The organism is Actinotalea ferrariae CF5-4 (assembly GCF_000603945.1).
GTDB classification, from domain to species: Bacteria; Actinomycetota; Actinomycetes; order Actinomycetales; family Cellulomonadaceae; genus Actinotalea; species Actinotalea ferrariae.
In genome coordinates this window covers 57,672-115,342 of record NZ_AXCW01000001.1, presented here as the reverse complement: position 1 = coordinate 115,342, position 57,671 = coordinate 57,672, and the positions used below count along the sequence as shown (strand labels likewise).

The 57,671-nt window shown below is 69.2% G+C and carries 51 protein-coding genes and 2 pseudogenes (1 of these 53 only partly in view); 21 read left to right on the top strand and 32 right to left on the bottom strand.

Features of this window, described 5'->3' with window-relative positions:
* Together N866_RS22735 and N866_RS22730 are read left to right on the top strand one after the other, a co-directional pair.
* Positions 1-732 (top strand): annotated as a pseudogene (locus N866_RS22735) (aldo/keto reductase) (it extends 229 nt beyond the left edge of the window).
* A 39-nt stretch (positions 733-771) separates the two neighbouring features.
* Positions 772-918, top strand: a complete 147-nt coding sequence (locus N866_RS22730) for a DUF4395 family protein (protein WP_081802175.1) — start codon at positions 772-774, stop codon at positions 916-918.
* Between the two features lie 162 nt (positions 919-1,080).
* Here N866_RS22730 and N866_RS00510 read toward each other — a convergent pair whose 3' ends face one another.
* From N866_RS00510 to N866_RS00460, 11 genes are all read right to left on the bottom strand, one after another.
* A complete protein-coding gene (locus N866_RS00510) occupies positions 1,081-1,863 on the bottom strand; it encodes a hypothetical protein (protein ID WP_034221073.1) in 783 nt (260 codons plus the stop codon).
* 13 nt (positions 1,864-1,876) lie between these two features.
* On the bottom strand, positions 1,877-3,946 hold the full coding sequence (locus N866_RS00505) for an alpha-amylase family protein (protein ID WP_216699339.1): 2,070 nt from the start codon (positions 3,944-3,946) through the stop codon (positions 1,877-1,879).
* 64 nt (positions 3,947-4,010) lie between these two features.
* Positions 4,011-5,003, bottom strand: a complete 993-nt coding sequence (locus N866_RS00500; protein WP_034221067.1) for an ABC transporter permease — start codon at positions 5,001-5,003, stop codon at positions 4,011-4,013.
* Positions 5,000-6,508 (bottom strand): sugar ABC transporter ATP-binding protein, encoded by a 1,509-nt coding sequence (locus N866_RS00495; protein ID WP_034221062.1) that lies wholly within the window; start codon positions 6,506-6,508, stop codon positions 5,000-5,002. Before N866_RS00495 ends, N866_RS00500 begins: the two co-directional genes overlap by 4 nt.
* Positions 6,509-6,664: 156 nt before the next feature.
* Positions 6,665-7,822: a substrate-binding domain-containing protein gene (locus N866_RS00490; protein WP_034221059.1), complete on the bottom strand. Its 1,158-nt coding sequence runs from the start codon at positions 7,820-7,822 to the stop codon at positions 6,665-6,667.
* A gap of 367 nt (positions 7,823-8,189) precedes the next feature.
* Positions 8,190-9,206 (bottom strand): LacI family DNA-binding transcriptional regulator, encoded by a 1,017-nt coding sequence (locus N866_RS00485; protein WP_034221056.1) that lies wholly within the window; start codon positions 9,204-9,206, stop codon positions 8,190-8,192.
* Between the two features lie 606 nt (positions 9,207-9,812).
* The gene (locus tag N866_RS00480; protein WP_034221055.1) at positions 9,813-10,613 is read right to left on the bottom strand and encodes a TatD family hydrolase; all 801 of its coding nucleotides are present in this window, start codon (positions 10,611-10,613) and stop codon (positions 9,813-9,815) included.
* Positions 10,610-11,902 (bottom strand): hypothetical protein, encoded by a 1,293-nt coding sequence (locus tag N866_RS00475; RefSeq protein ID WP_034221054.1) that lies wholly within the window; start codon positions 11,900-11,902, stop codon positions 10,610-10,612. Before N866_RS00475 ends, N866_RS00480 begins: the two co-directional genes overlap by 4 nt.
* On the bottom strand, positions 11,899-12,399 hold the full coding sequence (locus N866_RS22015; protein ID WP_216699338.1) for a hypothetical protein: 501 nt from the start codon (positions 12,397-12,399) through the stop codon (positions 11,899-11,901). Before N866_RS22015 ends, N866_RS00475 begins: the two co-directional genes overlap by 4 nt.
* Before the next feature lie 317 nt (positions 12,400-12,716).
* A complete protein-coding gene (locus tag N866_RS00465) occupies positions 12,717-14,603 on the bottom strand; it encodes a KAP family P-loop NTPase fold protein (protein ID WP_034221052.1) in 1,887 nt (628 codons plus the stop codon).
* On the bottom strand, positions 14,600-15,073 hold the full coding sequence (locus tag N866_RS00460; protein ID WP_216699337.1) for a hypothetical protein: 474 nt from the start codon (positions 15,071-15,073) through the stop codon (positions 14,600-14,602). Before N866_RS00460 ends, N866_RS00465 begins: the two co-directional genes overlap by 4 nt.
* 352 nt (positions 15,074-15,425) lie before the next feature.
* Between N866_RS00460 and N866_RS00455 the strand changes: the two genes are divergently transcribed.
* The 5 genes from N866_RS00455 (at position 15,426) to N866_RS00435 (ending at position 22,006) form a co-directional block, all read left to right on the top strand.
* The gene (locus tag N866_RS00455; RefSeq protein ID WP_034221047.1) at positions 15,426-15,875 is read left to right on the top strand and encodes a GNAT family N-acetyltransferase; all 450 of its coding nucleotides are present in this window, start codon (positions 15,426-15,428) and stop codon (positions 15,873-15,875) included.
* A gap of 199 nt (positions 15,876-16,074) precedes the next feature.
* A complete protein-coding gene (locus N866_RS00450; protein WP_034221045.1) occupies positions 16,075-16,974 on the top strand; it encodes a nuclease-related domain-containing protein in 900 nt (299 codons plus the stop codon).
* Positions 16,975-17,237: 263 nt separating this feature from the next.
* Positions 17,238-20,123: a MobF family relaxase gene (gene mobF / locus N866_RS00445; RefSeq protein WP_245612306.1), complete on the top strand. Its 2,886-nt coding sequence runs from the start codon at positions 17,238-17,240 to the stop codon at positions 20,121-20,123.
* Positions 20,124-20,158: 35 nt separating this feature from the next.
* Positions 20,159-20,419, top strand: coding sequence for an excisionase family DNA-binding protein (locus tag N866_RS00440; RefSeq protein ID WP_034221042.1), 261 nt, complete (start codon positions 20,159-20,161; stop codon positions 20,417-20,419).
* A gap of 435 nt (positions 20,420-20,854) precedes the next feature.
* On the top strand, positions 20,855-22,006 hold the full coding sequence (locus N866_RS00435; RefSeq protein WP_034221183.1) for a tyrosine-type recombinase/integrase: 1,152 nt from the start codon (positions 20,855-20,857) through the stop codon (positions 22,004-22,006).
* Between the two features lie 234 nt (positions 22,007-22,240).
* Here N866_RS00435 and N866_RS20740 read toward each other — a convergent pair whose 3' ends face one another.
* A complete protein-coding gene (locus tag N866_RS20740; RefSeq protein ID WP_052022174.1) occupies positions 22,241-22,810 on the bottom strand; it encodes a TetR/AcrR family transcriptional regulator in 570 nt (189 codons plus the stop codon).
* Between the two features lie 167 nt (positions 22,811-22,977).
* Between N866_RS20740 and N866_RS00425 the strand changes: the two genes are divergently transcribed.
* Positions 22,978-23,508, top strand: a complete 531-nt coding sequence (locus N866_RS00425) for a hypothetical protein (RefSeq protein ID WP_155855118.1) — start codon at positions 22,978-22,980, stop codon at positions 23,506-23,508.
* A gap of 53 nt (positions 23,509-23,561) precedes the next feature.
* Positions 23,562-24,239 carry a Crp/Fnr family transcriptional regulator gene (locus tag N866_RS00420; RefSeq protein ID WP_034221037.1) on the top strand — a complete coding sequence of 226 codons (678 nt, stop codon included), beginning with the start codon at positions 23,562-23,564 and terminating at the stop codon, positions 24,237-24,239.
* Here N866_RS00420 and lepB read toward each other — a convergent pair.
* Both lepB and N866_RS00410 read right to left on the bottom strand, forming a co-directional pair.
* Positions 24,196-24,654, bottom strand: a complete 459-nt coding sequence (gene lepB / locus N866_RS19560; RefSeq protein ID WP_052022173.1) for a signal peptidase I — start codon at positions 24,652-24,654, stop codon at positions 24,196-24,198. The genes N866_RS00420 and lepB overlap by 44 nt on opposite strands.
* Positions 24,655-24,663: 9 nt before the next feature.
* A complete protein-coding gene (locus N866_RS00410) occupies positions 24,664-25,272 on the bottom strand; it encodes a DUF6448 family protein (protein WP_034221035.1) in 609 nt (202 codons plus the stop codon).
* A 202-nt stretch (positions 25,273-25,474) separates the two neighbouring features.
* Here N866_RS00410 and N866_RS22725 point away from each other — a divergent pair.
* The 4 genes and pseudogenes from N866_RS22725 to N866_RS00390 all read left to right on the top strand — a co-directional run bounded on the left by N866_RS22725 (position 25,475) and on the right by N866_RS00390 (position 28,348).
* Positions 25,475-25,840, top strand: a pseudogene (locus N866_RS22725) (DUF488 domain-containing protein).
* Positions 25,841-25,887: 47 nt separating this feature from the next.
* Positions 25,888-26,562, top strand: a complete 675-nt coding sequence (locus tag N866_RS00400; RefSeq protein WP_034221033.1) for a helix-turn-helix transcriptional regulator — start codon at positions 25,888-25,890, stop codon at positions 26,560-26,562.
* Between the two features lie 116 nt (positions 26,563-26,678).
* A complete protein-coding gene (locus N866_RS00395; RefSeq protein WP_155855117.1) occupies positions 26,679-27,089 on the top strand; it encodes a hypothetical protein in 411 nt (136 codons plus the stop codon).
* 107 nt (positions 27,090-27,196) lie between these two features.
* A complete protein-coding gene (locus tag N866_RS00390) occupies positions 27,197-28,348 on the top strand; it encodes a cytochrome P450 (protein ID WP_034221031.1) in 1,152 nt (383 codons plus the stop codon).
* 666 nt (positions 28,349-29,014) lie between these two features.
* Here N866_RS00390 and N866_RS00385 read toward each other — a convergent pair.
* Genes N866_RS00385 through N866_RS00375 form a run of 3 tightly spaced genes read right to left on the bottom strand, consistent with a single transcriptional unit; the run spans position 29,015 to position 30,239 of the window.
* Positions 29,015-29,401: a carboxymuconolactone decarboxylase family protein gene (locus N866_RS00385; RefSeq protein ID WP_081802181.1), complete on the bottom strand. Its 387-nt coding sequence runs from the start codon at positions 29,399-29,401 to the stop codon at positions 29,015-29,017.
* A 54-nt stretch (positions 29,402-29,455) separates the two neighbouring features.
* The gene (locus N866_RS22310) at positions 29,456-29,971 is read right to left on the bottom strand and encodes a DUF2249 domain-containing protein (protein ID WP_245612305.1); all 516 of its coding nucleotides are present in this window, start codon (positions 29,969-29,971) and stop codon (positions 29,456-29,458) included.
* Positions 29,961-30,239, bottom strand: coding sequence for a DUF2249 domain-containing protein (locus N866_RS00375; RefSeq protein WP_081802174.1), 279 nt, complete (start codon positions 30,237-30,239; stop codon positions 29,961-29,963). The genes N866_RS22310 and N866_RS00375 overlap by 11 nt, the downstream gene beginning before the upstream one ends.
* A gap of 155 nt (positions 30,240-30,394) precedes the next feature.
* Between N866_RS00375 and N866_RS00370 the strand changes: the two genes are divergently transcribed.
* From N866_RS00370 to fdxA, 5 genes are read left to right on the top strand one after another with little or no spacing between them, the layout of a single operon-like run.
* Positions 30,395-30,733, top strand: a complete 339-nt coding sequence (locus N866_RS00370) for a metal-sulfur cluster assembly factor (RefSeq protein WP_052022170.1) — start codon at positions 30,395-30,397, stop codon at positions 30,731-30,733.
* Positions 30,727-31,893 carry a hypothetical protein gene (locus tag N866_RS00365; protein ID WP_216699335.1) on the top strand — a complete coding sequence of 389 codons (1,167 nt, stop codon included), beginning with the start codon at positions 30,727-30,729 and terminating at the stop codon, positions 31,891-31,893. Before N866_RS00370 ends, N866_RS00365 begins: the two co-directional genes overlap by 7 nt.
* On the top strand, positions 31,890-33,326 hold the full coding sequence (locus N866_RS00360; RefSeq protein WP_081802173.1) for a multicopper oxidase domain-containing protein: 1,437 nt from the start codon (positions 31,890-31,892) through the stop codon (positions 33,324-33,326). The genes N866_RS00365 and N866_RS00360 overlap by 4 nt, the downstream gene beginning before the upstream one ends.
* Positions 33,327-33,764, top strand: a complete 438-nt coding sequence (locus N866_RS00355) for a hypothetical protein (protein ID WP_034221030.1) — start codon at positions 33,327-33,329, stop codon at positions 33,762-33,764.
* Positions 33,765-33,810: 46 nt separating this feature from the next.
* Positions 33,811-34,170: a ferredoxin gene (gene fdxA, locus N866_RS00350; protein WP_034221029.1), complete on the top strand. Its 360-nt coding sequence runs from the start codon at positions 33,811-33,813 to the stop codon at positions 34,168-34,170.
* A gap of 61 nt (positions 34,171-34,231) precedes the next feature.
* Here the strand turns inward: fdxA and N866_RS00345 are convergent, their stop codons facing one another.
* The 10 genes from N866_RS00345 to N866_RS00300 form a co-directional block, all read right to left on the bottom strand.
* The gene (locus N866_RS00345; RefSeq protein WP_245612304.1) at positions 34,232-35,284 is read right to left on the bottom strand and encodes a tellurite resistance/C4-dicarboxylate transporter family protein; all 1,053 of its coding nucleotides are present in this window, start codon (positions 35,282-35,284) and stop codon (positions 34,232-34,234) included.
* Between the two features lie 606 nt (positions 35,285-35,890).
* Positions 35,891-37,639 carry a pyruvate dehydrogenase gene (locus N866_RS00340; protein ID WP_034221028.1) on the bottom strand — a complete coding sequence of 583 codons (1,749 nt, stop codon included), beginning with the start codon at positions 37,637-37,639 and terminating at the stop codon, positions 35,891-35,893.
* Positions 37,640-38,161: 522 nt separating this feature from the next.
* Positions 38,162-38,746: a GNAT family N-acetyltransferase gene (locus N866_RS00335; protein ID WP_034221025.1), complete on the bottom strand. Its 585-nt coding sequence runs from the start codon at positions 38,744-38,746 to the stop codon at positions 38,162-38,164.
* 145 nt (positions 38,747-38,891) lie between these two features.
* The gene (locus N866_RS00330; protein WP_034221023.1) at positions 38,892-39,641 is read right to left on the bottom strand and encodes a succinate dehydrogenase/fumarate reductase iron-sulfur subunit; all 750 of its coding nucleotides are present in this window, start codon (positions 39,639-39,641) and stop codon (positions 38,892-38,894) included.
* Positions 39,638-41,593 (bottom strand): fumarate reductase/succinate dehydrogenase flavoprotein subunit, encoded by a 1,956-nt coding sequence (locus N866_RS00325; protein ID WP_425393946.1) that lies wholly within the window; start codon positions 41,591-41,593, stop codon positions 39,638-39,640. The genes N866_RS00330 and N866_RS00325 overlap by 4 nt, the downstream gene beginning before the upstream one ends.
* An 18-nt stretch (positions 41,594-41,611) precedes the next feature.
* Positions 41,612-42,307: a succinate dehydrogenase cytochrome b subunit gene (locus N866_RS00320; RefSeq protein ID WP_081802172.1), complete on the bottom strand. Its 696-nt coding sequence runs from the start codon at positions 42,305-42,307 to the stop codon at positions 41,612-41,614.
* A gap of 68 nt (positions 42,308-42,375) precedes the next feature.
* Entirely contained in the window at positions 42,376-45,168 is a 2,793-nt protein-coding gene (gene acnA / locus N866_RS00315) for an aconitate hydratase (protein WP_034221015.1), read from the bottom strand.
* On the bottom strand, positions 45,165-45,518 hold the full coding sequence (locus N866_RS00310) for a carboxymuconolactone decarboxylase family protein (RefSeq protein WP_034221013.1): 354 nt from the start codon (positions 45,516-45,518) through the stop codon (positions 45,165-45,167). Before N866_RS00310 ends, acnA begins: the two co-directional genes overlap by 4 nt.
* A 536-nt stretch (positions 45,519-46,054) precedes the next feature.
* Positions 46,055-46,474, bottom strand: a complete 420-nt coding sequence (locus tag N866_RS00305) for a membrane protein (RefSeq protein WP_034221011.1) — start codon at positions 46,472-46,474, stop codon at positions 46,055-46,057.
* 90 nt (positions 46,475-46,564) lie between these two features.
* Positions 46,565-47,794: an NAD(P)/FAD-dependent oxidoreductase gene (locus tag N866_RS00300; RefSeq protein WP_034221008.1), complete on the bottom strand. Its 1,230-nt coding sequence runs from the start codon at positions 47,792-47,794 to the stop codon at positions 46,565-46,567.
* 238 nt (positions 47,795-48,032) lie between these two features.
* Here N866_RS00300 and N866_RS00295 point away from each other — a divergent pair, with 238 nt between their 5' ends.
* On the top strand, positions 48,033-49,334 hold the full coding sequence (locus N866_RS00295; RefSeq protein WP_034221159.1) for an NAD(P)/FAD-dependent oxidoreductase: 1,302 nt from the start codon (positions 48,033-48,035) through the stop codon (positions 49,332-49,334).
* Positions 49,335-50,056: 722 nt separating this feature from the next.
* Here N866_RS00295 and N866_RS19555 read toward each other — a convergent pair.
* From N866_RS19555 to N866_RS00270, 4 genes are all read right to left on the bottom strand, one after another.
* Positions 50,057-50,653 (bottom strand): TetR/AcrR family transcriptional regulator, encoded by a 597-nt coding sequence (locus N866_RS19555; RefSeq protein ID WP_052022169.1) that lies wholly within the window; start codon positions 50,651-50,653, stop codon positions 50,057-50,059.
* The gene (locus N866_RS00280; protein ID WP_155855115.1) at positions 50,650-53,331 is read right to left on the bottom strand and encodes an MMPL family transporter; all 2,682 of its coding nucleotides are present in this window, start codon (positions 53,329-53,331) and stop codon (positions 50,650-50,652) included. Before N866_RS00280 ends, N866_RS19555 begins: the two co-directional genes overlap by 4 nt.
* A gap of 129 nt (positions 53,332-53,460) precedes the next feature.
* Positions 53,461-54,138 (bottom strand): response regulator, encoded by a 678-nt coding sequence (locus tag N866_RS00275; protein WP_034221003.1) that lies wholly within the window; start codon positions 54,136-54,138, stop codon positions 53,461-53,463.
* A gap of 3 nt (positions 54,139-54,141) precedes the next feature.
* A complete protein-coding gene (locus N866_RS00270; RefSeq protein ID WP_162177276.1) occupies positions 54,142-55,311 on the bottom strand; it encodes a sensor histidine kinase in 1,170 nt (389 codons plus the stop codon).
* Positions 55,312-55,462: 151 nt separating this feature from the next.
* On the opposite strand from N866_RS00270, the gene N866_RS00265 reads away from it, so the two are divergent.
* On the top strand, positions 55,463-56,386 hold the full coding sequence (locus N866_RS00265; protein WP_034221151.1) for an ABC transporter ATP-binding protein: 924 nt from the start codon (positions 55,463-55,465) through the stop codon (positions 56,384-56,386).
* On the top strand, positions 56,386-57,246 hold the full coding sequence (locus N866_RS00260; RefSeq protein WP_052022166.1) for an ABC-2 transporter permease: 861 nt from the start codon (positions 56,386-56,388) through the stop codon (positions 57,244-57,246). Before N866_RS00265 ends, N866_RS00260 begins: the two co-directional genes overlap by 1 nt.
* A 44-nt stretch (positions 57,247-57,290) precedes the next feature.
* Here the strand turns inward: N866_RS00260 and N866_RS00255 are convergent, their stop codons facing one another.
* Positions 57,291-57,521: a hypothetical protein gene (locus N866_RS00255; protein ID WP_034221001.1), complete on the bottom strand. Its 231-nt coding sequence runs from the start codon at positions 57,519-57,521 to the stop codon at positions 57,291-57,293.
* Between the last annotated feature and the right edge of the window lie 150 nt (positions 57,522-57,671).

Here is a 57,671-nt window from a genome sequence, read left to right as displayed (position 1 = left end):
ACTCCCGCCGGGAAGACATCGTCCTGGTCACCAAGGTCCACGGGAGGATGCACGACGGCCCCGGTGGGAGCGGCCTGTCGCGGAAGGCAGTCCTCGAGCAGCTCGACGCGTCCCTGCGCCGGCTCGACACCGACTACGTCGACGTGTACTACATCCACCGGTTCGACGAGGCGGTGCCGGTCGAGGAGACGATGGAGGCCCTGCACGACGTGGTGAAGGCCGGCAAGGTCCGCTACCTCGGCGCCTCGTCGATGTGGGCCTGGCAGTTCGCCAAGCTCCAGCACACCGCGCGGTCGAACGGCTGGACGCCGTTCGTCGCGATGGAGGACCAGTACAACGTGCTGCGCCGCGAGGAGGAGCGGGACATGATCCCCCTCTGCCTGGACCAGGGCGTCGGGCCGACCCCGTACTCACCGCTGGCCAAGGGTCGCGCCGCACGGCCGTGGGGGGCACAGACTGCCCGGTCCTCCACTGACACCGTGGCCAAGGCGTTCGACCGAGACGTCGACAAGGCCGTGGTCGACGCCGTCGAACAGGCACCGCGGGACGTCCATGGCGCAGATCGCGCTGGCGTGGGTACTGGCCAAGCCGGTGATCGCCTGCCCGATTGTCGGCGCCACCAAGCCGCAGCACCTCACCGACGCCGTCGCCGCCCTGGACGTCCACCTCACCGCCGAGGAGGTCGCGGCACTGGAGGAGCCCTACACCACCCAGGACAACTACTGGTGGTAGAAGCCCACTGATCACCGCAGACCGCCTACCGCCGACGGTATTGGAGCCCGTATCGGCGTGGATGGCATCGGACACGGCTTGACCGCCGTCGCCGCCGTGCTGGCCGTCATCAACGCAACCAGTGGGGTGTGCCTGGGTTGCAGGATCTTCCTGCGAGGTCGTCGGCTGCAGCGCGCCCGAGCATGATCGGGCGATGCCCCTGGGGGCGGCCGCTCGGGAGTTCCGCCTTCGTGCACCACCCAGCGCTGACCATGCGCTGACGTCGCATCGACGGGCCGGTGGCAATGATCGAGACCCGTGGCGCGGCTGTGGCCGGTCGACCGACGTCGACCGGCCACAGCCGGTGGTTCAGGCGCGGAAGGTGGCCGAGCCGTTCCCCACGAGCGAGGTCAGCACCGCGCCCTTCTGGTCCGCCGGGGCGGACAGGTAGTCGTCCGCCGCCGCACGGTCCAGCACCATCGAGAGGGAGACGGTCTTCCCCGCGGACTGCTGCCAGCCGGTCAGACGGTCGAGAACCTCTTCGCGGCTGCCGGTGATGTCGACGAGCGACGGGTCCGCCGTGGTGATGGACGTGACCTTGTGGTCCTCGTCGAGGTCGAGCACGAGCGAGGCCCAGAGGCTGTCGCCGTCGTGCACGCCGAGCACGACGGTCGTGCCGCCGGGGACGAGGGCCTTCGCGGCAGCCTCGACGTCGTCCCGGGACGCCCCGGTCGTCCACTGCAGCCCGAGCACCTCCCGGGCAGGGCCGGGGTGGGTGACGATGCCGTCGGCGTACCGGTCCATCAGCGCGTAGGTGCGCTGGACGAAGACGTCGAGGTCCTCGTGGATGTCCCACGAGTCCTGGACGGCCGCGAAGTAGGAGTCGACGGCGTCGCGCTCCATCACGACCACGAAGTCCACGGTGTCCTTGTTCGCCTCGTACAGCTCCTTGGCCAGGGCGTGCGGGTCCTCGACCCGGTCGACCTTCCCGGTGCACTCGGCACCGGCGGTGTGCCGGAACTTGACCACGGTTCCCTGGTCGTGGATGACCACGAGCCGGCGGGCGGCTTTGGCCGAGCGCAGCAGCAGCGACTGGGCGTTGCGCCACTGGTCGACGTCGATGTCAGCCATGAGGACGTCTTGGTGCAGCATGAACGTGCTCCTTTCAGGCGGTGACGGTGCACCGGTAGACGTGGATCGAGTACGGGGCCATCGGCTCGGCGATGGAACCGCCCGAGGTGGTGACGTCGCGGCCGTCCCACACCTCCTGGACCTCCTTGATGCCGACGCCCATCGACACCTCGGCGTCGATCGGCTCGGCGGACGGGTTCGCGACGAACACGAGCACCGTGCTCGGGTCCTGCGGGTCCGAGTGGATCGTCACGTCCAGCCGCGGGTCGTTGGTGGTGACCTCGTGGACGCCGGCGTCGCGCACGACGTCGGCCACGGCCTGCGGGACGGACTGCAGGTCGCTCACGACCGTGATGGAGCCGGAGCCGACATCGACGGTCACGACACCGTCGGCCGACCGCGCCTCACCGATCGCGTCCGCGAGCACCGAGCACGGACGCATCACGCTGTCGAGCTCGGGCACCTTGGGACCGACGACGACGTGACCACCCTCGCGGGCGAAGTCGACCAGGCCACGCTGCACGCCCTCGTCGAGGTAGTCGAGCGTCGTGAGCACGACCACCTTGCGGCCTGCCCAGCGTTCGGGGCGCAGGTCCGTGTCCGAGAGGACCGTGCTTGCTCCGGTGCCGGCCAGCGCCTCGGAGAACGCCCCGAACCACGTGCCCTTGGCCAACTGGACGGGCTGGTCGAAGCCGAGCGTCGACTCGCTGACGGTCACCGGCCCCGCGTACTCGGAGAAGCCCGAGGGCGTCTCGAGGAAGTCACCGGGGAAGGAGACCAGGACGCTCGTCGCCTCGAGCCGGTCGTACTCGCGGTTCGCGAGCAGCAGCACGTCCGCGTCCCGCCGGAACCGGTGGTACTCCCCCCGGTCCAGCATCGTGTTGACGTTCCCGAACATGGCGACCTTCTCCGGGCGCTCGCGCCCGTCCCGTCGCACCGGGGAGTCGAGCCACCGGTCACGCTCGACCAGCATGTACCGGGAGAAGCCGCGGATCCCCTGCATGAGCGCTGCCTTGGTGACGAACTCCTCGTCGTGCCAGTCCCCGGGGTTGAGGTACCAGGGCCACACACCGGCGATGAACTCCGGGATGTACGGGTAGCGGCTCGTGCCGACCACGTAGGAAGCGACCGTCTTGACGTGGGAGAAAAGCTCCTTGCGCGAGTAGATGTCGAAGCCGACGAAGTCGAGCTTCTCCTCCAGCCGCATGAGGTTGAACGGCGTCGTGAAGCCCGAGGCGGCGCCACCCGGCCCCAGGGGGTGCGGGTAGTTGTGGAACAGGGTGATCCCGCCGAGCCCACGCTCGCGCATCATGCCGGCGAGGCGGTCCATGGAGTCCACGAGGTACTGCTCGCGGTACTCCGCCCAGTCCGCGTACCAGGGGATGTCGAGCTTGTCGGTGGCCTCGAACCGCCGCGGCGGCTCGATATCGGCGGGCTCGCCATACTGCCGGGAGTACGCCGACGCGACGGCCGGGAGATCCCCGTACTTGCCGAGGAGGAAGCGCCGGTAACCCTCGAGGGACTCGACCGAGTAGTCGGCGATGTAGGCGTTGACGCCGAAGAAGTACGCCATCTCATTGTCGACCTGCGCCGAGACGATCCCGCCGTGCGGGTAGGCGTGCTTGGCGAGGATCGAGCAGATCGCGTCGTACCAGAGGGCCGTCTCCTCGTAGAAGGCGTCCGAGGCGTAGTTGAGCGCAGGGATCGGCTTGGGAACCTGCGTGAGGATCACCTTGGAGCCCTTCGCGCTCACCGCGTGCAGACGCTCGTCGGCGAGGATCCGCTCGGGGTAGCCGAACCAGGTCAGCTCGGAGTTGATCTGCGGGCCCGGCCGAACGACGATCTTGAATCCCTTCTGCTCGCAGAGCGTCAGGAACGCGTCGATGTCGTTGGAGGGGTTGATCTCGCCGAAGTCGAAGCGCCCCTTCTCGATCTCGTGGGCCTCCCACGGGATGTAGATGGAGATCATGGTGAAGCCCATACGCTTGACCGAGTCGAGGATGCCCTCCCAGCGGTCGCGTTCGAGGCGCCAGTAGTGCACTGCGCCTCCGTAGAGGCTGACCTCCTCGCCGTCGATGGCGAGGGATCCGTTCTGGATCGTCACGGGGCGGTGGGTGCCGGAGTGGTGTGGCACGACAGTCCCTTCCTTCCTGGGGTGAGTGGTGGTGCTACTTGTTCCGGGCGAGGGCCACCGCGAGGATGATGATCACGCCGCGGATGACCTGCTGCTGGCTCGAGTCGAGGCCGGCGAGGATGAGACCGTTGTTGATCAGGCCCATGAGCAGGGCGCCGAAGAGGGTCCCGACCACGGACCCTCGGCCGCCCGCGAGGGCGGTGCCGCCGAGGATGACCGCGGCGATGGCCGAGAGCTCGTCCCCGGCCCCCCACTGGAAGCGTCCGGACTGCAGGCGGCCGGCGTAGAGGAGGCCCGCGAGGGAGGCCGCCATGGCGGAGATCATCATCACGCGGAACTTGATCGCCCGGGTGTTGATGCCGGAGTACTCCGCCGCGGTCCGGTTCGCCCCCGTGGCGAGGACCTGCCGGCCGAACTTCGCCTTCTTCAGGACGACGGCGCCGATGGCGACGACGACCCCGCTCCAGATGACCAGGCCGGGCAGCCGGCCGATGTTCCCGCTGCCGAAGACCGTGTTGAAGGTGCGGTCGAGGATCGGCTGCGGTGCCGACGCCGTGACCCACTGGGCGACACCGGCGGCTATCCCGAGCATCGCGAGCGTCACGAGGAAGGACGGGATGCGCAGGAAGGCGACGAGAGAGCCGTTGACAGCACCGACGACGACGCCGATCGCGAGACCGGCGATGATGCCCGGCACGAGCCCGAAGGCCGCGATCGCCATGGCCGCGGTGATGGATGTCAGCCCCGCGATCGAGCCGACCGAGAGGTCGATCTCCGCGCAGGCGATCACGAACGTCATCCCGACCGCGATGATCGTGATGATGGCGGTCTGCCGCAGGATGTTGAGCAGGTTCGTCGTGCTGAGGAAGCCCTGGTCACCGAGCAGGACGGCGAAGACCACGAAGACGACGACGAAGCCGACGTAGATGATGTCGCGGCGCCAGTCGAGGCGGGACGCCACCCGCTGCCACGCGGGCGCGGAGGTGGTGGCGGCGGCCTTCGGGCGGGGGGTCGTGGTGGTGCTCATGCCGCCAGCCCCTGCACGGCGAGCTCGAGCTCGACCTCCGACGCGACGCGTTCGGCGCCGATGGTCTCGACGACGCGCCCGTTGCGCATGATGAGGAACCGGTCGCACATGGCGATCAGCTCGGGGTACTCCGACGAGATCACGATGATCCCCTTTCCGGTCTGCGCGAGCTCGCGCACGATGCGGACGATCTCGGTCTTCGTGCCGACGTCGACGCCGGCCGTGGGCTCGTCCATCACCAGGACCTCGGGTTCGGTGCCCAGCCACTTGGCGATGACGATCTTCTGCTGGTTGCCGCCGGACAGGAGCCGGGCGGGTGCGTCCGGACGCGCGACGGCGATCGAGAACTGCTCGATGAGCCGGTCGGACCGGTCCCGCACCATGTCCTTGGCGACGAGCCCGCGGCGGCGCAGGCCGTCGAGCAGCGGCAACGTGAGGTTCTCCCGCACGGAGTGGTCGAGCACCAGCCCCTGCAGGCGGCGGTCCTCGGGGATGAGCGCGATGCCGGCGTTGATGGCGTCGGCCGGCGAGTCCAGGCGTACCCGGCTCCCGTCCTTCATGACCGTGCCACGGGTGATGCGGCTGATGCCGAAGAGCGCGCGAGCGAGCTCCGTGCGCCCTGATCCCATGAGCCCGGCGATGCCGACCACCTCGCCGGCACGCACCTGGAACGTGGCTCCCTCGACGCCGGCGGCGTGCAGGTCCGCCACGTCCAGGATCACCGGTCCGGTCGCGCCGCCCCGAGCGGGAGCGGGACTCTCCGCATCGGACAGCTCCCTGCCCGCGATGCCCGCGACGATCTCCTGGGGTGTGATCTCGTCGAGACCGGCCGTGATCAGGTTCTTCCCGTTGCGCAGGATCGTGATCCGGTCGGCGATCCGGTAGACCTCGTCCATCCGGTGCGAGATGTAGATGATCGCGATGCCCTGCTCCTTGAGCCGGCCGACGAGCTCGAAGAGCGCCTCGACTTCGTGCTTCGCGAGCGACGCCGTCGGCTCGTCCATGATCAGGACGCGGGCGTCCTGCCCGAGTGCCTTGGCGATCTCCGTGAGCTGCCACTGGGCCGTGGGGAGGTCGCCGACCTCGGCCGCCGGGTCGATCGCGACGTCGATGCGTGCGAGCAGCTCGGCGGCGCGAGACCGCATCGCCTTGTCGTCGATGAGCCCCGCCCGGGTGGGCTCGACGTCGAGGAAGATGTTCTGCGCGACCGTGAGGGTGCTGATGAGCGAGAACTCCTGGAACACCATCCCGATGCCGGCCGCCCGAGCCCCTTCGATCGTGGTCGCGTCGAGCGGCCTGCCGAAGACCTCCACGACGCCCGCGTCGCGCTGGTAGACGCCCTGCAGGATCTTCATGAGCGTCGACTTGCCGGCGCCGTTGCCGCCGGCAAGGGCGTGGACCTCGCCCGGGCGGATATCGAGGTGCACGTCCTCCAGGACGGTGACCCCGTGGAATGCCTTGGTGATGCCGTCCATGCGGACCGCGAGCGGCGCGTCGGTGGGCATGCGAACACCTCCTCGTGTGCGTGAGATCAGCGAATCGAACGAGTCGATCGAGAGCGGGCGGGACCGGGCCTGTGGGGCGGCGACCCCCGGTCCCGCCGAGCCGCCGGCCGCGGGCGGGTCCCTCGGAGAGGGACGGCTCGGGATACGCGGGCGAGGTCAGTCCGCGTACGAGTCCGTGACCTCGGACGGCGGGTCTGCGTGGTAGACCTGCTGCCACGCGTCGAGCACGTTCTCGTGCGACACCGGAAGAGCCGAGAGCGCGACGTAGGGCGGGGCCTCCTTGCCGAGCAGCGCCCCTGCGGCGAGGTTCGCCTCGGTCACGCCCTGGTCGAACGGCACCTGCGCGCCCAGCCCGACCACCATCTCGTCCCGCGCCAGGGCGATGGCGACGTTGGTCCCCAGGTCCTGGGTGGCGATCTTCAGGTCGGTGCGGCCCGCGGCGCGGGCAGCGGCCATCACGCCCTCGGCAGGCACGTCCCAGACGGCCCAGACGCCGTCGAGGTCGGGGTACTGCGTGAGCCAGGCGTCGGCCACGGACTGGGCGTCACCCGCGAAGTCGGGACCGGCGATCCCCCGCTCGTCGACGATCTCGATGTCCGGGTACTCGTCCTCGATCGTGGTCCGGAAGCCCTCGTAGCGCTGCTGGGTCACGAAGAAGTCGGCCTCGTGGTAGATGAGCCCGATCTTGCCGGAGCCGTTGAGCGCCTTGGCCATCAGATGGGCCGAGACGACGCCGTTGCCGTAGTTGTCCGCGGACACGACGGAGACGTAGTCGGTCCCGGGCTCGAGGCCGTCCGGCACGTTGTCCATGAAGACGAGCTCGACTCCGGCGTCGGCCGCGGCCTGGTACGCCGCGGCGGTCGCGACGGGGTCCGTGGGGATCGACACGATGATGTCCGGGTTCCGGGCCATCACCGTCTCCAGGTCGGAGACCTGCTGCCCCGGGTCGAAGTCAGCGTCGGTGACCGCCACGACCTCGATGCCAAGCTCCTCGAAGCGCTGCTCGAGCCCCGCGATCTGGGCGTTCGCCCAGTCGTTGCCGCCGTAGTGCATGACGATGGCTGCGGTCGCCCCCATCTCCTGGACTTGGGCGACTTCCTCGTCGGTGAGGTCTGCGACGGAGGCCGGCGACGGCTCCTCTCCGCGCGGTCCCTGGGCGAGCACCTGGCCCTGGAGCTCGGCCAGGGCCTCGTCGGCCTGGGTCGAGACCTCGGTGTTCTCCTCGGCGACCTCTGCGGTCTCCGACGAGCACGCCGCCAGAGCCAACATGGCGATGGCGGCGGGAGCCGCCCAATGCAGCCTGCGCAACATCATCAATCTCCTTCGATCGGTGTGGTGGTGCTGGCTTCGTCCGGGACGCCGTCGTCGGTCTGTCCCCGGGTGCCGGGCGCCGCCCTGCCGAAGGGCCCGACTCAGCGAGTGTGAACGTTCGCCCTGATGGCCGTCAAGGGTTTGGGCGAACGTTCGCCTATAACGGTTCGGTCACGACACATCGACAGGCGTGAGCCAAGGACGTCGGTCCTAGAGGGAGGACAGCGGGCCGCCCGGGGCGGCGGCGTGTGGCCCCCCGGGTACGGTCAGCGGGCGCAAACCGGTCGGAGTCGTGGGCCAGATGCACTCGAGGGCGCGCATCGCGACCGCCTCGTCCCGGGGGCTGCGCGGGCCGAGAGGTTTCAGAGGCTCAGCGGTACGGTGGCGCGGACGCAGAGGCCCGCACGACGAGCTCAGGCACAGCGGGCGAGGTGTCCACCTCGCGACCCTCGATGAGGCCGAGCAGGATCTCCATGCACCGCGCCCCGACCGTCGAGAACGACTGGCGGACGGTCGTCAGCGGCGGGAACACCTGCGAAGCGAACTCGTTGTCGTCGAAGCCCACGACCGAGATGTCCTCGGGCACCCGGACCCCGTCCTCGTACAGGGCACGGAGGAACCCGAGCGCCATCAGGTCCGACGCGATGAAGATGGAGCCCGGGAGGCCGGCAGCCACCATCCGGCGCCCGATCCGGTAGGCACTCTCCCCCGTCCAGTCCCCGTACTGCACCGCAGGGGCGGGCAGCCCGTGGGCGCGCAGCTCCGCCTGCCACCCGCGCAGACGCACCTGACCGTCCAGCCACTCCTGGTTCCCGGCGAGGTGTGCGACCTTCCGGTGGCCGAGCTGGACCAGGTGGCGAGTGGCGAGCCGCGCGCCGAGCTCCTGGTCCTCGTAGAAGACGGTAATCCCGTCGTGGCTCGTCTCGCCGGGCGACAGCAGCACTACGGGTAGCCCCGCGGTGATCTCCTGGGTGACGTGGGCCAGCGACACCCGGGGAGCGATGACCACGACGCCCTCGACTCCCCGCTCGACGAACGCCCGGAACGTCTCGGCGACCTCCCGCGGCGACGGGTAGCTGGTCGTCGTGACGAGGGCCGTGTAGCCGGCGTCACGGGCGGCGGACTCGACCGCCGCGAGCGTGCTGACGGGACCGTAACGGGGCGATGCGTCCGCGATGACACCGATCGCCCGCGACCGGCTCGTCACAAGGGCACGCGCCGCGTCGTTGCGCCGGTACCCGAGCTCGGCGATCACGGCGAGCACCCGGTCGCGCGTCGCGGTCGAGACACGGCCGCCGTCGTTGATCACACGCGAGACGGTCTGGTACGACACGCCCGCTTCCCTCGCGACGTCCTTCAGCGAAGGCCGCCGACGCGCGTCAACCACTGCGGCTCCTCGTCGCTCGAACCCCCTCGGGCGCGCGCCCGTCTGACGAATCCCAGCGTAGGGCCTCGGCCTGCATGACCGTCCGGTCGACCGCCGGCGCCCTGCGCGGGCGGGAAGCCCGTGCCGGATGTAGGCGCGGCAACTCCGCTCGCCGCAGTCCCCGTAGCGGCGGGCGGGAGGTACCCCCTTTAGGAGTTCGATCTTGGTCCGGGCGCAACGCGCTGACCTGCGGAAATACACGCGGGTAGTTCACGTGAGGACCCCGTTCCGGAGGACCCGCTGACCACGTGCTGACCACGGAGTTCGACAACGGGCCAACTCTGCCGAGCGCTACGGGCATCAGCACGCGACGGAACTACCGCAAGATTCAAAGAGTCGCCGGCACCCCACCGCTCACCAGGATTGTCCCCCGACCTGGGCTCCCAGGTGGTGGCGATCCTGGGCCAGTGGCTCGTTGTGCGGTGTTGAACGATGCCTAGAGGGAACGGATCGCCCCGGTGCTCTCTTCGACGAGGGCGGGCCCGGTAAGGGTTCCGGGGCCGGGGTCGGAAGCATCCGGGTGTCCGCAGATGAGGTCGGCCGGCTCGGAGTTTCGTCGCTTGAACCTCAAGGGGTACCTCCGGCGCTTGAGGGCAGCTCACGAGCGGCAGCCAGCATCCGCTGAACGGGTATAGGAAACAGATCGTCGAGGTCGAGCTCGCCGCAGGCCCGAGCCAGAGTCCGCCAGGTCTGCGCACGAACGACCTCCGGCGTTGCTCCAAACACGGCGGCCAGCGAGCGTTCAACGTCCGCGATGCGGCCAGGTTGCCTAGGCACGCTGGACGTCCGATTGCCGCTTGGATGGTCCGTCTCCGGGAGAATCGCCTCTAGCGGAACACCGGCCTCCCGGAGGTCGGCGACGTCCATGCTTGCGTTTACGGAGAACAGGCAACCAAGCTCCAGCGCGCGCTTGGTCTCGGGAGTCGAACCAAGCCACCAGTGCAGGATCGCCCCACGTGTCCCCGCCGCTTCGAGCATGTCGAGCACCTGCGAGGTTGCCCGCTTGCTGTGCACCGAGACGAGTCTGGGCGCGTGTGTTGCCTCCGCGAGGATCGCCGCGAAGGTCTCCCGCTGCTGGTGCAGGGCGACCTTCGAGGCGCCGTCGAGCCCGACCTCGCTGACGAAAGGTGTGTCTGCGAGGAAGGAACTGAAACGGGAGGCGTCGAAGTTCGCCTGCGCCTTAGCCACGCCGGGGTGACAGCCGGCACCCCACACCGTGACGAGATCAGTGCGGGCCAGAGCACGCTCGGCTTCTTCAAGCGAGCGTGTTGCGGCGAACACCACGGCGCCGAGCGATTCGAGGTCACGCGAGGCAATGCCCACGTCGACATGAGCGTGCAGGTCCAGGGGCGGCAGCGCGCGGCTCACGACAGGAAGCCCCTCAACTCTGCAACACCGCGGCGGCAGAGATCGAGTGCTTGTCCGGCCGGGTAGCTTTCCGGAAGCGACATCTTCATGACGACGTAAGGCTTGGGATCATCGGCGACGAAGTCGAACATGGCCTGCACGATGGACTTCTGCTGTACGAAGTCGGCATAGCGGTCGCCGGGATCGGTCGCAAGGTAGTCGGTGGCGTCGGCAAGGCCACCTGCATGGAACGAGGCGCGTCGCACAAGACAGCCGAAGCACACCCCGCAGGACGCGCCTGGTGGTGCGCCCTGGAAACGAGCATCGGTGTGGGCGCAGGAGTTCGAGGCGCTAAGATAATCCGACGCCGCGGCGGCGCCGATCCGCTCTGCAACCTGCGAGAACATCTCGCCTTTGGTGAGCGTTTGGAATGGGTTTTCGATCAGACCGTGCGCACCAACACTGGCGAGCAGCTCCTGCAAGTCCGTGAGGAACCTCGGGTGTGTCGTGTGGGTAGAGAGTGCGCCGCGCCTCTCAGGTCCAAGCGGCGGGTTGAGCGACGCGAAACCGTTCTCGGGAATGAACAAGGGTCCGCCAGAGCGTTCAGCCGCCGCCAGGCCAAGGGCCAGGAACAGCAGCGAGCGGGACCGGCTCGAGGGTTCCCGCTTGAACATCGTGCCGTCGAGGCGCTTCGAGTGGCGGTTCAGAGCGATGCGGCGGTGGATGATTACGCGCTTCGGCGCCAGCGCACGGATGCGCCTGACGAGATCCCTCTGGAACGGCGAGATGGACGGCGCGCTGAAGTGGGAGACCAACTGGAGTGTCGCCCCGGGTGCGAGGTCGAGCGCCGCAATGAGCGCGCCGGCAGCCGAGTCAGCGCCCCCGCTGAGCAGGACGGTGCGATCCGGGGTGGGTTCCTTGAGCGGGAGTGCGTCGATCGGGTTCGGTGCAGCCTGCATAAACCGAAAGGTCCAGCGGTCCCCTGTGAGGAACCCGATGGCGGTGGATAGTTGGTCGGCCTGGGCCGTCCATGCGGCGGGCACGCCCACCTCGATGGTCAGATCAATTTCGCGAGCGTTCCAGTCTGAGCCGCCGCCTTGCCGTCGGACGGAGCGATCCGCCGCGAAGACGCCGAGGGCGATTCGAGCAAAGTCGACATTCTCCTGGCGCACAGGTCCGAACGAGCTGAGGTGTTGATCAAGCGGCCCGATGAACGTCGTGCGCGGTGACGAACCGCTCCAGAGTAGTATCTCGTCGAAGCCGCCGGCATCCGCTGCGGCCTCGTCGGTGGTGAGAAGGAAGCTGGTCATTCGCCCGCTCCGAAAATCCGCCCCAGCTCATGAATGCCGCCCTCGATGGCAGCCGCGATCTCCTGCTCTGTTGGTCCGGTGGCGTTAAGTGTTACCTGGTTGGCGTAGACGGTCGCAGCGTCGCGGATTTCCTGCTCAGCTTCAGCACGGCGCTCACGAGAGGGCTCGGCTCGGATGGTGTCACCCACTTCTGTGAGCGTGACGTCGGCGACGATCAGTTCAATCGAATGCCTGACGATCTCGTCCGGCGTCGGTGTCTGGTCTGCCGGAGACTCAAGGATCCACTCGACGACCTTGGCCACGATCTCCCGGGATTCGTCGTCCTCGATCGTGCTGTCGGCGCGGCTGTCGAACGCAGCCTCGACGATCCTGGTGCCAACGGCGACCCGGTCATCCAGGGCGCGAAGTTCGTCGTAGTTCAGGCCCCGCCCGCTCGAGGACGGTCCGGTCGCCAGAAGCGTAGGCGCGTGCGAGCGCACCGGCTCGTCCAGCCGCACGCGAGGTCGTGCCAATGGAACGCCGGGCACCGCCACCTGAGCGTCCGCCGGAGCCGCTGCCGCCGCCGCGCGCGCCACCTCCACCCGCGCCCGGCCCATCACCACGGCCGCCCCGAGTGAGGATGCGCAGCGTCGGCCGGAGGTCGACCGTAGGCATCACTGGGGCAGGAGTGGGCATACCAGGAGCCGATGAAGCCGGAGTTCCATTAAGCGCCGCAGCCGGGGCTATCGGATCGGCAGGGATGTTGGCTAGCCAGTCTGCGACGGAATCCCGCAGATTGTCTGCGTCCTTGCCACCACTGCCCTTGAACGCGCCGCTAGTTCCCATCGAACGTGCTCCAGTGCTCGCGCACGCTCTTGATCACCTCTCGCACCTGAGGCGTCGCCGAATCGACATCCCAGGCAGCAAGCACAGGCTCGTACCTCCCGCCGTTCTCAGGCTTGAGCAGCATGACCGTCGCCACCTTGACCTCCCTTGGCGGCAGAAGCTTCAGCGCAGAGATCACCCCGTCCTCGATGCCCGAATGGGTCTTCGCGAGACGAAGGATGCCCGGGACAGCGTACTTCTGGACGATCGGCTGATCACGGGTCAGACCGCCGAGGTAGGCGATGAGCAAACGGGCATCGGCCGGCGTGATCGCTCGGAGGGCGTCGTCCGTGATGGCCGTCCGGTCTACCTGCACGCTGGAGGTCAGAGCACTCGCGATGTCGCGGAGTCGCTCCGGCAGTGCGCTGCTGACCAGCTCGATGCCCGCGAACGAGGCTGCCAGGTAGAGGTAACCGCTGATGTCCGTAGCGTCCAGCTTCGGCGGCAGCTTCGCCCAGCGGATGAGCGAATCAGAGAACTGTGCCTCCGGGGCTGGCGCCGGCGTCTCGACGACCGCAGCGGGCTTGGCAGCGGCCTTCTTCTTGGAGGGCGTTGCCGGTTCCTCGTCCTGCGGTTCGGTGACCTCGGTCGGCACTGCCTCGTTGGCGGCCCGGTCGAGTGCGTCCAACTGGTCGCGCAGCCTGGTTTGGGCCAGCCAGCCCAGCACAGTCTTGAAGTCATCATCGAGCAGGCGCTCAAGCATCATGAGCTTGGCGACCGCGTCCGCCGCCAAGGTGATGCCCCGGCGTGAGGCTACGGACTGGCGCACGTGCAGGTCGTTGAGGAAGCGCTTGATGCGGCGGGGGTTGCCGTGAAACTTCTCGTAGAGCAGCGGGGTCAGGCGAGAGGCCGTGGCGCGCTCTTCGGCCAGGTCTGCACCTTCGGGCAGTGCTAGATCATCGAGGCTGCCGGCTTGCATCCGGAGGTCTGCGGTCGAGTCAACGAGGGCAGCGAAGGTGTCGGCCTTGAGCTTGCTCTCGGCGAGCAGCAGAAATAGGTATGCCTGGGTGTCGAACTGGCTGAGCGCTGGGATCGGGATCGTCGTCTGCACGATCTTGTGAAGGTACAGCTCGGCAGGGGTCTCGCCCCCACCCCGTCGTGCCTCCGGCGTGCCCAGCCGCTTCTGGATGGCGTCTGCCACTCGGTCTTCGTCAGCGGCGATGACGAACGACATACCCGGCGCGGACAGGAAAAGGCGAATGGCCTCGAGGGTCTCGACGACGGTCTCAGGCAGACAGCGGTCGAGATCGTCGACGAGCACTACGACTCGGGAGATGTGCTTGAGCCCGTCCGACTGGAGCAGCTCAGCGAACTCCTCCCGGAATTGCGCGAGTCCCCTCTCCGCCGGTTCCTCTTCACCCTCGACTGAATCCTCGTTGATGAGGTCCAGGATGTCTTCGACCTTCGGCAGCTGCAGCGTGATCGACGTCAGCGCGGCCATCTTGAAGGCCTTCGCCCACTTGACGCGCTTGGTGAGCCGGCGGAGCAGGTTCTGTGCGTCCTCCCCCGCACCGGTGTCGATCTTGCTCCTGAGCGCGTCAAGAACTTCGGCGATGAGGCTCTCCTTTGGGCCAACGGTCGGGTCGTAGCTCCAGGGCTGAGTGGGAACGACGAGAACGCTCGTGGCGGCCGCTTCGGCCCTCTTCTGCACCTCCTGCTTGACCAGTTCGAGCACACTGGTTTTGCCGCTACCCCACGAGCCAGACAGGCCGAGGGCGATCGGGTCGAGGGCGTCATCGAGCACCGCGTCGGCGACTGCCTCCGCGACTGCCATGAACGACAGGAGATCGCGCCCGGTCGGCTCGTCAGACCAGAGCGCGTTGTGCCCGCCACTCATATCCAGGACTCCTGCGCCAGCGGCACCTCGTTCAACTCGTCGCGTCGCTGTCGCCAATCGGACAGGAACCGGTCCATAAGAGCCACAAGGCGTTTCCTATCCTGGAAGATGCCGGTGAGATTCGAAACCTTGTCCTGGAAGCCGTTGCGCGAGCCCAGCTCGGTGGAATCGCCGAAATCGGCGCTATTTACCACACCCTGGAGACCGTCGGCCTCCACGAGCCTGCGGATGGCGACGTTGACCTCCTCGCCGACGTCAGACTTGCCCATTCTTGTAATGCGGTAGTCGAACCAGCCGTCGCCGGGCACCTCGATCACGGCGTACGGGTCAGCCTTGGCCTTGTGCGACACGCATTTCACGAAGAGGAGCGTCGGAACGTAGTCCTCGCACTGGCTGGCGTCCATTCTGCCGCACAGCTCGTCAGCGCTGCTCGAGAGGGAGCTGTCGAGGTCCGACTCTTTCAGCGCCATCGCCACTCCCCCTCAGCCCTCCCGCGCGCCAGTGTGGCGCGGCTCATGATGTACGTCGGACCACACGTCGAGGCCCCCTCGGCCAGACTGCGAGGCCGCGCTCATGACCATATCCGCCGGGCCCGGCGGTTCGTCGAGTTTTGCCGTCGCGGCGATCTCAGGGACCTGTTGATTCTGCCTGTCCGGTCAAGCAGCTAAGGGTCTCCTTGATCATCGTCGTGGGAACACGGGCACGAGGCGGGCGACCACAGCGCGCGATGTCCCCGCCTCGACCGAAGTAGCTGGCGCATCGAGGGGATGCAAGAAGAGTCAGCCTCCGTCATCGGCTCTGCGCCGGGCTAGCGTGTCGCGGGTGCCTGTCGCCTTTCACCGGTCCGAGATCCGCGGGATCGACCCGCTGACGCTGTACGCGATCCTGCGTCTACGGGTCGACGTCTTCGTTGTCGAGCAGGCGTGCCCCTATCCAGAGCTCGACGGACGCGACGTAGAGCCCGGTGCCGAGTTGCACTGGGCCACCGACGGGCCGGACGTGCTCGCCACGCTGCGGGTGCTGCACGAGGCCGACGGTGCCCTACGGGTGGGGCGCGTGGCGACGAACAGCGCTGCCCGGTCTCGCGGCGTCGCGTCGCAGCTGATGCGCAAGGCCCTCGACCGCTGCGCCGCGCTGGACCCGTCCGCGCCGGTCCTCCTCGACGCGCAGGCTCATCTGGCGGACTGGTACGCGCGCTTCGGCTTCGACGTCGCCGGTGAGGGCTTCGACGAGGACGGCATCCCACACCTGCCGATGCGGCGGACTCCGTAAGGCCTCCTTGTGCGTCGCGATGACGGAATGACCGCACCTGCCGCGCATCGTCATCGCCAGCGCTATCGCCCCGGAGATTCCGTCATCGGTGTGGACCGGCATGGATCGCGCACAGGCCACAACGTGACGCGACGGAACGGGCTGGCCCGACCATGAAGACCAGCCTTGAGACTCAGCCCCGTGCCGCCGATAGAGCAGCATGACGACCACCTCCGGCGGCGACGCCCTCGCCCCAGCCAAGGTGATGCGCCTGCGCTACGCGGGTACCTGTGGGGAGTGCGGCTCGGACCTCGAGGCCGGGACCCGTGCGGGCTACCTCAAGGCCACGAAGACGGTTCGCTGTCTCCCGTGCCTCAAGCCTCACGAGCCGGTGTCCCAGGAGGCGCCCGCAGCCACCCCAATGGCGGACCCGACGCCGGAGCCGACCCTGGAGCCCATCGAGACGGGATCGGCGGGCTCCTCTGCTCGACGCGAGTACGAGCGTCGCTCCGCAAAGCGCGAGGCTCGTATTCGCGAAGCGCACCCACGGCTCGGGGGCCTCATCCTCGCGGTCACCGACGAGCCGCAGAGCACGACCGCATGGGCCAGCGGCGCTCGCGGGGAGGAGCTGCTCGGGACGCGACTGGCCGACCTCACGCAGAAGGGTGTCCGCCTCCTCCACGACCGGCGCATCCCCGGCACGAGGGCGAACATCGACCACATCGCCGTCGGCCCCACGGGCGTTCACGCCATCGACGCCAAGCGCTACAAGGGCCGCCGGCCGACGCTTCGTGTCGAGGGCGGGCTCTTCCGGCCGCGCGTGGAGAAGCTCCTCGTCGGCTCCCGCGACTGCACCCGCCTGGTCGACGGCATGCACAAGCAGGTCGGCCTCGTCCGATCCGCCCTCGACGCCGTGGCGCTGACCGACGTGCCCGTGCTCGGCGCACTGTGCTTCATCGAGTCCGACTGGCCCCTGATCGGCGGGTCGTTCGTCATCGCCGACGTCGCTGTCCTTTGGCCTAAGAAGCTGGCCGAGCGTCTCGTTGCGCCGGGCGCGATGAGCGAGGCGGAGGTCGAGGCAGTTCACCGGGCGCTGGCACAGGCGTTCCCGGCCGCTTGAGCTGGAAGCGGGGCCGTGCCGCCGCCTCGCGCTGGGTGCCCCACTTTTGGTCGTGAGTGGCCGTGAGAGCTACGTCGCCCAGGCGCTTGGCAGTCCGTCGCTACCCCCGCAGCACTCGCACGCAACGGCGTCGGTCCCTGCTACCCGGCGATGTTCCGGCAGCGACGACATCTTCTTCCCCTCATCCGCACACCTGTCTGTAGAGGCACCCGCCGACACCGTGTCGAGCAGCTGCCTCCGGGACGGGGCGGATCGTGTTGTCGATGCACAAGCTCACCGCTGGGGACGGGTATGCCTACCTGACCCGGCACGTCGCCGCGGGCGACGCCGGGCTCGAGCCGGGTCGGTCGCTCGCCGGCTACTACGAGCAGACCGGCAACCCGGCTGGGCGCTGGTACGGCGACGGCCTCACCGGCCTGGGAGACGCGGCGCGGCGGCTGCACCCGGGCGACGTCGTCACCGAGCAGGCGATGACGGCGGTGTTCCGTGACGGTCTGGACCCGTTGACCGAGGACGCGCTGGGCCGTGCCTATAGCCGTTTCGATGACGGGAAGCGCCACGCCGTCGTCGGGTACGACCTGACCTTCACCGCCCCCAAGTCCGCCTCCGTCCTGTGGGCGCTGGCCGATGACGCGACCCGCGCCATCGTCTATGACGCGCACCGGGCGGCGCTGGCGTCATCGCTGGAGTTCCTCGAGCAGCGCGCCATCCGTACGCGCACCGGCGAGGGCGGGCGTTATCAGGTCCGCACCCGCGGGATGGTCGCCGCAGCGTTCGACCACTGGGACACCCGGGCGGGCGACCCGAACCTGCACACCCACGTTGTCATCGCCAACAAGGTTCAGGGCCCCGACGGGGTGTGGCGCAGCGTCGACGGGAAGACCGTCCACGCCGCCACGGTCACGATCTCCGAGCTGTACGACACCCTCCTCGCGGACGAACTCGCCCGCCGCCTGCCGGTCGCGTGGTCGCGGCGTGACCGTGGACCGCGCCGCAACCCGGCCTTCGAGCTCGAGGGAATCCCAGACGACGTCCTCGCGCACTTCTCCGCCCGGTCGGAGCAGATCCACTGCGCCGAGCAGGACTGGGCCGCGCAGTTCCTGGCCACGCACGGGCACGAGCCGAGCCGGGTCGAGATCACCAAGGCCCGTCAGTTCCTTACCCGCACCACGCGGCCGCCCAAGACGGTCCGGCCGCTGGCGGACCTTCTGGCCGAGTGGGCCAACCGCGCCCGGGCCCTGACCGGGATGGAGCCTCGGGACCTGGCCGCTCGGGCGCTGAGGAGCGACTACGGGCGCGCCTTGCATGCCCACGACGTCGGCCCCGAGGTGAAGGCGGCGATTGTCGCGCAGATGCTGGCGGACGTCTCCACGAAGCGATCGGTGTGGAACACCTGGAACCTGGCCGCCGAGGCGCTGCGCGTGTCGAAGCCGCTGCGGATGGCCTCCCCCGCGCAGCGGCGGACGCTCCTGAACTCCCTCACGGTCCAGGCCGCGGACGTCTGCGTGCACCTGGACGACACCCGCGACCCCACCACCCGCCGGGTCGGGGAGAACCTGTACACGTCCGTCGAGCTCCTCGCTGCGGAGAAGGTGCTCCTGGACGCCAGCGAGGCCGTCACGGCCGTCGTCGGCGACCAGCGGCACCGACCGGTCCTGATGACCCGCCTGGCGTCCCACCTGGACGGGCTGGCCCCCGACCAAGCCGCCGCTGCCCGGGCCGTGGTCGCCTCGGGCCACACCGTCGACGCCCTCGTCGGGCCGGCCGGCTCGGGCAAGACCACCACCCTCGGCGCGCTCACCGCGTTCTGGCGGGGCAACGTCGGGCCCTTCGTCGCCCTGGCACCCTCGGCGACGGCAGCGCACACCCTCAGCCGCGCGCTGGGGGTGGACTGCGAGACGACGGCGAAGTGGCTCTACGAGACCAGCGGCGACGGCGCCCGACGTCGCGCGCAGAGAGTGACCGAGCTCCAACAGGTGGTGACGGGAGGCGACTACGCCACCGCCAGCGCCGCACGCCAGGCCCAGTGGGACCTCGTCGTCGAGCAGCGGCGCTGGGCGCTCGCACCGCGCCAGCTGGTGATCGTCGACGAGGCCTCCCTCGCCCACACCCGGGCCCTCGCCGACCTGACGCTCCAGGCCCAGGCCGCCGGCGCCAAGGTGCTGCTGGTCGGGGACCACCTGCAACGCGGCTCCGTCGACGCCGGCGGCGCGTTCGCCATGCTCGCCCGCCGCGGACCGACCGCCGAGCTCACCTCCCTGTGGCGATTCGCCAACCCCTGGGAGGCGCGCGCCAGCCTCGAGCTGCGCCATGGTCGGCCCTCTGCCCTCGACGCCTACGCCGCCCACGGCGCCTTCACCGCCGGCCCGCAGGACGACATGCTCGAGGGCGCCTTCGCCGCCGTCGCCGACGCACGGGGCCGGGGGCGGACCGCGGTGCTGCAGGCCGCCGACAACCGCACCGTGCGCGAGCTCAACACCCGCGCTCACGCCAACGGCGTCCTGACCGGCACCGTGAGCCGCGACGGCGTCGTGCTGCACGACGGGCTCACCGCAGGGGTCGGCGACCGGATCGTCACCCGCCACAACAACCGTCGCCTGGTCACCGAGAGCGGCTTCGTCCGCAACGGCGACCTCTGGGACGTCACCGCGATCCACCCCGACGGCTCGCTGCGGGTCCGGCCGGCGGATGCGAGCACGACGGCGACGGTGCGACTGCCAGCGGCGTACGTGGCCGAGCACGTGGAGCTCGGCTACGCCACCTCCACCGCCCGCAGCCAGGGCATGACCGTCGACGAGACCCACACGATCGCCGTCCCCGGCATGGCGCGCGAGGACCTGTACGTCGCCATGAGCCGCGGCCGCCACCACAACCACACCTACGTGGTGCTCGACCAGCCCGACCCCGACTGCCTCCCCGGACACGGCGCCCCGGCGACCGCCCGGGAGGTGCTCGACCAGATCCTCGCCACCACGCACACCGAGCGCTCGGCGACCGAGACGTGGGAGACGTTCCACCCCGGCACACCGCTCGACGCGGACGCGCTCGAGGCCTTCATGTACCGGCCCTCGCCGCGTCCCAGTGTCCCTCCGAGCGCGCCCGGGCCCCGAACGGCGCCCAGCCACGACCGCGACGCCATCGAGATCTGACGGACAGCACAACGCACCACCGCGAAGGAGAGGCCATGTCGACCACGATCACCCCGTTCGGGCAGCCCGGTGCGACACCCGACGATCCGGTCGCCGCGGTCGATGCGCCGCAGGCCCACTACAACACCGAGAAGCTCCTGATCTCCGTCGAGGAGGCGGCCGAGCGCCTGGACATCGGCCGGACGCTGCTCTTCGAGCTGATCCGCACCGACCAGATCCGGACAATCAGGGTCGGCCGGCTGCGGAAGGTGCCTGTCGAGTCCCTGCACGAGTTCGTCGAGCGGCAGCGGCGCTGACACGTCCAGACCCCGGCGTGGGCCCTGCAGCGCGACCAGGACGCACTCCTCCGACGTCTCACCACTGGGACCTACAGCGCCCGAGGCGGACGCCGTCGTCCGCCCCGGTTCGCGCCTGTGCGCGACCGCCCCAGACGCGCTCCCGGAGGCGCGCCATGTTGACCATCCGTTGACCACACGCCAGAGGCCCTTTCGATCCGAAGATCGAAAGGGCCTCTGACCTGCTACTTCGTGGTAGCGGGGGCAGGATTTGAACCTGCGACCTCTGGGTTATGAGTGCAGCCCCTCTTGTGCTGCGACCGCTTCTGAGTAGGCTCGATGCGTGCATCTCTGCATGTCAGTACAGGTTTCTCGTACGCCGGCGTCCGCCCCGGTTCGCCGGTTTTCGGCGGTGTCTGCCCACATTGCGCCCACATGTGAGTTGGGGTGGTCGATATGGCGTGGGTGACGGTCCGGCGTGCTGAGGACGGCAAGAAGCGGTACCAGGGCCGCTACCGGGACGCCTCCGGAGCCAAGCGCACCGTGGGTACGTTCAGCACCGACAAGGCCGCCATGCAGGCCGCAGTCCGAGCAGAGATCGCCCTGGCCGAGGGGACGTGGATCGACCCGCGCGCCGGGCGCATCACGTTTAGGGAGTACGCCGGGCAGGTTTGGCTCCCGTCGCGACACCTGGAGGTCACCACCTACGCCGCCTATGCCTCGAATCTGCGCATCCACTTCATACCGTTCTTCGGGGACTACCCGTTGGCGCGGATCATGCCCGCCATGGTGCAGGAGTGGGTCAACCAGGCCGGCAAGCCCCCCCAGGTCGCCGGGAAGGGACGCAAGGGACTCTCTCCTCGCTCGATCGTGAAGTACCACGTGATGTTGCACTCCATCTTCGCCCGAGCCGTGGCCGACCGAATCATTCCCTTCAACCCCTGCGCGGCCACCGACCTGCCCAAGGTGATCACAACCAGGACCCGCACCCTGACGCCCGATGAGTACACCCAGCTGCTGACGCAGATCCCTCCCCGGTTCACCGTGATGATCATGACCGCCATCGAGACCGGTCTGCGCTGGGGTGAGCTCGTCGCCTTACGACCCCGCCACATCGACACCCAGGCCCGCACGATCACCGTGCAGGACACCATCGTCGAGGTATCGGCCAAGGACTCCCCCACCGGGCAGCGCATGATCGTCAAGCCGTATCCCAAAGACGACGAGCCTCGCACCGTCACGGTCTCCCAGGACCTAATCGACGCCCTCACCGCCCGAGTCCGTCACCTCGGCCTCGGACCCGACGACCTGCTGTTCCCCTCCCGCGAGACCGCCGCCGGCCAACCCCTGTCCAGGGCCACGTTCAACACCCGGTACTGGCGCCCAGCCGTGCAACGCTCCGGCATCAACTTCAACGTTCGCATGCACGACCTCCGCCACGCGCACGCCTCCTGGCTCCTCGCCGGCGGAGCCGACCTCATGTCAGTCATGGAACGCATGGGCCACGCCCAGATCCAAACCACCCAGAAGTACCTCCACACCCTGCCCGACGCAGACCGACGCACCCTCACCGCCTTCCACACCATCCGCACCCAAACCTCACGATGACGAACCGCAACCCCCCGAACATCGGCCACACCGCGAGCATGAGAGTGAAGCCGGTGAAGGAGAGGGTGAGGACCCTGCGTCCGTCCATGGCGACCTCGCGATCGTTGGAGGACCCGGGGGTGACGACTCGTGACATCACCGGCACCCCCTTTCCCGAACGCCGTGAGAAAGGTGGCGTTCACGCCATGAGCCGCAGCGGCGACGCTCCGTCCGTCGCGAGCCGTCGACGGCTCGTCAGTCGCGCGCGATGACGGCCAGGACGATGTCGACAAGCGCGTCCTTCGCCTCGCCGTCGAGGACCGCCGGAGGTGGGCTGTCCTCCCGCCACGCAGCGATCCCCGCCTGGAGGCTGGCGACGGCGCAGGCGGCACGGATCCGATCGGTGGGCGCGGGCTCCCCGTCCGTCCCGACTAGTGCCCGCCCGATGCGCCCCGGCAGGCCGCTCTCCCCGGTCAGCGCCCGGATGTGGTTCCCCACCGCCGGGTCGGCAAGCATCACGACCACGTGCGGCCCCACCTCCGCGACGACGTCGACGAGGGCGGTCACGAGGTCGCGGCGCCCGGCGGCGTCGCGCACGGGCCCATGCTCCTCAAGGACGCGGGAGACCCTCGCCGTCGCGGGAGTGAGTAGGTCGGCGAGCAGTTCCTCCTTGGCCCGGAAGTGGTAGTACACCGCGGCCTTGGTGATCGACATCCGCTCGGCGATGTCCCGGATCGACGTGCCCTCGTACCCCTGGCGGCTGAAGAGCTCGAGCGCGACATCGAGGATGCGGTCCCGCGTGCTCCTCAGCTCCGGAGCTGACACCAGCGGCCTCCAACTTGACGATCGGCAAGGGCGAGAACATGATAACTCTCAGGCAGCTACTTAACGGTCGTCAAGTCAGGAGAGCTCGATGAGGTCACCAAGCGCCGTCGACGGCATCGACGATGAGGCGGCCCGTCTCGAGGAGTCCCTTGCAGTCGGAGACCACCATGGCTGACGCGACCGGCGCTCGGTCCCGTCCGCCCGAGTACAGCTCCCGCCCGGCCCAGGTAGACCGCGAACCGGGGTCGCGCCTGGGACAGGCGTTGCTGCTCGTGAACGAGATCGACCGCACGGCCCGCCTGCTCCGGCCCATCCTGCGCACGGTCAAACGACTCACCGGGCTGTCACCAGCTCAGGTGCACGCGCTCCTTGCCGCCGCGGAGGACGGCGAGGTGGACAGAGGTCCGCGGGACGACGGGGCAATCAGGCCTGCGCTCGCGGGGACGGGGCTGATCACGGCGGACGCCACGACGGCTGAGGGTCCGGATGGCGCTGGCAGCCGGCTCACTGACTCCGGGCGCGCGGCCCTCGAGCAGATCCAGGGCCTGCAGATCCGGATCCTCGACACCGTCATGACCTCGTTGCCCGAAAGAGAGGTCGACGAGATCCTTGCTTCGCTCCGCAGGATCGGCGATTCGCTCGAGGGCATGCCCCCACACCCCGAACCCTGGCCGAGCACGGGCACAGGAACCGCATGATGACCCGTGGACGTCCGCGCCCGTAGGAGCCGCCCGGTGCCTACGCTTCGCAGATGGCCGACACCTGCGTCTCGCGCGTCCCCGTCTTCGCCGGCCTCTCGGCGCACGATCAACGTCGGGTCGCGGAGCTGGCGCGCCCCACACATCTGAAGGCCAGGGAGAGTGCCTACCCTGCCGACGACCACCTGTCCCAGCTCATGGTGCTGCACACGGGACGCGTCAAGATCTTCCGGCTCTCAGCCGACGGGTCTGAGCAGATCGTCCGGGTGCTGGGTCCCGGCGAGTTCACCGGGGAGACCTCGGTCTTCACCGGCCATCGGCCCGACGACTACGCCACCGCGCTGGAGGACAGCCAACTGTGCGTGTTCCGCCATGATGACCTCAAGGCCTTGATCAGGGAGCACCCTGAGATCGGCCTGCGGATGCTGGCGACGGTGAGCGAGCGCCTGTCCGAGACCGAGCACCGGCTCAACTCGCTGACCTCGCGTGATGTCGAGAGCCGGCTGGCCGACTACCTGCTCGGCCTGCCCAGCACCTGGCGCGACCGCGTGGCCACGGTGAGCCTGCCGCTGGCCAAGAAGGACGTGGCCTCCCTGCTCGACACCTCCCCAGAGAGCTTGAGCCGGGCGCTGTCGAGCCTCGCCGCGCAGGGCCTGATCGTGATCGGCGCGGGACGGTCGGTGTCCATCACGCATCCCGACCGGTTGCAGCGGCTGGTCGACGAGGCGTGAGTCCCCCGGGTCGGCGCGGCCACGCCAGCCGTCGCGTGACGACGGCCTCGAGACCCGCGGCGGGGGCGAAGGGTTCGTCCCAGACCCGGGAGTCGTCCGAGACGGCTGGGTTGTCACCGGCCATGAAGTAGTTCGTCCCCGGCACCCGCCAGGTCTGGGTGTAGGCGCCATGCACCCGGGGGCGTCCATCAACGGACTCCCCGTTGACGAACAGGCGACCGGCCTCCAGCTCGACGAGGTCACCCGGCAGGCCGACCACGCGCTTGACCATCCGCAGCCCGTCGTGACGAAACACCACGACATCGCCACGCCGCACCCGCGCGCCGGCTCGTCCGACGGGCCGCGTGATCAGCAGATCGGACGAGCGGTAGGTGGGGGCCATGGACTTGCCGGCCACCCTGACGAGGCGCTTCATGCGGAGGTCCTAGTGCTCGGAGGTGTGTGCGTGCTCGGAGGCGTGGGCGTGTTCGCTGTCGCCGTGGCTCTCGTGCCCGTCGTGGTCCTCACCCTCGGCGTACATGAAGAAGCTGACGTAGGCCTCGAGGTAGCGACGGCCAGCTGCGACATCGTCCACGTCGAAATCCTTGCGGACCAGTGCAGCGTGGAACCGCTTGTCGAGCTCGGCACGGCGCTCTCCCGGAACCATCGGCAGCAGGGCCGCGTCCGTGCCCAGGGCGATGGCCTCGTCGGCCGCCGTGACGACAGGGTCGACCTGGGTCCCGGTGGGCTGGATGCCGGTGAAGCCGACGCCCTCGCCCATCCGGTGAATGCGGACCATCGTCTCCAGGAAGAGGCGCTCGGCCAGCTCCGCGGCGTCCGTCCCGAGTGTGCGGACCTTCAGGGCCTTGTCGAAGACCTCGCGCAGCTCGGCCTCACCGTCGGCGGGGATCCACTTGAGCGCGTAGTTGACGTTGCCCGTCGCCAGGGCCTTGTGTCCGTCCGTGACGGCCGGGCCATCGGCGGTGTCGCAGTGGGCCTGCACGGTGGCGGGCTTCAGCGCGGCCAGCAGGGTGGCGATGCGGTTGATGAACATGGGATCTCCTTCGCTTGGTGATCCCCACGGTACGAGGATCGTGGCCCCACCGCCTTGACGCCGATCAAGCCTCGCCCCACCGCGCACCGACGGCCGCGGCACGGCCGACTCCGCGTCACGGCTGCCGCGCCTGCCAATCGGGCGGCGGGCAGAGGGCTCCCGAATTGCTATGATCGGTTTTGGTATCAAAGTCGTCTGAGGTGTGCCACACCGGGGAGCGGCTGTGGGACCGATCCCTCTGGCGCGGGTCTACGACCCGCCGCCGTCAGGCGGGCGCGTCTTCTTGGTGGAGCGCCTCTGGCCGCGGGGGGTGCGGCGCGACGCGATCCGCATCGATGCGTGGCTCAAAGGACGCGGCGCCGAGCATCGCGCTGCGTCAGTGGTTCGGGCATGACCCGCAGAAGTGGGTGGAATTCCGGAGCGCTACCTCGAGGAGCTGGATTCGAACCCCGGCGCATGGCAGCCGATTGACGTGGAGGAACCTGTGACGTTGCTCTTCAGCTCTCGTGATCGCGAGCACAACAACGCGGCGGCGCTGCGGGACTACGTGATCGCGCGCATGCCATGAGCCGCGCGGGACAGGGGTTGCCGTCCGAAGGTTCGCGGCGGCCTGGTGTGGGCGGCGTGCCGTTGTCCGATCCGCCGGCGCCGCGGCTGGGGTCGCGCCGTCAGGCTGTCCTGCAGTCCTTGCGGCAGTCACCCGAGGCGCTTGCGGTCGTCGACGTCGCCGCACTCACCGAGCTGCACCCCAACACGGCGCGGTTCCACCTCGACGCGCTGGCCGCGCACGGGCTGGCCGTGCGCACGGTCGAGACGAGGACGTCCCCTGGGCGACCACGGGTGCTGTACGTGGCGCGCGCCGAAGCCCTCTCCCAGCGCAGCTATGGGCTACTCGCGGAGATGCTCGCCGGACTGGCTGCGGCGGCCGGCGACGCGCGCGAGGCGGCGGTGGCGACGGGTCGCTCGTGGGGCCGACATCTCGTCGAACGGCCGTCGGCTGAAGGTGGGCTCGACGCGGGGCTAGCGGTCGACGCGCTGCATCGGGTCTTCGAGGACATCGGATTCCAGCCCGAGACCTCGACCGAGGGGGGGACCGTATCGCTCCGGCTGCGGCACTGCCCGTTCCTGGAGGTCGCGACCCGACACCCCGAGGTGGTGTGCGGCATGCACCTCGGCATCATGCAGGGAGTGCTTGACGAACTCGGTGGTACCGCCGTTGCGGAGTCGCTCGACCCCTTCGTGACACCACGCGTGTGCGTGGCCCAGGTGCGCAGGGCATCGACCCCATGAGGGCACGAACGGGCTCAGCGCGAGAGCGGCGACCGGAGGTAGCAGCGCAGTCGGCCGGCAGCAGGCCCGACGCTCGACGGCGGGCGGCTGCGGCACCGTTCGTCGCGATCGGAGTGGTGTGCGTCATCGCAGGCGGGCTCGTCGCCGGTTTCACCGCACCCGTCGCGACCGAGAGCTCGTCCTGGGCCTCCGCCTACCTCGTGCTCGTCGCCGGTGTCGCACAGGTCGGCCTCGGCCTCGGGTCCTCGATCCTGGCACCCCGCCCGCCGTCGAGAGTCTCGACGATCGGCACCCTCGGCCTGTGGAACCTCGGCAACGGGTCGGTCCTGGCCGGCGTCCTGCTCGACCGGACCACGCTCGTCGACATCGGCGGGATCGCACTGGTGATCGCACTGGGGCTGGTACTGCGCACGGTCCGTCGCTCCACGGGCCCCGCCCTCCTCCTTCGGGCCTACTGGCTGCTCGTCGCGGTGCTGGGCCTGAGCATCCCGATCGGACTTGTGCTCAGCCGGATCCGCGGCGGCTGACGCGAACCACCGGCCGGCGGTGTCCAGCGACTGTCGTGCTCGTGCGACCAGACAAGTACCGCGGTTTCTACGGACACCCACCGCAGCAGTGACGATCAAGGAGAGCGATGACCGAGAACCAGCCGTCCGACTGGGACCCGCGATCTCAGGCGGTGCTCGAGGACCAGATCGCCGCCTATGACGAGTTGCGCGGTCGCTGCCCCGTCGCGCACAGCGACTTCCTGGGCTGGTCGGTCCTCCGCCACGACGACGTGGTGCGGGTGCTGGACGACCCGCAGACGTTCAGCAACGCGGTCCCCCACCGCCTGACGGTGCCCAATGGGATGGACCCGCCCGAGCACACCGAGTTCAGGCGCGTCAACGACCGGTACTTCACCCCGGACCTTATGGACGCTCTCGAACCCTCGTGCCGGCGGATCGCCGCCGACCTCGTCGACGACCTGACGCGTGGCGTTCCGACCGATCTCATGCCAGCGCTCGCCGAGATGTACGCGCTCCGAGTGCAGAACGCGTTCCTCGGCTGGCCGGCCGAGCTCGAGGAGCCGCTACGGCGCTGGACGGCTAAGAATCGCGCGGCGACGCTCGCGCAGGACCGGCCAACGATGGCGGCGATCGCTGTCGAGTTCGACGGCTTCATCCGTGACCTTCTCGCCGCGCGCCGCCAGGCAGGCGACGCCGCACCGGACGACCTGACGACCCGCCTGCTCGGTGAGCGGGTCTGGGACCGCCCGATGACCGACGAGGAGCTCGTCAGCCTGCTGCGCAACTGGACCGTCGGCGAGCTGAGCACGATCTCGGCGAGCGTCGGGATCCTGGCGCACCACCTGGCGGCGCACCCATCGACCCAGCAGCTGCTCCGGGACGACCCCTCGTTGATCGGGGCGGCGAACGACGAGATCCTGCGCATGCACGCGCCGCTGATCGCCAACCGTCGCGTGACGACCGAGCCTGTCGAGGTAGGCGGTCAGCTCATCGGCGCGGGCGAGCGGGTCACCGTGCTCTGGGCGTCAGCCAACCGGGACGAGGCGGTCTTTGGCGATCCCGACGAGTTCCGGCTCGACCGCGACCCGGCGGACAACCTCCTGTACGGCCGGGGCATCCACGTGTGCCCCGGCGCCCCGCTGGCCCGCCTCGAGCTGCGGGTCCTGGTCGAGGAGCTGCTGGCACGCACCACCGAACTTGCGCCGGCGGATATCGCACCGGCACGCGCCCACTACCCCGGAAGTGGCTTCGCAACACTCCCCCTCGTGCTGCACTGACCGCTGTCGCCGTGCCGACGGCACGCCCACCATCACATGCATCGGTCACTGTCGTCACGATCTCGCAGCCGAGGGGAAGCGACCACGATGGGAGACCCTCGACGCCCGGCGTGAGCTCGCTGCTTGCGAGCACCGCGACGGAACCGATCTCGAGAAGGGCCAACCATGACCAGCACCGACAAGACGAGGTTTGGGCGTCTCTTCGCCGCGGCGGCGCTCACGGCCGTCGTTCTGCTCTGAGCATCGCCGGCCACCGCCGTCAGTGGACCGACGTTTGGCGACCACGCCGCGCAGTGCGCTCTAACCCAGGGCTTCTCCGGGACACACAACCCGGGCATGCACCAGGGACCGCACACCTAGGAAGGCATGACCTGCAACCCGTGAGCCGTAGGAGCGCAACCCGGTGCCCGGACAGCGTCGGCATCGTCGCCCTGGTCGCCGAGGGCTGTCCAACGAAGAGATCGCCGAGCGCCTGGTCATCTTCCCCTTGACGGTCAAGACCCATGCCAACCGATCCATGGCCCGCTCGACCTGCGCGACCGAGCCCAGTTCGTCGTCGCCGCCCACCAATCGGGCCTCGTCCGCATCGGTACCGCGTGCCGTCCAGTGCTCGGGGCGACTGGCACCGACGTCAGGGACATCACCGGGGATCGACCATGACCTGGGTCAAGCGCCCGCAGACCCGTCCATGGCCGTCGCGAAGGCTTCCGCGCGGTGAGCGTGCGCGTGACCGGCGCCGTGCTCATCGAGCACCCCGAGCGCCAGGGTGGAGTGCGCGTAGGCCCCGCCCGCGCGCATCTCCGCGGCAACCCAGATCGACTCCATGATCTGCTCGTCCGAGGCGCCCCGACGACGAGCGACGCGCGTGTGCCCGGTGATGCAGTACGGGCACTGCGTCACGTGGGCGACGGCGACCGCGATGAGCTGCTTGGTGACCTCGTCGAGGGCCCCGGCGGCGAACACCGCCGAGCTGAACCGGTCCCACGCCTCGTTGATCTCGGGGGCGAGCTCACGACGGCGAGCGGCGACCTCAGGGGTCGCGGGCGGGTACATGTCGGGCACGACAGCTCCTTCGTGGTGGGCGGACGGTGCGGGTCACACGTTCACCTAGGACGTGGCCACGCGGCCGATCCGGACGCGCCAGACCTCCGGACCCTCCTCGAGGTACTTCCAGGTGAACTCGCCCGGGTTCTCGGCGGCGAGCTGGTAGTACAGCGGCTTGGGGTCGTGGTCGTTGACCAGCACGAAGGCCGCGTCGACCGGGAGCTTGTCGAAGCTGGTGAAGATCAACTCGTGACGGACGCGGGGGATCTCCGTGCGGACGTCGATGATGCGGTCGGGCGTGGTCATGCGGACCTCCGGTCCAGGTTCGGAGGCCTCGAGCTGCCGCTCGAGGCGGGCGACGTGGTGCATGGTGCCGTCGAGGCGACGGGCGAGATCGGGACGGGTGTGCCGCAGCAGCACCCAGCCGTCGGCGGCAAGCTGACCGGCGTCCTGCGGCCGACCCGCCTCGGCCAGCGCGCGGCACGCCTTGGTGAGCGTGCGGACCAGCCCGGCGGGGAGGTCGTCGTCGTCCGCGGCCTCAGCCGGGGTGGCGAGCTCGGTGGGGGCCTCAGTCGACACGTGTGATCTCCACGCGCCACACCGCGGGGCCGGTCTCCAGGTAGTTCCACTCGAAGGTGCCCGGCCACAGGGACTCGGTCTGGTAGCGCAGCGGCTTGGGGTCGTGGTCGTTGCGGATGATGAAGGATTCTCCCGTCCCGAGTGCGTTCAGGTGACCGAAGATCACCTCGTGCCTTCCACCGTGCGGCAGGGTGCGCACGTCGAGCTCGACGGTTCCCGCTGTCTCGGGCTGGGTCGGGTCGGCGGCCTGCCGGGCATCGGCGGACATGGCTCTCCTGGGGTCTGGGGACGAAGGTCCTCGGTTGTTTTTACTAGTGTTCTCGTGAAAACTACACCCATGCCCCAGGTCCGCCGCCAGTCCCGCCCGTGCACTGCGAGCCAGATCACATCGCGGTCCGCCGCCGTCCGCACCGGGTCGGTGCGATGAGCCGCGAGCTGCTCTCGGTCACCCGCCTCGTCGGCCCCGGCACCGAGGTGGCGCAGCTGCGTGAGGAGCTCCGCGACGTCATCGACCCCGAGCTCGGCGTCGACATCGTCTCGCTCGGCCTGGTCTACGGCCTCGAGCTCAACGGCCGGGTCGCCGCCGTGCTCATCACGACCACGACACCCGCCTGCCCGCTCGGGGAGTACATCACCGACGAGGTACGCAGGGTCCTGATCGAGAGCGGCGCGGTGGACCGCGTCGAGGTCGAGATCACCCACCGCCCCGCCTGGACACCGGAGATGATGAGCGCCGAGGTCAAGCAGGCATTCGGATGGTGACGGAGCAGGTCCCCGTCCCCGTCTCGTCCTCCGCCCCGCAGCCCCGGTCCGCCGGGACGGCACCAGCCCCGCGCGTCCCCTGGCGGCGCATCCCGATCTTCGTGGCCGCCGTCATCTCGTTGCTGGCCGGGCTCTGGGGCGGTCTCCTCCTGCTGGGACTGCCCGTCCCGACCGTGACGAGCACGACGGCGTCCGACCACGGTCCGCTGATGGTCCTCGGCTTCCTCGGCACCGTCATCTCCCTCGAGCGCGCCGTCGCACTGGCACGGCCCTGGGGCTTCCTCGCCCCGGCCTCCGCGGGCCTCGGCGGCATCGCCGTCCTGCTCGGCCAGGCGCTCGCCGGACGCCTCCTGCTCTGCGTGGCTTCGATCCTGCTGGTCGTCGTGTACGTCGTGGTCCACCGGGTCCAGCCCGCCGTCCACCTGCGGGTGATGGCCGCCGGTGCGGTGTGCTGGTACGTCGCGACGGTGCTCTGGCTCGCCGGCTGGACCGTTCCCCAGCTCGTCCCGTGGCTGGCCGGCTTCCTCGTGCTCACGATCGTCGGTGAACGCCTCGAGCTCGCCCGCGTCGGCCTGCTGCGACCCGCCTCGGTGCGTCAGTTCACCGTCGCCTCTAGCGTCTTCCTGGCCGGGCTCGTCCTGACGACCCTGCCGACGCTCGCCGTCGTGGGGACCCGCGTGGCCGGCGCCGGGCTGCTGGGGCTGGCGCTGTGGGGTGCGGTCAACGACGTCGCCCGCCGGACCATCAAGATCCCCGGCGTCACCCGCTTCATGGCGGTGTGCCTGCTCGCCGGCTACGTGTGGCTCGCGGTCGCCGGGGTGCTCTGGCTCGTCATCGGCGACCTCGGCTCGAGCGTCGCCGCCTACGACGCCGCGCTGCACGCCGTCTTCCTCGGCTTCGTGATGTCGATGATCTTCGGGCACGCCCCGGTCATCGTCCCCGCCGTCCTGCGGGTGCGCCTGCCCTTCCACCCGTCCTTCTACCTGCACCTCGGCCTGCTGCACGTCGCCCTGGCGGTCCGGCTCGTCGCCGGCGACGCCTTCGGCGTGACCACGTTGTGGCGCGTGGGCGGGGTGGCGACCGAGGTGGCCGTCGTGCTCTTCCTCGTCGCCTCCGCGACCGCCGTCGTGCGCTCACGCCGAGCCGGAGGTCCACGATGACCACGACCCACGACCGCACCACCGACGACCACGCGGTCTCTCGGCTGCCCGAGGGCCCGCCGTCGGGCAGCAGCGGTGACCGTGCCGGCTTGCTGGGTGGGCTCGCCCTCGGCGCGGTCATGCTCGTCATCGCACTCGTCGTCGCCCTGTCGGGTGCGTCGGCGCCGACCGGCGGCTCGGTCGCCGTACCGGGCGGGGGCGATGGGCCCCGTACCGTCCAGGTCACGTTGTCCGGCATGCGCATCACCCCGGCCGTGATCGAGGTGCCGAGCGGGACGCACCTGGTCCTGGAGGTCACCAACGACGACGCCATGCGCCACGACCTGGTGCTCGCCTCCGGTGAGCAGACCCCGGTGCTGGGTGGCGGCGAGTCGTCGACGCTCGACCTCGGCGTGGTCGACGCGGGCGTCGACGGGTGGTGCTCGCTGCCCGGGCACAAGGCCGCTGGGATGACCATGACGATCATCGCGTCCGACGCGGACGGGGAGGCCGTCGAGTCCCGCGCGTCGCACACCTCGTCCGGCACCGCGACGGGCGTCGGCGCGACGTCGGAGCGCGCCGCCCTGGACCTGCACGCCGCGCCCGGACCGGACTGGCAGCCGTACGACCCGCACCTGCAGCCGCTGCCCGGCGGCACCGAGCACATCGTGCGGATGGCCGTGACCGACACCGTCGTCGAGGTCGCACCCGGCGTCCGGCAGACGCTGTGGACCTTCAACGGGACCGCACCCGGCCCGACGCTGCACGGCCAGGTCGGCGACCTGTTCACCATCACCTTCGTCAACGAGGCGACCACCGGGCACGGCATCGACTTCCACGCCGGCGCACTCGCCCCCGACCAGCCGATGCGCACCATCGACCCGGGTGAGGAGCTGACGTACCAGTTCGTCGCCCAGGGATCGGGTGCCTGGCTCTACCACTGCAGCACCAAGCCGATGTCGTTGCACATCGCCAACGGGATGTACGGCGCGGTCATCATCGAGCCCCCCAGCCTGGAGCCGGTCGACACCGAGCTGGTCATGGTCCAGTCCGAGCTCTACCTCGGACCGGACGGGGGCACGGCCGACGAGGCGGCGATCGCGGCCGAGGCACCCAGCGCGGTCGTCTTCAACGGCTACGTGAACCAGTACGCGCACGCCCCGGTCGCCGTGCGCGCCGGTGAGCGGATCCGGGTCTGGGTCGTCGCCGCCGGGCCGCAGCGTGGGACCGCCTTCCACGTCGTCGGCGCCCAGTTCGACACCGTCTTCAAGGAGGGCGCCTACCTGCTGCGCCCCGGCAACGCCGAGCGCGGTCTCGCCCAGGTGCTCGACCTCGCCCCCGGCCAGGGCGGCTTCGTCGAGCTCGTCCTGCCGGAGCCTGGCCGGTACCCGTTCACCGACCACGCGATGGTCGATGGCGAGCGCGGGGCCCACGGCGTGCTCGAGGCATCGTAGGTGGACGTCTGGTCGTTGGTCCGCTTCGTGCACGTGCTCGGCGCGATCCTGTGGGTCGGTGGGCAGGTCACCGTATCGATGCTCGTCCTGCCGGTGGCCCGACGGCGGCTGGGCGAACGGGAGCGCGCCGAGCTGATGCGCACGCTCGGCCTGCGCCTGGGTGTGATCACGATGGCCGGGTTCATCCCCGTACAGGTGGCCACCGGCGTCCTGCTCGCCTGGCACAAGGGTGTCACCTGGGCCTCGCTCGGCGACCCGGGCTACGGCCGCACGCTGGCCGGAAAGCTCGTCGCCTTCGTCCTGGTGATGCTCGCCGCGGGCCTGCACGGCTGGGCGAACGGGGTGGGTCGCCGGACCCTGGCCCGGTCCCTGGCTCTCGCCTCGCTCATCGGGTCCCTGGTCGTCGTCCTGCTCGCCACGGCGTTGCCCGTGAGCTGAGCACGTCGTCCGGAACCCCGGACGCCACCACCCGAGAGAGGAAGCCATGACCTACGTGATCGGGGCGCCGTGCGTCGACGTCAAGGACAAGGCCTGTGTCGAGGAGTGCCCGGTCGACTGCATCTACGAGGGTGAGCGCTCGCTGTACATCCACCCGGACGAGTGCGTCGACTGCGGGGCCTGCGAGCCGGTCTGCCCGGTGGAGGCCATCTACTACGAGGACGACCTGCCCACCGCTCTGGTCCCCTACCTGGCCGACAACGCCGCCTTCTTCGAGGAGACGCTGCCGGGTCACGACGAGCCCATCGGCTCACCCGGCGGTGCGGCCAAGCTCGGGATGGTCCCGGCCGACACCCCGCTCGTCGCCGGGCACGAGGTGATCCCGGGGTACGTGCACCAGGAGTGAGTCGCAGGCCAGCCCGCCTGAGGCCCTGCCCGTGTCCGTGGAAACCATGCGAATCTGGTCGTCAGCGGTGCCGCGCGCCGAAGAGGACGGTGCGCGACACGTGCCGCACCATGGCCGCGAGCACGAGCAACCACGCGGCGAAGGCCACCCAGAGCTCGACGGCGCCGATCATGCCGACCAGGGGGAGCCGGTCGGCTCGCCCGAGGTAGATCCCCGCGACGGCGTACATCCCGAGCGGGAAGATGATGCTCCATAGGGTCGCCTCGTAGCGCAGGGGGACCCGCCGCACGATGTGGCGCCACCAGCCCGCGGCGACCAGCACCGGGATCAGCCAGGTCGCGAACGCCCAGAACACGACGGACAGGCCGGCGATGAGCTCGCGTGTTGCGTCCACCATCGGTGCGTCCGCCATCTCAACGATGCGCGCTCCCGCGAGAACCGTGATGGCCAGCGCGCCCATCGACACCCAGTACGGCGGGGTCAGCTCCTCAGGGCCGAACTTGTAGAGCATCAGCCGCAGCGCGACGAAGACGCCCGCTGCGGCGTACAGGAAGACCCCGATCGACCAGGACATAACCGCGAGCAGTGCGAGCTCGCGGCGTCCCGTCTCGAAGACCGGCTCGATCGTGGCGGCGGAGATGGCGACCGACTGGCTCGCGACCACCCAGATGAACCAAGTGCCGTTCGCCGTCGCCACCACTGGTCGCTCTTCGCGCCCCAGCACGGCGGTCCACGGCACCACGTAGCCGAGAACCAGCCAAGCCAGGCCGGACACCACCAGCAGGACGGCGGTCGCCTCGTAGTAGCCCTCGATGCCCAGACGCACCCCCAGCACATTGGTGCCGGCCACGAACGTGAAGAAGCCGAAGCCACGCCCCGGGTCGTTGAAGTCGTCATTGGTCGCCTGGCGGTACGCGACGAAACGCCACGCGGTGAGGGAAAGTAACACCACGAACGCGCTCGCGCAGATGATCAACAGCCACAACGAGAGCACGTCGAAGCCCTCCAGGCTCATGCCCACGGAGATGATCCCGCTGGCCATCACCAGGGCGAAGTAGCCCGGAGTCAGCCCCTCCACCGCATGGTGCACCCGTCCACTCAGTGAGTCGGTCACGGTCGCAAACTACCCTCAGGCGGATCCAGCAACGCGATGTCCGCCGAGACACCCTCACGCTGGTAGGCGGCGAGACGCCCGGGGCTCTCGGCGTTCTGCTGGCGCCAGAGCTTCGATGTGATCTTCACTCGTAGCCTTGTTGCTTCAGCCGACGTCGTCGTACAGCAGGGCTTCCTCGCGCAGCACAGCGGCGGGCTCTTCCATGGGCTGCACCTGTCGGCGCCGACGCTCCGGCGGGCGAGAACGTAGACCCATGCGAATCGGCGTGTGTGTCGAACCGGGGGCGCTTGTTCCGGCGACGCCGTCCGCGTTGATGCGCACAAGGCGCCGCCGCCGTCGGTGGACGGCGGTCCTACCTGGTCACCGATCAGGTCCTGGTGGCGCGGCGGCACCCACTTCTGCTCACGGGGAAGGTCCACCTACAGCAGAGATCCGACGGGCGGTCGAGGACTTCCAGGCTGGCCGGCTCGGCCAGGTACCTTCGGTGCACAACGCGCCACCGACCTGCTCGGGAGCAAGCCCGACTCCCCACTGGACTGAGGGGTGCGGCCCTCAGCCGCCGGGTCGGGTCCGTGCTTTGGGTGATCTCACCGAGCTGTGTCCGGCTCAGCCACGGGGCAGATTTCGTAGGTTGCTGCGCGCCATGCTGAGGGCCTCGCCGGCGCCCTTGTTGAGCACGACCTTCGACATGGCGGTGGCGAAGCCCAAGACCTGCTCGCCGGTGATCTTCGGGGGCAGAGAGAGTGCCTGCGCATCGGTGATGACCTCGACGAGCGCGGGTCCGTCGTGGGCGAAGGCGGCGCGGTAGGCGTCCTCGAGATCGGCGGGGTCGACTACGCGCCGGGCGTGGTATCCGATCGCCTCGGCGATCGCGGCGTAGTTGGTGTCCGGAACGTCGACGCCGAAGTCGGGCAGTCCGGCGACGAGCATCTCGAGCTTGACCATCCCGAGGGTGGAGTTGTTGAACAGCACGACCTTGACCGGGATGCGCAGGGTCGCTGCGGTGATCAGCTCGCCGAGCAGCATGGAGAGGCCACCGTCGCCGGAGACCGAGACCACCTGGCGATCCGGGAAGGCGAGCTGAGCGCCGATCGCCTGCGGCAGCGCGTTGGCCATGGACCCGTGCAGGTAGGAACCGATGAGCCTGCGCGTGCCGAGCGGGCGGATATAGCGCGCGGTCCAGACATTGCACATGCCGGTGTCCGCGGTGAAGATTGCGTCCTCGGCTGCCACGTCGTCCAGGATCGAGGCCGCGTACTCCGGGTGGATCGGCACCAGCTTGTCGGCCTCGCGGGTGTAGGCGCCCACGGCCTTGCTCATCAGCCGGTCGTGCTTCTTCAGCATCCGGCGCAGGAACTGGTCGCTGTTCTTCTCCGCGACCAGGGGCAGCAGGGCGTGCAGCGTCGGGAGCACGTCACCGTGGATGGGGATCTGCACCTCGGTACGGCGACCGATGTGTTCGGCTGCACGGTCCACCTGCGCGGTGAGGGTCTCGGGCAGGAACTGGTCGTAGGGGAAGTCGGTGCCGAGCAGGATCAGCAGGTCTGCGTCCTCGATACCCTCGGCGGCGGCGCCGTAACCGAGCAGCCCTGTCATGCCGATGTCATAGGGGTTGTCGTACTGGATGAAGTCCTTACCGCGCAGGGAGTGTCCGACCGGAGCCTTGATCCGTGCGGCGAGCTCGACCACCTCGTCGTGGGCACCCTCGACGCCTGCGCCGGCGAAGATCGCCACCTTGCCGGCCTCGTTGATCGCCTCAGCCAGGCGCTGCACGCTGACCCGGTCCGGGGTCATCGCTCCGAGCACGATCGGGTGACAGGTGGGCGTGGGCGCCGTCGCATCGAGGTCGGCGAAGTCGCCGGGCAGCGTCACAACCGCCACCCCCCGTCTGCCGAGCGCGTGCTGGATCGCGTTGCGCACCACGCGCGGCGCCTGATCGCTGGTGCTCACCATCTCGGAGTAGACCGAGCACTCGGTGAACAGCCGGTCGGGGTGGGTCTCCTGGAAGTAGTCGCTGCCGATTTGGCGGCTCGGGATGTGCGAGGCGATGGCGAGCACCGGGGCGCCTGACCGGTTGGCGTCGTAGAGGCCGTTGATGAGGTGCAGGTTGCCGGGCCCGCTCGACCCGGCGCACACAGCGAGCCTGCCGGTGAGCTGTGCCTCGGCCGAGGCGGCGAACGCGGCCGCCTCCTCGTGACGCACGTGGATCCAGTCGAGCCCCTCGCGATCCGCGCCCCCGGTGCGCCGTACGGCGTCCACGATCGGGTTCAGGCTGTCCCCGACGATCCCGTAGATGCGCCGGACCCCCGCTGACTGCAGCTGGTCCACCAGCTGGGTGGCGAGCTTCTTGGCCACGGCAGGGTCCTCCCGATGTGGGCACTGACCACTCGAGTATGCCGTGCGTCATCCCAGGGTCGCGAGCGCTTCCGGAGTCAACCCTGTGAGGTCGGGGAGCACCACCTCGGCCAGAGCGAGTGCGCCCGCGTCCGCTTCCGGCGGATAGCTGGACGGGGATCGCGATGATGCGAGTGCCCGCCGCACTCGCTCCGCAACCCGTCGCTCGAGTCCTCCACCACGACGCATTGGCGGGTGCTGACGTCAAGCCCTGCGGCCACTACCACGACGACGTCAGGCGACGGATTCCTGTACTCCACCGGTTCGGTCGACATCACCCGGAAGAACGGCTCGCTCTCGGCGCTGTCGAGTACCGCATCGATCAGGACGACTGGCGGGGGGCTGGCCAGTCCGAGCGGCCAACTTGCTGCGATTCGACGGGCCGCCTCCACCGCACCGGGGATGAGCCCCACAAGGGCTCGGAGTCGACAAGGACCCCGTCGAGATCGCAGACGACCGCCCTGATGTCGGGTTCACCAGCCCTCACTGCGGCGGCCGGTGCTGGTCAGCGCCGTACTGCTGGTCGGCCAGGGACTGGTCGAGGTCGGCCGCGCGCACCCGGTACACCTGCAGTTGCAGGTCGTAGTACTTGTCTGTCTCGCCGACCCACTCCATGCCGATGCGTTTGGCTGTGGCTGCGCCGCGAGCATTGGTGGGACGGACCACTGCGAAGACCTCGTCGATGCCGGGGTACTCGAGGGCCCAATGCGCCAGTGCATGACCGGCCTCGGTGGCGTAGCCGTGGCCCCAGAATTCGGGTGACAGCTGCCATCCGATCTCGAGGTCAGTGCCTCCCGGGGGCAAGTACAGCAGGGTCATCCCGCCGAGGACTCGATTCTCCTCGGTGAGCTCGACGGCCCACCGACCGGTGGGTTGCACGCTCCGGTGGCTCTCAGCGACCCAGTGCTGGAGGACCAGCCGCATCTCCTGAGGGTCACGGACCGCGTCCATCGCGGGGCTCAGCCACCGGGCCACCTCCTCGTGCTTGTAGATCTCGAAAGCGGCATCAGCATCATCCACAGTCCATGGACGTAGCCGGAGTCGCCGAGATGTCAGTGTCGGGATCATGGTGTGCTCCTGCTTGTTCTCCTAGCGCGGCTCCAGACCGCAACCTACCCGAAGCGGTCGATTGCCGGCCGGTCGCAGGTGCCGGCCACGGCCACCGGCTCGGTGCTTGGTCGACAACGCCAGCGGTGTCGTCGTCGGGTCAGGCTCACCCGGGACGTCGCGGGCTCAGTGCACCGAGCAGGTCGACATTGAGCTGGGAGATCGTGTCGAGCGGCACCCCGGCCGGGCACACCGCAGCGCACTCTCCGATGTTCGTGCATCCACCGAAGCCTTCGGCGTCGTGGCTGTCCAGCATGGAGACGACCCGGGCCGCGCGTTCAGGCTGGCCTTGGGGGAGCTCGCCCAGATGCGTGACCTTGGCGGCGGTGAACAGCATGGCCGAGGCGTTGGGGCATGCGGCCACGCAGGCGCCGCATCCGATGCAGGCCGCCGCCTCGAACGCGCGGTCCGCGTTCTCCTTGGGCAACGGCGTGGCGTGCGCGTCGGGCGCAGACCCGGTGTTGACGCTGACGTAGCCACCGGAGGAGATGATGCGGTCCAACGCGCGCCGGTCGACGACCAGGTCCTTGATGACCGGGAATGGGTCGGCACGCCAGGGCTCGACCGTGATGGTGTCGCCGTCGGCGAACGAGCGCATGTGCAGCTGACAGGTGGTGATGCGCTGCGGGCCATGGGCGACGCCGTCGATCATCACCCCGCACTGCCCGCAGATGCCCTCGCGGCAGTCGTGGTCAAACGCGATCGGCTCGTCGCCCTGCGCGATGAGGTCCTCGTTCAGGACGTCGAGCAGCTCGAGGAACGACATCTCCGGTGACACGTCCTGGCGCGGGTAGGAGACGATCCGACCCGGCGCCTGTGCGTTCTGCTGCCGCCAGACGTTCAGCGTGATCCTCACGTGTAGCTCCGTTGCTTGAGCTCGACGTAGTCGTAGTGGAGGTCCTCTTTGCGCAGAGTCGGTGGGTTGGCGTCGCCAGTCCACTGCCAGGCCGCGACGTAGGCGAACCGTTCGTCGTCACGCAGCGCCTCCCCGGCTGAGGTCTGGCTCTCGGCACGGAAATGTCCGCCGCACGACTCGCGGCGGTGCAGCGCATCGATGCACATCAGCTCGGCCAGCTCCATGAAGTCCGCCACCCGCCCCGCCTTCTCGAGCGACTGGTTGAGCTCCTCCGCCTCACCGAGCACGCGCACGTCGGCCCGGAAGCTGGCCCGCAGCGCCCGGATGCGCCCGATCGCGTGCCGCAGCCCCTCCTCGGTGCGCTCCATGCCGCAGTACTCCCACATGATCTGGCCGAGCTCCTTGTGGAAGGAGTCAACGGATCGCGTGCCCTGCGCGACAAGAAAGGTCGCGATCCGGCTGCGCACCGTGCCGACCGCCTGGGCGACGGCCGGGTCGTCGTCGTCGACCGCCTTGTACGGTCCTGCCGCGAGGTAGTCGTTGATGGTGTTCGGCAGCACGAAGTAGCCGTCCGCCAGACCCTGCATCAACGCCGAGGCACCCAACCGGTTGGCACCGTGGTCGGAGAAGTTGGCCTCACCCACCACGAACAGGCCCGGGAGGTTGGACTGCAGGTCGTAGTCCACCCACAGCCCGCCCATCGTGTAGTGCACCGCGGGGTAGATCCGCATCGGCACCTCGTACGGGTCCTCACCGGTGATGCGCTGGTACATGTCGAACAAGTTGCCGTACCGGGCGATCACAGTTTCCTTACCGAGCCGCTGGATGGAATCGGCGAAGTCGAGGTAGACACCCAGACCGGTGGGACCCACCCCGCGGCCCTCGTCACAGACCTTCTTGGCTGCCCGGGACGCGATGTCCCGCGGCACGAGGTTGCCGAACGCCGGGTAGGTGCGCTCGAGGTAGTAGTCGCGCTGGTCCTCGGGGATCTCGCGGGGGTCACGCGCGTCCGCCTTGGCCGCAGGTACCCAGATCCGCCCGTCGTTGCGCAGCGACTCCGACATGAGCGTCAGCTTGGACTGGTACTCCCCCGACACCGGGATGCAGGTGGGGTGGATCTGCGTGTAGCAGGGATTGGCGAACAGGGCCCCCTGGCGATGAGCCCGCCAGATCGCGGTCGCGTTGCAGCCCATCGCGTTCGTGGAGAGGAAGAAGACGTTGCTGTAGCCACCGGTCGCCAGCACGACCGCATCGGCGAGATGGGTCTCGATCTGACCGGTGACCATGTCACGCACGATGACGCCGCGCGCCCGTCCGTCGATGACCACGAGCTCGAGCATCTCGTGGCGGGTGTACATCGCGACGGTCCCGGCGGAGATCTGCCGCTCCAGCGCCTGGTAGGCGCCCAGCAAGAGCTGCTGACCGGTCTGGCCACGGGCGTAGAACGTGCGGGAGACCTGCACCCCGCCGAACGAGCGATTGTCGAGGAGGCCGCCGTACTCCCGCGCGAACGGCACGCCCTGGGCCACGCACTGGTCGATGATGTTGCCGCTCAACTCGGCCAACCGGTAGACGTTGGACTCCCGGGACCGGAAGTCGCCGCCCTTGATCGTGTCGTAGAAGAGCCGGTACGTGGAGTCGCCGTCGTTGCGGTAGTTCTTCGACGCGTTGATGCCACCTTGGGCCGCGATCGAGTGCGCTCGGCGCGGACTGTCCTGGTAGCAGAACGACGTCACCTGGTAGCCAGCCTCACCCAGCGTGGCCCCGGCTGAGGCTCCGGCCAAGCCAGTCCCGATGATGATGACCTTCAGCTTGCGCCGGTTGGCGGGGTTCACGAGGCGGGCGCTGAACGTGCGCTCCGACCACCGCTGCTCGATCGGACCGGTGGGGGCCGTCGTGTCCAGGATGGGCGCACCCTCGCGATAGAGCCCATCGACGAGAGTCTCAGTCACCATTTCTCCTCACCCATCTCACTCCAGCACGCCGAGGAAGATCGCGATCGGGGGAACCAGGAAGCCCACCACGATGATCAGCGCGATCACCAGTGCGGTCCGCTTGATGGCCGGTTCACGCCGGCGCGTGGACCAGCCGAGCGTCTGTACGGCACTCCAGATCCCGTGCCGCAAGTGCATGCCCAGAGCGAGCATCGACAGTACGTAGATCGCCAGGATGTACCAGGTCGAGAAGGCGGCGACGACGCGGTCGTAAGGGCTGTCGAAGCTGCCGCCGACCTGGATGGTCATCGTGGTGAACTGCAGGAGGTGGAAGATCACGAAGAGGAGGAGCGCCACCCCGCCCCAGCGCATGGTTCGCGAGGACCAGGTCGCCTGCACCGGTCTGAACTTCACGTACCGAGTGCTCCTGGCGTGGTTCGCCCGTCTCCACAGGCTCACCGCCGCCCACACGTGCACCACCAGGGCCACGACCAGACCGATGCGCATGACCCACAGGAACCCTGAGTACGGCAGCAGCGGCTCACCCAGCTCCCGCAGGTGGTGGGCGTAGCCATCGAAGGCCTCCTGCCCGGAGAACACCTTGAGGTTGCCGTACATGTGCGCCAGCACGTAGAGCACGAAGAGCCCGCCGGTGATCGCCATCGCGAGCTTCAGACCGACGCTCGTCCGCCTGGCCTTGCGCACTCTCGCCGCAGCAGTAGTTGTGGCCACGCCGCTCCCTCTCGTCTACCGAAATGCAGGCCAGGAAGTCCGTACTGGGCCGGGCCCATCTCGAGCGCTCACGCCAGGAGCATCTGGCGAAGCACGTAGGGCAGGATCCCGCCGTGGCGGTAGTAGGCGGCCTCGGCAGGGGTGTCGATCCGCACCCTCGCGGTCAGGTCGCGGATCTGACCGTCGGTGTCGACGCGCACGGTGACCTCTCGGGGCAGCTCGTCGGCGTCCTCGAAGCCGAGGATGGAGTAGATCTCCTCCCCGCTCAGCCCTAGCTCCTCGGCGGACTGACCCTCCTGGAACTGCAGGGGCAGGACTCCCATGCCGATGAGGTTCGACCGGTGGATCCGTTCGAAGGAGGTGGCCAGGACTGCTTTGACGCCGAGCAGCTTGGTGCCCTTGGCGGCCCAGTCCCGCGAGGATCCGGAGCCGTAGTCCGAGCCGGCCAGCACGAGAAGCGGGACGTCGTCCCGTGCGTAGGCCTGGGCGGCGTCGAAGATGCTCTGCTCTTGTCCGCCGGGCAGTCGGGTGTATCCGCCCTCTGTACCGGGCACGAGCTTGTTGCGCAGCCTGATGTTGGCGAAGGTTCCGCGGATCATCACGTCGTGGTTGCCGCGGCGTGAGCCGTAGGAGTTGAAGTCCTTCGGTTCGACTCGGTGCTCGAGGAGGTAACGACCGGCTGGGGAGTCGGCCTTGATCGCGCCGGCGGGAGAGATGTGATCGGTGGTAACCGAGTCGCCGAGATGGACCAGCACCCGTGCCCCGTTGATGTCGCGCACCGGCTCTGGCTCCGTGGGCATCCCGTCGAAGTACGGGGGTCGGCGAACGTAGGTCGAGGCCGGGTCCCAGCTGAAGGTCTGGGAGTCGTTCGGCGCCATGCCACGCCAGTTCACGTCGCCGGTCAGGACATCCGCATACCCGGCGGTGAACATGCCGGCCTCGACGTTGGCATCGACGACGGCCTTGATCTCGGCGGTGGTCGGCCAGATGTCGCGCAGGTAGACGTCCTGCCCGTCGTCATCCTGCCCAAGGGGCTCACGCAGCAGATCCGTGTGCATGGTGCCGACCAGCGCGTAGGCGATCACCAGGGGCGGTGAGGTCAGGAAGTTCATCGTCGTCTCGGCGTGGATGCGGCCCTCGAAGTTCCGGTTACCGGACAGGACCGAGGCGACCGTGAGGTCGTGCTCGGCGACGGCGGCGCTGACCTCGGGGATCAGCGGTCCGGAGTTGCCGATGCAGGTGGTGCACCCGTACCCGACGAGGTTGAAGCCGAGCCGGTCGAGGTACGGGGTGAGCCCGGCCCGCTCGTAGTAGTCGGTGACCACGCGCGAGCCTGGAGCCAGGGTGGTCTTGACCCATGGCTTGGACCGCAGGCCCCGTTCGACGGCCTTCTTGGCCAGCAGCCCGGCACCGATCATCACCGACGGGTTGGAGGTGTTGGTGCAGGAGGTGATCGCCGCGATGACCACGTCGCCGTGGTCGATGCTCGCCGTGGTGCCATCCAGCAGGATCTGCGTCGGGTCAGAGGGCCACGTCTTCGGCTCGTCGTAGCTACCGGTGTGCGGTGGTTCGTCCCTGCTGATCCGGGCGCTGACCGCGATCGGATCGCTAGCCGGGAACGAGTCCGCCGAAGCCTCGTCCAGCCCACCCCGGACCGCCTCGGCGTGGGTCTGCCCGGCCAGCAGGCCACGCACGGCGCGCTGGGCAGACTTCAGGGGGATGCGGTCCTGCGGCCGCGTGGGCCCGGCCAAGGACGGCTCGACGCTGGACAGGTCGAGCTCCACGATCTGTGAGTAGTCCGGGACGCGGTCGGCGTCGTGCCACAGTCCCTGCTCCTTGGCGTAGGCCTCCACCAGGTCGATCTGGTGCGCCGGACGGCCGGTCAGACGAAGGTAGTCCAGCGTCTCGTCATCAACCGGAAAAATGGTCACCGTGGAGCCATACTCCGGGCTCATGTTGCCTAGGGTGGCGCGGGTGGCCAGGGGCACGCTAGCCACGCCGGGCCCGAAGAAGTCCACGAACTTCCCCACCACGCGTGTCCGTCGCAGGAGCTCAGCCACCGTCAGCACCAGATCGGTGGCAGTGGTGCCCTCAGGCAGCTCACCGGTCAGCTTCAGGCCGACGACGTGCGGGATGAGCATGCTCATCGGCTGGCCCAGCATGGCAGCCTCCGCCTCGATGCCACCGACACCCCAACCCAGCACACCCAGACCGTTGATCATCGGGGTGTGGGAATCCGTGCCTACGACCGTATCCGGGTAGGCCACCGGCCGTTGGGGCCCGTCTCTGGTGAAGACGACCCGGGCGAGGTACTCCAGATTCACCTGGTGGCAGATCCCGGTATCCGGGGGCACCACCCGGAAGCTGTCGAATGCCTGCTGACCCCACCGCAGGAGCTCATAGCGTTCGTGATTGCGCTCGAACTCCAGGTCGGCGTTGATCCGGAAGGCATCGGCACGGCCGAAGACGTCAGCGATCACCGAGTGGTCGATGACCAGATCGGTCGGGATCAGCGGGTTGATCCTCGCCGGATCCCCGCCGACCGCCGTCATGGCGTCACGCATGGCGACCAGGTCCACCACGCACGGCACCCCCGTGAAGTCCTGCATCAGCACCCGCGCCGGAGTGAACTGGATCTCCGTGCTGGTCCCGGCCGTGGCGGAAGGATCCCAGGTGGCCAAGGCACGCACTTGCGCGGCGGTGACCAGGCGTCCGTCCTCGTTGCGCAGCAGGTTCTCCAGCAGCACCTTCAAGCTGTACGGCAGGCGAGCCGAGCCCTCGACCTGGTCCAGGCGGAAGATGTCGTAGACGACGTCACCGACGGTGAGCTGGTCGCGGCTCCCGAACGTGTTCCTGCTCATGGCTGCGCCTTGCCGCCGTGGGTGTGCGCACCGATCGCGTTGAGCGCGATCGTGGAGTGGGCGTAGGCACCACCAGCCCGCATCTCGGCGGCGACCCAGATCGCTTCCATGATCTCCTCATCGGTGGCGCCCTTGCGCTGGGCAAGCTTGGAGTGCCCGGTGATGCAGTACGGGCACTGGGTCACGTGCGCGACCGCGACGGCGATCAGTTGCTTGATCTTCTCCTCCAGGGCGCCGGCGGCGAAGACCGCCTGGCTGAAGCGGTTCCACGCCTCGTGGACGTCCGGCGCGAGCTCTTCGCGGCGGGCCGTCACGTGCCGCGTGGTCGGCGGGAACAGGGGCTCGGCCATCAGGGACTCCCGGGAACATCGGGGTGGGCGTTCCAACCCTGCCGACGGGTGGCGGCACAGACCTGGACCTCGTCTCCGTATAATGGTCCCCCGAAACGGTATTCGACAATCGTGGACAGGACCTCGGTCCCTTGTTCGCGTCCGAGCCCATGGCCACCAGCGAGGTTCCGCGCAGTACCGGTCCTGGCCCGGACGACCTACGGGAACCGGCGCCCTCGAGCGTCCACCCTGGCGCGCTGTGAGAGCTCGGGCCCAGCTGTCCAAGGGTGAGGACCTGGGCGGGATCGGTACCCGCAAAGACCGATGAGCCCGTCGTCCACGAGCCGCTCGAGGTGGAAGCGGACGGTGTGGGGGTGCAAGCCGGTGTGTTCGGCGACGTGCCTCACTCCCCCTCCTGACTCTGCGGCGCGGAACACGTCCAGGACACGGCGGCGGGAGTCGACGCGGGCGTTCTCCGTACTTGCAGCCCTCGGACGCCGACTCGCGCAGCCCCGCTCCCACTACGTGGTGCGTCGCTATGCATCACCGTCAGGTCCTCAGCGGCGACGGGTGGTCAACTCCTCGATGACGAGCCCGAGCCCGCTGCCGAGCATGAAGATGTCGCGAGCGATGCCCATCCCTGCAGGCGCCGGGCGGATGCCGTCCTCGCGGGTCATGCCCGGGGTCTTGAGGTAGACGCCCATCAACGCCGCCGAGAACCCGCTCAGCCCGGCCGCTCCCACCCACGTGGGCACGCGCGGAACCAGCAGGCTCAAGCCGAGCACGATCTCGAAGGTGGACAGGGCCTTGCCGAAGCGGACCGGATCGACGTTCTTCAGCACCGGGTAGGCGTTGGTCGCCTGGTCCCGGAGACCCGTCGCCGCCTCGACGTCTAGCGACCGCTTCGAGATCCCGGTGTTCAGGATGAAGGCCCCGCAGGCGAGGCGGGGCGGGAGGTGGTGGAGCTTGACAGCCATGACGATCCTCTCGGTGTGGAGGTCCCGCTACGTCGCTACGGAGGTAGGGACCCCATCTTTGCGCTGATGCACGGACGTTGAACGGTCATGTCATGGCAGCAGGTCCGCCAACGGCACGGTGAGGTCGACGAGCCGGTCTCGATCTACCCGTACCCGGCCCCGGATCAACTTCTGCACAGGTTCGATGCCTTCCTCCCAACCGTTGACATGCATACCCGCGACGACGACGTCGTCAACGAGCCAGAATGCGTGGAAGGCGTTCCCCAAGAGATCACCGCGGATCAGCGGGTCGGCGGCGGTTGCCGGCGCCCACCCGGCGTACTCCATGCCGATGTCGTACTGGTCGGTGAAGAAGAACGGTGCCGGGTCGAAGTCGGAGGCGTGGCCCATCATCGACCGGGCGGCGATCTGGCCGCCCATCAGGGCGTTCGCCCAGTGCTCGACCCGGATCCGACGACCGTAGAGCGGGTTCTCAACGCTGGCGATGTCCCCAGCCACAAACACATCAGGATCCTCGGTACGCATCTGAGTATCGACCCGTACTCCGCCGTCATTCGCGAGCAAGTCCGCTCCGAGCAGGTCGACCACCGGGTGAACGCCGACTCCGACCACGACCAGGTCCGCGCGGAGCTCGGTCCCGTCGTCCATCACGACACCCTCGACGTTCTGGTGCCCGCGCAGCTCGGTCACGGTGCCTCCGAGCTGGAACCCGACCCCGTGCTGGCGGTGCAGGTCGGCGAAGAATCCACCGATGCGATTCCCCAGGGCTGCCTTCAATGGCACATCGGCCGGGTCGATGACGGTGACCGTGCAGTCGCGACCGCGGGCGGTCGCGGCAACCTCCAGCCCGATCCAGCCGGCCCCGACGACCACCACTCGCGCTTTCGCTGTCAGCGCGTGCGCGAGGCGCTCCGAGTCCTCGAGCGTCCTGAGGTAGTGCACGCCGCCAAGGTCGCCGCCGGGGACATCGAGCCGTCGCGGGGTCGCTCCGGTGGCAACCAACACCTTGTCGTAGCGCAACCGCTCCTCGTCGTCGAGGACGACCTCGCGCGCGGACCGGTCCAGGCGCACCGCCCGACGGCCGAGACGAAGGTCGACACCCTGACCGTCGTACCAGTCTTGGCCCTTCAGAGACCCCTCGGACTTGTACGGCTCTCCGTTGAGGTACGACTTCGACAAGGGCGGGCGTTCGTAGGGTAGGTGTTCCTCCGCGCCGACGAGCACCAGCCGCCCGTCGAACCCCTCCTCGCGCAGCACTTGCAGGGCGGAGCCCCCAGCTTCTCCAGCGCCGACAATGACGAACACCTGGTCGGTGGCCATCTCAGTTCACCTCACCCGTCGACTCGCTCGCCGCCGCAACGAGAGGCAGCGCCTCCGCACCACCAGAGTCTCCGAGATCGCAGACAGTGGCAACGCAGGTCCCACAGCTCGTTGATGACATACACCGTGCACGCCAGACCCGCGGCGTCGAAAGTCCACCTGGGGGACCCCGCCGGGTGGCGCACCTGGACGGCGACGCAGCCACGGGTCTGACGATCGATCCGACTACGATGACGTGATGACTGCCTCACCCGCTCGGGCGGCCCGTCCGCGGGTCGTCGTCATCGGAGGTGGATTCGGCGGGCTCGCAGTGGTCCGCGCGCTGCGAGACACCGTCGTCGACGTGACCCTCATCGACCAGCACGCCTACAACCAGTTCCAGCCGCTGCTGTATCAAGTCGCGACCGCCACGCTGAACCCGGGCGATATCACGTGGTTCCTACGCGCCATTCGCTCAAACCAGAAGAATGTACGGTTCCTCAAGGGCAAAGTGCTGCGCATGAACCATGTCGCGAAAACGATCAGTCTCGATGGCGGTCAACAGCTCGCCTATGACTACCTGGTCATCGCCGCAGGCGTGACCACGAACTACTTCGGCGTCACTGGTGCTGAGGAGCACGCCATGCCGCTGTACCAACGCTTACAGGCGCTCGAGCTTCGCGACGCGATGTTTGCACAGCTCGAGCAGGCGGCAATCAATGGAAAGGATCAAGAGCTGCGGATCGTCATCGTCGGTGGTGGGGCGACCGGCGTGGAGACAGCGGGTGCGTTCGCCGAGTTGCGCAACAACGACATGTCCGTGACCTATCCCGAGCTCGATCCGAAGCGCATCCATGTGACGCTGGTGGAAAGGATGCCGAGCCTGCTCGGACCATTCCACGAGAGCCTGCAGGAGTATGCAAGGAAGGCGCTCGAGAAGCGCGGCGTCGATCTGCGGCTCAATACCGCGGTCCGAGAAGTGCGAGCTGACGGCGTCGTGATCGGTGACGAGGAGGAGTTTCTCCCGGCGGGGATCGTGGTGTGGGCCAGCGGCGTGACCGCGCACGACACGGTGAAGAACTGGGCAGTGCCTCAGGGACGTGGTGGCCGGATCAGCGTGAACGATCACCTGCGGGTCGAAGGCCTCAACTGTGTGTTCGCGATCGGCGACGCGGCTGTCGAGGAAGGCGACCGCGCACTTCCGCAGCTCGCGCAGCCTGCACTTCAGGGCGGCAGGTTCGTTGGCGAGTTGATCGACGCCGAGATCAAGGGCACGACCCGGCCGGCATTTCGTTACCGCGACAAAGGAAGTCTCGCGACGATCGGACGCAGCTCCGCGGTAGCCGAGGTGAGCGGACTACCCCGACTGACGGGCTTCCCAGCGTGGGTGATCTGGGTGACGATCCACGTCTTCAGCCTGCTCGGCAACCGCAACCGACTCGCCACCATGATCAACCTCGGTGCGAAGTATCTCTTCTGGCGCCACAGTCAGAACGCGATCGTCGGCGAGACTCCCGCGATCATCGAGCAGCCCCGCAAGAAGTTCGACGCCACGTCCTAGCCCGTCGAGCGGGCTCTGCACCAGAAGGGCGCAACCACTCAGTACCGCGACCGGCTCGCGTCGCCCTGAGATGCGGCGGCGCCACTCGCATCAGCGCAGACGAGCCAACCGTCGTGTCCGACGGCATCCTTACCGGCGGAGGAGGGTGGCACGGACGACCGCTTCGCTGATCTCGGGGTCCTTGGTCGCCGTCGGCAGTGTCGGCGAATAGAGGTCCGCCAGGCCCGCAGGGTGCTTCAACGCCTTCGCACGGTCAGGGTCCTCAAGTTCGGCCAGGTAGCGGAATCCGGGCCCCTTGCACACGGCGTTCGCGACGGCACGTGACCAGCACCTCCCCGCCGCGCTCGACTTCGTGCGCTCCCGCCACAAGTGCCCCACCGGGTCGACCTCGCAGCCGTGAGGGTCAGCAGGGAAAGCCCGCCATCATCGACCTCGACTCCGCGCGCTGGAAGGTCCAGTTGGTCGACCACTACGGCGTGACGGGCCATCAGCTCGTCTGCAAGTTCGCGGTCCTGGGCGTGGGTGGTCTTCAGACGGTCCGCCATGAGTCGCACTTCGGTTCCGTGTCGTGCCCAGGGCCATTCCCCGTCGGCCGCGGGCGCGGGTGGGGACGGCGAGGAGTGGAGCCACCAGTTGGGCGGGAGCAATCAGCATGCGTGGTGGCGGCGACGTGTGTCGTCAGGGGCCACGCGGCTGGTTCCTTCGGCGGTTGGTTGTTGCGGTCAGCGCGGACGGCCGAGCCCTCGCTCGAGTCGTGCGAGGCCTCTCAGGGCTGAGGCGTGCAGCAGCAGGGCAGCGTCGCCGTCGCGGACACCTGTCGCGTTCAGGCTGGCGCTGACGATCCCGAAGAGGGCGCCGACGACCAGCCCCAGGGTCTCGATGGCGGCGCTGTCAGGATCGGGGACCGCCTGGAGGATCTTGTCCCCGGCGGCGGACCACACCTGCCACTGTGCGTCGCGTACGAACGGGACGAGCTGGGGATGCTCCGATGCCAGGGTGGCCACCGCGGTGAGCTGCCTCAGTGCCCCGGTTCTGAGCTGATGCTCCACGAGGTCCCGGGCGAGGTCGAGCACGTCCACGGACTCCGGTGGGTCCCATTCCGCGAGGGCCGCTTCAACGCTGTGCACGACGATCGCCGCGACGGCGGCTTCCTTGCACAGGTAGTAGTTCGAGAACGTGCGCCGGGACACCTCCGCCTCGGCGACGATGCCATCCACGGTGACCTCACCGAGCCCACGGTCGCGAACCTGCTCGAACGCGATCCGGGCGAGCCGTCGTGCGACCGCGACCCGCTTCGCGTCTCGGAGCCCGGGAGTCACCGCACCAATCTCTCATGGAGCGGTGGGGCAGTCGGCGCTGGTGTCCGAGCTTCGGTGGGAGCGGGCGCAATCTCGAGCCGGGTGCCCTCCAGGTCCAGGTCGGGCAGGATGCGGTCCATCCACCGGGGTAGCCACCACGCCTTGTCGCCCGCGAGGTGGAGGATCGCAGGGATGAGCGTCATGCGGATGAGGAACGCGTCGATGAGGATGCCGGCGGACAGGGCGAAGCCGAACTGGCGGATCATGGCGTCGTCGCTGAGCACGAAGCCAGCGAAGACTGACACCATGATCACCGCGGCCGCCACCACGACTCGGCTGGCGTGGTGGAACCCGTCGACCACGGCCTGCCGGGCGGACGCGCCGTGGACGTAGACCTCGCGTATCGAGGTGCCGAGGAACACCTGGTAGTCCATGGCCAGGCCGTAGAGGATGCCGGTAGCCATGATCGGCAGGAAGCTCAGCACGGGACCTGCCCGGTCCACGCCCACGAGCCAGGTGAAGTCAGGGTTGCCGAAGGCGGTCACCACGAGCCCCAGGGTGGCGCCGATGGACAGGAGGAAGCCGCCTGTCGCCGCCAGGGGGACCACCAGGGAGCGGAACACCAGGAGCAGGACGGCAAGCGACAGCAGCGCCACCAGCCCCAGGTAGACCGGAATCGCACTTCTCAACGACTCGGAGAGGTCGATGTTGATGGCGGTCAGCCCGGTCACGCCGACCTGCTCGACGTCGGCGATCTCGCTGCCGCGAACGGCATGGACGAGGTCGGCGGTGCCGGGGTCGGTCGGACCGGCGGTGGGAACGACGGTGTAGAGGACCAGGGACCTGTCCTCCGAGGTGCCCATGAGACGGACGTTGGAGGCACTGTCGTGGTCGGCGAGCTCGATCTGCCACGCCTCGAGGCGGTCCTGGTCCACGGCGTCGGGATCCGTCGGCGTCAGCGCGACGACCAGCGGTGCGTTGGCACCCTCACCGAGGGCATCGCTCACTGCGTCATACGCCGTCCGTTGCTCCGACCCGGGAGCGGCGACCGCCCCGGACGGCATGCCGAGCTCCATCTGGCCGGCAGGGACCGCGAGGGCGCCGAGCGCGAGTCCGACGAGCACGATGGTCAGGATCGGCCGGGCCGTGACGGCGGTGATCCACCGCTGGGCTGCCCGTCCGAAACGCGAATGCCCGTGCTGCGGCTCGGGCCGGGCCTGAGGCTGGGGTGCCGCACGTCGCCGTCTGCGTCCGAGCAGCCCGAGCAGGGCGGGCAGCGCGGTCAGTGCCAACGCGACGGCGAGCGCGACGGTGACTGCGGCAGTGACCGCCATCGTCGAGACGAAGCCCATCCCCAGGGTCAGCAGGCCCAGAAGTGCGATGACGACGGTGGCGCCCGCGAAGAGGACCGCGCCACCCGCGGTGGCGACCGCGCGGGCGGTGGACTCGATGGTGTCGAGTCCGAACCGGACCTGCAGTGAGCGCTGCTTGTGGACGATGAACAGGGCGTAGTCGATCCCGACGGCAAGGCCCAGCATGAGCCCGAGGGCGGGGGTGGACGTGGTCATCTCGAAGTTCCCCGAGAGGGCGTACGCGCCGCCGACACCGATGAACACACCCACCAATGCCAGGAGGATGGGCAGTCCGGCCAGCACGAGCGAGCCGAGAGTGATGATCAGGACCACCGCTGCGATGGCGAGGCCGATGGCCTCGTGCCCGCCGATCGGTGGCTCGAGAGGCTGCAGGGAGCTGCTCGCGGCGACGGTGAGTCCTTCGTCGGCCACCACCGTGTCGATCGAGGCCATCAGGTCGTCCAGGCTCCCCGCAGGGAGGTCGGAGACCTGCTCGTTGAGCTGGACCGAGGCGATCGCGGCGGTGCCGTCGTCGGAGACCAGCACGGACGGGCGAACGCCGTCGGAGGTGAGGAGCTCGGTGCCGCGGGGCGACGTACCACCCAGCAGAGAGTCCAGTCGCCCCAGCGCGTCGGCTGTCGCGGTCGCCGTGGCGGCCTCGACGGCAGCCGCGGGGTCCGACATCCCATCCTCAGGAGCGGGGAGCACGCCCAGGTCCATGCCCGCCCGGCTCAGGTCGGCCTGCAGCTGTTCCACGTCGGCAAAGAGATCCGAGGAACCGCTGATGAGTTCATCATCCGGTGCGGCCAGGAGATCGCGCGCGGTGGCGCTGATCGCCGCGATCCGCGGCGCGAGCTGGGCGGCCTGTTCGCCCTGTGCGGCCGGTCCATCGACCGGTAGGCCTCCCTCGAGCGTCTCGACCAGCTCCTCGATCCGCACGGTGACGTCGTCAGCGACGCGCGCCTCCACGTTCTCGCGCACGGTGACCTCAACGTCGGCCTGCTGGTCGAGCAGCCGTGCGTCACGGTCCTGGACGAGGCCGCTCCCGGCGGCCGTGTCGAGGGCACGGTCGATGGCGTCGGCACGCACGGGCGTGTCCACACGGCCACCGTCGTCTGCCTGGAAGACGAGGGTGCCCTGGGTGCCACCCGCCTCGGGAAGCGCCTCGGTCACCTCGTCCAGCACCTGCTGGGCCGGGGCGTCATCAAGGGTGAGGCTGGTGGAGATCGAGGGGGCCTGCGTGACGAGCAGGGCGACCACCGCCAGGATGACGAACAGCCAGGACAACAACGGCATCAACGGCCGCAGCGCGGCTCGCCTGCCCAGGCGGTACAGGAGTGCAGACATGGGAGCGCCCTCGATCGGTGAGTAGTGGAGGGACCCCACCCTAAGCTCTCGTTGCCCAATGAGCAATTTTGCCCGATGCGCACGCCCGATGTCAGGGCGAGGGCGTGGTCCGGTGAGGCCGCCGCGCGTTCACGCGTCGCCCGAACCCGGGCCGGGGCGCACCAGACCGGTCCGGTAGGCGATGACCACGAGCTGGGCGCGGTCGCGTACCCCGAGCTTCGTCATCGCGCGGTTCACGTGGGTCTTGACCGTGAGCGGGGAGAGGTGGAGGGCGCGGGCGATGTCCTCGTTCGACAGGCCCTGCCCGACGAGGCTGAGGATCCCGCGCTCGCGGTCGGTGAGTGCTGCGAGGGTGTCGGAGCCCGAGGCTCCGGCGACCGGGTCGTCGCGGAACCGGGCGATCAGGCCGCGGGTGGCCGCGGGGGAAAGCAGTGCCTCACCGGCGGCGACCACCCTGATCCCGGCGATGAGGTCGGCCGGCTCCACGCCCTTGCCGAGGAACCCGCTCGCCCCGGCGCGCAGCGCCTCGAAGACGTACTCGTCGATCTCGAAGGTGGTCAGCACGAGCACCCTCGTGTGGGCGAGGTCTGGATCGGCGCAGATCTGGCGGGTGGCCCCGAGCCCGTCGAGCTCGGGCATGCGGATGTCCATGAGGACGACGTCGGGCCGGAGCGTGCGCGCCAGTGCGACGGCGGCGGTCCCGGTGGCCGCCTCGCCCACCACCTCGAGGTCGGGCTCGCTGTCGAGGAGCACGCGGAATCCTGCGCGGATGAGGGACTGGTCGTCGGCCAGGAGGACGCGGACCACGGGTCAGCCCGCAATGGTGGGCAGGACGGCGCGGACGCGGAAGCTGCCCGCTGGGGTGGGACCGGCCTCGACGGTACCCCCGATGGCCGTGACCCTCTCCCGCATGCCGATCAGGCCGTAGCCGTTTCCGGGCTGCGGTGCGGCGGGGTGCCCAGGGGCGTTCACGACCTCGACCCGTAGGGCGTCCTCATCACGCTCGAGCGTGACGCTCGTGGCCGCTCCCGGGTTGTGCTTGTGGACGTTGGTCAAGGACTCCTGGACCACGCGATAGGCGACCAGTTCGACCGTCGGGTCGTACGGCGTCGCCGGACCGGACTCGGTGACGGTGACGGGCAGACCGATCGCCCGGAAGGAGGCCACGAGTTCGGGGAGGCGCTCGAGGTTCGGGATGGGGTCGGTAGGCGCGGCGACATCGGCCGGGTGGCGCAGGACCGACAGGACGGTGCCGAGCTCGGCGAGCACCGTCTGGGCGGAGCGCCGGACGTGGGACAGGGCATCGGCAGCCACGTCCGGGTCCGTGCTGAGCAGGTGGTTGGCCACGTTCGCCTGGACGTTGATGACGGCGATGTGGTGCGCGATGACGTCGTGGAGGTCGCGGGCGATGGACAGGCGGTCCTCGGCGACGCGCCGGCGCGCCTCCTCCTCCCGGGACTCCTCAGCCCGGCGCGCGCGCTCCTCCACGGCCGTGACATACGCGCGGCGGCTGCGGGAGGCATCGCCCAGGGCGAAGGTCAGCCCCACCCAGAACACGGTGGCGAACGACTCCGCCACGAAGGGCACCTCCCGCGGACCCACCAGGGCGGCACCCAGGAGCACCGCGGCGGCCGTGGGTGCGGCGATCCACGTGGTGCGCCGGTCCGTCCACGCACCCACCGAGAACCCGGCGATGCCGATCGCGGCCACCCCTGACCTGCTGAGGCCCCCGAGGGCGACGACCGCGCCGACGGCGAGCACCGTGACGGTCAGGACCGCCACAGGGTGGGTGCGGCGCAGCGCGAGCGCGGCGGAACCGACCACCAGGAAGCCGATCTGCAGGGCCGAGAGCGCGGGCCCCACGTCCCGGCCCATCCTTGGTTCCACCAGGCTGACCAGGACGAGCAACGTGGCGAGTGCGACGTCCCAGGCCCCGGTGTGGCGCCCAACAGCGGCAGACCACGAACGCAGCACGGTCATCTCTCGACTGTAGTGGCGGCCACCCGACGTACCACGGTCGTGGTACCCGGGATCGTCCACGGTGGGACGACGACGATCACGACCGCGCCTCGCGAGACTCGTGTCATCGCGAGGTCCAGTGCGGCCTCCGCCACGAATGAAGGAGCACCACGTGATCGAGGTACACGACCTCACCAAGACGTTCGGCGACGTCACCGCCGTCGACGGCATCAGCTTCGCCGTCCGGCCCGGGGTCGTCACCGGCTTCCTCGGACCCAACGGCGCCGGCAAGTCCACGACGATGCGCATGATCCTCGGGCTCGACAAGCCCACAGCCGGGCACGCCACGGTCAACGGCACCTCGTACGCACACTCCCCCGCCCCCATCGCTGAGATCGGGGCCCTCCTCGACGCCCGCGCGGTGGACGGCGGCCGCTCGGCCCGCAACCACCTGCGTGCGCTGGGGGCGACCGTGGGCATCGGACAGGGCCGCGCAGACGAGCTGCTCGAGGTCGTCGGCCTCACCGACGTCGCGGACAAGCCGGCCAAGGGCTTCTCCCTCGGCATGAGCCAGCGGCTCGGGATCGCCACCGCCCTGCTCGCGGACCCGCAGATCCTCATGCTCGACGAGCCGGTGAACGGACTGGACCCGGACGGCATCCTGTGGATCCGGGACCTGCTGCGCAAGTTCGCGAGCGAGGGCCGCACGGTGTTCCTGTCCTCGCACCTGATGTCCGAGCTCGAGATCACCGCTGAGCACCTCATCGTCATCGGCCGAGGCAAGCTCATCGCGGACCTGCCGATGGAGGACTTCATCGCCAAGGCCTCCAAGAACCACGTGCGGGTCATCTCGCCGGACGCCATGCGTCTGCGTGGCCTCGTCGCGGCCGCCGAGGTCACCGTCTCCTCCGACGCCCCGGACAGGCTGGCCATCGAGGGTCTTCCGGCGTCCGCCATCGGGCGGATCGCCGCCGCGAACGGCATTGAACTCCACGAACTCGTCCCCGTCGCCCCCTCCCTGGAGGAGGCGTTCATGACCCTCACCGCCGATGCCGTGGCCTTCCACGGTTCCTCCGACACGAGCAAGGCTGCCTGATGACCACCACCGCCCTGACCACACCTGCCACGCCCGCCGTACCCGTTCCCGGCCAACGACGGGCGGACGTCAGTCTGACCTTCGCCCGGGTCCTCCGGTCCGAGTGGATCAAGGCCGTCACCCTCCGCTCGACCTGGATCATGCTGGCGTCGATCGTCGTCCTCACCGCGGGCTTCGGCGTCGTCGCCGCGCTCACGGCGTCCGGTGCGACTGACGGTTCTGGGCCGGGCTTCGGCGGAGAGGGCCGTGACCCCCTCTCGATCGTGTTCACAGGGACGCACCCCGCGCTGCTGCTCGTCGGCGTGGCCGGCGCGCTCGTCGGGGCGCGGGAGTACGCCTCCGGCCTCATCCGCTCGACCCTCGCCGCCGTGCCCGCGCGGCTGCCAGTCCTCGCCGCCAAGATCCTCGTGTTCAGCGCTCTGACGGGCGTCGTCGTCCTCGCGTCCACGCTGGTCGTGTTCTTCGCGGGCATGGCCGTCCTCGGCGACGCCGGGGCCACCACCGTCGGGTGGTCCGACGACGGCGTCGCGCGTGCCGTCCTCGGCACGGCCGCCTACCTCACGGGCCTGGGGATCACGGGCGTGGCGCTCGGCGTCCTGCTGCGCAGCATCGGTGGGTCCATCGCCGCCCTCATCGGAGGGGTGGTCTTCCTGCCCACCCTGGCCACGATGGTGCTGCCGGAGAGCTGGGACGGGGTCCTGAAGTTCCTGCCGTCCAACGCCGCCAACTCCTTCACCACGTTCACCCCCGACGCATCAGGTGCCTTCCTGGACGCCACCACCGGCGCGGTGGTCTTCACGACCTGGGTCCTCGCCGCAGTCATCGGCGCCGCCGTGTCCTTGCGCACCCGCGACGCGTGAACCCGCCGCGTCGCGCCGGCGGCGACGAGGACGTCGCGCCCGGCCTACGCCTTCGCGGTGGTGTCGAAGAGCTCAAGCCCGTCGCGGCTCCGCGCGATCCAGGCGGTGACCTCGATCGGGTGCTGACCGCGATCCGGTAGGCGCGGGTCATGGAACTGTGCCCAGACCCCGTACATCAACCCCGTCGGCTCGTCGAGGTCCCCAGCGGGCACGGCCTCGTCGATCAGATGTTGGGCGGACGGCCCGGAGGGGTACGGGTTCTCGGTGAAGACCACGCCGTCGGCGCCGCCCCCTCGTCGTCCCCGAGGCCGTCGTCGACGGGAGCCTGCGTCTGCCGGTGCTCCTTCTTCGACTTGATGTCGTCCGGCTCCGTGGCTGTGCAGCCGGTCACCATCAGACCACCGGTCACGAGGCAGGCCACGCCG

Bases quoted from the DNA above. Each gene is read 5' to 3' on its own strand.
- N866_RS00510 (WP_034221073.1), bottom strand. From the start codon at position 1,863: ATGCTGCACCAAGACGTCCTCATGGCTGACATCGACGTCGACCAGTGG.
- N866_RS00500 (WP_034221067.1), bottom strand. From the start codon at position 5,003: ATGAGCACCACCACGACCCCCCGCCCGAAGGCCGCCGCCACCACCTCC.
- N866_RS00495 (WP_034221062.1), bottom strand. From the start codon at position 6,508: ATGCCCACCGACGCGCCGCTCGCGGTCCGCATGGACGGCATCACCAAG.
- N866_RS00490 (WP_034221059.1), bottom strand. From the start codon at position 7,822: ATGATGTTGCGCAGGCTGCATTGGGCGGCTCCCGCCGCCATCGCCATG.
- N866_RS00475 (WP_034221054.1), bottom strand. From the start codon at position 11,902: ATGACCAGCTTCCTTCTCACCACCGACGAGGCCGCAGCGGATGCCGGC.
- N866_RS00465 (WP_034221052.1), bottom strand. From the start codon at position 14,603: ATGAGTGGCGGGCACAACGCGCTCTGGTCTGACGAGCCGACCGGGCGC.
- N866_RS00460 (WP_216699337.1), bottom strand. From the start codon at position 15,073: ATGGCGCTGAAAGAGTCGGACCTCGACAGCTCCCTCTCGAGCAGCGCT.
- N866_RS00450 (WP_034221045.1), top strand. From the start codon at position 16,075: ATGACGACCACCTCCGGCGGCGACGCCCTCGCCCCAGCCAAGGTGATG.
- mobF (WP_245612306.1), top strand. From the start codon at position 17,238: ATGCACAAGCTCACCGCTGGGGACGGGTATGCCTACCTGACCCGGCAC.
- N866_RS00440 (WP_034221042.1), top strand. From the start codon at position 20,159: ATGTCGACCACGATCACCCCGTTCGGGCAGCCCGGTGCGACACCCGAC.
- N866_RS00435 (WP_034221183.1), top strand. From the start codon at position 20,855: ATGGCGTGGGTGACGGTCCGGCGTGCTGAGGACGGCAAGAAGCGGTAC.
- N866_RS00425 (WP_155855118.1), top strand. From the start codon at position 22,978: ATGGCTGACGCGACCGGCGCTCGGTCCCGTCCGCCCGAGTACAGCTCC.
- N866_RS00420 (WP_034221037.1), top strand. From the start codon at position 23,562: ATGGCCGACACCTGCGTCTCGCGCGTCCCCGTCTTCGCCGGCCTCTCG.
- lepB (WP_052022173.1), bottom strand. From the start codon at position 24,654: ATGAAGCGCCTCGTCAGGGTGGCCGGCAAGTCCATGGCCCCCACCTAC.
- N866_RS00410 (WP_034221035.1), bottom strand. From the start codon at position 25,272: ATGTTCATCAACCGCATCGCCACCCTGCTGGCCGCGCTGAAGCCCGCC.
- N866_RS00390 (WP_034221031.1), top strand. From the start codon at position 27,197: ATGACCGAGAACCAGCCGTCCGACTGGGACCCGCGATCTCAGGCGGTG.
- N866_RS00385 (WP_081802181.1), bottom strand. From the start codon at position 29,401: ATGTACCCGCCCGCGACCCCTGAGGTCGCCGCTCGCCGTCGTGAGCTC.
- N866_RS00375 (WP_081802174.1), bottom strand. From the start codon at position 30,239: ATGTCCGCCGATGCCCGGCAGGCCGCCGACCCGACCCAGCCCGAGACA.
- N866_RS00370 (WP_052022170.1), top strand. From the start codon at position 30,395: ATGAGCCGCGAGCTGCTCTCGGTCACCCGCCTCGTCGGCCCCGGCACC.
- N866_RS00365 (WP_216699335.1), top strand. From the start codon at position 30,727: ATGGTGACGGAGCAGGTCCCCGTCCCCGTCTCGTCCTCCGCCCCGCAG.
- N866_RS00360 (WP_081802173.1), top strand. From the start codon at position 31,890: ATGACCACGACCCACGACCGCACCACCGACGACCACGCGGTCTCTCGG.
- fdxA (WP_034221029.1), top strand. From the start codon at position 33,811: ATGACCTACGTGATCGGGGCGCCGTGCGTCGACGTCAAGGACAAGGCC.
- N866_RS00335 (WP_034221025.1), bottom strand. From the start codon at position 38,746: ATGATCCCGACACTGACATCTCGGCGACTCCGGCTACGTCCATGGACT.
- acnA (WP_034221015.1), bottom strand. From the start codon at position 45,168: ATGAGCAGGAACACGTTCGGGAGCCGCGACCAGCTCACCGTCGGTGAC.
- N866_RS00310 (WP_034221013.1), bottom strand. From the start codon at position 45,518: ATGGCCGAGCCCCTGTTCCCGCCGACCACGCGGCACGTGACGGCCCGC.
- N866_RS00305 (WP_034221011.1), bottom strand. From the start codon at position 46,474: ATGGCTGTCAAGCTCCACCACCTCCCGCCCCGCCTCGCCTGCGGGGCC.
- N866_RS00300 (WP_034221008.1), bottom strand. From the start codon at position 47,794: ATGGCCACCGACCAGGTGTTCGTCATTGTCGGCGCTGGAGAAGCTGGG.
- N866_RS00295 (WP_034221159.1), top strand. From the start codon at position 48,033: ATGACTGCCTCACCCGCTCGGGCGGCCCGTCCGCGGGTCGTCGTCATC.
- N866_RS00280 (WP_155855115.1), bottom strand. From the start codon at position 53,331: ATGTCTGCACTCCTGTACCGCCTGGGCAGGCGAGCCGCGCTGCGGCCG.
- N866_RS00270 (WP_162177276.1), bottom strand. From the start codon at position 55,311: ATGACCGTGCTGCGTTCGTGGTCTGCCGCTGTTGGGCGCCACACCGGG.
- N866_RS00260 (WP_052022166.1), top strand. From the start codon at position 56,386: ATGACCACCACCGCCCTGACCACACCTGCCACGCCCGCCGTACCCGTT.